Annotated in this window: 63 protein-coding genes, 2 tRNA genes and 2 pseudogenes (2 of these 67 running past the window's edge); 38 read left to right on the top strand and 29 right to left on the bottom strand. The window is 62.7% G+C overall.

The features are described from left to right. Both RBH26_RS01145 and RBH26_RS01140 read left to right on the top strand, forming a co-directional pair. A protein-coding gene (locus tag RBH26_RS01145; RefSeq protein WP_306756001.1) for an aldo/keto reductase crosses the window boundary here: on the top strand, window positions 1-573 show its 3' portion. 402 nt of this gene lie to the left of the window's left edge; the window shows 573 of its 975 coding nt (coding positions 403-975); its start codon lies off the left edge, out of view; its stop codon occupies window positions 571-573. A 234-nt stretch (window positions 574-807) separates the two neighbouring features. Then, window positions 808-1818, top strand: a complete 1011-nt coding sequence (locus tag RBH26_RS01140) for a TFIIB-type zinc ribbon-containing protein (RefSeq protein ID WP_306756000.1) — start codon at window positions 808-810, stop codon at window positions 1816-1818. A gap of 125 nt (window positions 1819-1943) precedes the next feature. Here RBH26_RS01140 and RBH26_RS01135 read toward each other — a convergent pair whose 3' ends face one another. Both RBH26_RS01135 and RBH26_RS01130 read right to left on the bottom strand, forming a co-directional pair. Continuing rightward, on the bottom strand, window positions 1944-2696 hold the full coding sequence (locus RBH26_RS01135; RefSeq protein WP_306755999.1) for an urease accessory UreF family protein: 753 nt from the start codon (window positions 2694-2696) through the stop codon (window positions 1944-1946). Continuing rightward, a pseudogene (locus RBH26_RS01130) lies at window positions 2686-3123 on the bottom strand (urease accessory protein UreE); the annotation flags it as partial. The pseudogene RBH26_RS01130 and the gene RBH26_RS01135, both read right to left, overlap by 11 nt. 116 nt (window positions 3124-3239) lie before the next feature. Between RBH26_RS01130 and RBH26_RS01125 the strand changes: the two are divergent. The 5 genes from RBH26_RS01125 to RBH26_RS01105 are packed head-to-tail and all read left to right on the top strand — an operon-like array spanning window position 3240 to window position 7977. Continuing rightward, complete coding sequence (locus RBH26_RS01125; RefSeq protein WP_306755998.1) at window positions 3240-4508, top strand: urea ABC transporter substrate-binding protein; 1269 nt, start codon at window positions 3240-3242, stop codon at window positions 4506-4508. Between the two features lies 1 nt (window position 4509). Beyond that, complete coding sequence (gene urtB / locus RBH26_RS01120) at window positions 4510-5391, top strand: urea ABC transporter, permease protein UrtB (RefSeq protein WP_306755997.1); 882 nt, start codon at window positions 4510-4512, stop codon at window positions 5389-5391. Beyond that, window positions 5388-6503, top strand: coding sequence for an urea ABC transporter permease (locus RBH26_RS01115; protein WP_306755995.1), 1116 nt, complete (start codon window positions 5388-5390; stop codon window positions 6501-6503). The genes urtB and RBH26_RS01115 overlap by 4 nt, the downstream gene beginning before the upstream one ends. Continuing rightward, the gene (locus tag RBH26_RS01110; protein ID WP_306755994.1) at window positions 6503-7279 is read left to right on the top strand and encodes an ABC transporter ATP-binding protein; all 777 of its coding nucleotides are present in this window, start codon (window positions 6503-6505) and stop codon (window positions 7277-7279) included. The genes RBH26_RS01115 and RBH26_RS01110 overlap by 1 nt, the downstream gene beginning before the upstream one ends. After that, window positions 7279-7977 carry an ABC transporter ATP-binding protein gene (locus tag RBH26_RS01105; protein WP_306755992.1) on the top strand — a complete coding sequence of 233 codons (699 nt, stop codon included), beginning with the start codon at window positions 7279-7281 and terminating at the stop codon, window positions 7975-7977. The genes RBH26_RS01110 and RBH26_RS01105 overlap by 1 nt, the downstream gene beginning before the upstream one ends. Before the next feature lie 18 nt (window positions 7978-7995). Here RBH26_RS01105 and RBH26_RS01100 read toward each other — a convergent pair whose 3' ends face one another. Together RBH26_RS01100 and RBH26_RS01095 are read right to left on the bottom strand one after the other, a co-directional pair. After that, a complete protein-coding gene (locus RBH26_RS01100) occupies window positions 7996-8535 on the bottom strand; it encodes a CBS domain-containing protein (protein WP_306755990.1) in 540 nt (179 codons plus the stop codon). 95 nt (window positions 8536-8630) lie between these two features. Further along, window positions 8631-8984 (bottom strand): DUF555 domain-containing protein, encoded by a 354-nt coding sequence (locus tag RBH26_RS01095; protein ID WP_306755989.1) that lies wholly within the window; start codon window positions 8982-8984, stop codon window positions 8631-8633. Window positions 8985-9291: 307 nt separating this feature from the next. Here RBH26_RS01095 and RBH26_RS01090 point away from each other — a divergent pair, with 307 nt between their 5' ends. From RBH26_RS01090 to RBH26_RS01080, 3 genes are all read left to right on the top strand, one after another. Then, window positions 9292-9471, top strand: a complete 180-nt coding sequence (locus tag RBH26_RS01090; protein WP_306755988.1) for a hypothetical protein — start codon at window positions 9292-9294, stop codon at window positions 9469-9471. A 129-nt stretch (window positions 9472-9600) separates the two neighbouring features. Then, the gene (psmB, locus tag RBH26_RS01085; protein WP_306755987.1) at window positions 9601-10332 is read left to right on the top strand and encodes an archaeal proteasome endopeptidase complex subunit beta; all 732 of its coding nucleotides are present in this window, start codon (window positions 9601-9603) and stop codon (window positions 10330-10332) included. Window positions 10333-10884: 552 nt separating this feature from the next. Further along, window positions 10885-11055, top strand: a complete 171-nt coding sequence (locus RBH26_RS01080; RefSeq protein WP_306755986.1) for a hypothetical protein — start codon at window positions 10885-10887, stop codon at window positions 11053-11055. A gap of 153 nt (window positions 11056-11208) precedes the next feature. Here the strand turns inward: RBH26_RS01080 and RBH26_RS01075 are convergent, their stop codons facing one another. The 3 genes from RBH26_RS01075 to mct form a co-directional block, all read right to left on the bottom strand. Next, window positions 11209-11532 (bottom strand): HalOD1 output domain-containing protein, encoded by a 324-nt coding sequence (locus RBH26_RS01075; RefSeq protein WP_306755984.1) that lies wholly within the window; start codon window positions 11530-11532, stop codon window positions 11209-11211. A 59-nt stretch (window positions 11533-11591) separates the two neighbouring features. Beyond that, the gene (locus RBH26_RS01070) at window positions 11592-12251 is read right to left on the bottom strand and encodes a helix-turn-helix domain-containing protein (RefSeq protein WP_306755983.1); all 660 of its coding nucleotides are present in this window, start codon (window positions 12249-12251) and stop codon (window positions 11592-11594) included. Window positions 12252-12719: 468 nt separating this feature from the next. Further along, window positions 12720-13892, bottom strand: coding sequence for a succinyl-CoA:mesaconate CoA-transferase (gene mct, locus RBH26_RS01065; protein ID WP_306755982.1), 1173 nt, complete (start codon window positions 13890-13892; stop codon window positions 12720-12722). A 138-nt stretch (window positions 13893-14030) separates the two neighbouring features. Here mct and glmS point away from each other — a divergent pair, with 138 nt between their 5' ends. From glmS to citE, 5 genes are read left to right on the top strand one after another with little or no spacing between them, the layout of a single operon-like run. Next, on the top strand, window positions 14031-14486 hold the full coding sequence (gene glmS / locus RBH26_RS01060) for a methylaspartate mutase subunit S (protein WP_306755980.1): 456 nt from the start codon (window positions 14031-14033) through the stop codon (window positions 14484-14486). Beyond that, window positions 14487-15926, top strand: coding sequence for a methylaspartate mutase subunit E (locus tag RBH26_RS01055; protein WP_306755978.1), 1440 nt, complete (start codon window positions 14487-14489; stop codon window positions 15924-15926). Further along, window positions 15923-17200 carry a methylaspartate ammonia-lyase gene (locus tag RBH26_RS01050; protein WP_306755977.1) on the top strand — a complete coding sequence of 426 codons (1278 nt, stop codon included), beginning with the start codon at window positions 15923-15925 and terminating at the stop codon, window positions 17198-17200. Before RBH26_RS01055 ends, RBH26_RS01050 begins: the two co-directional genes overlap by 4 nt. Beyond that, the gene (mch, locus tag RBH26_RS01045) at window positions 17193-18251 is read left to right on the top strand and encodes a 2-methylfumaryl-CoA hydratase (protein WP_306755975.1); all 1059 of its coding nucleotides are present in this window, start codon (window positions 17193-17195) and stop codon (window positions 18249-18251) included. The genes RBH26_RS01050 and mch overlap by 8 nt, the downstream gene beginning before the upstream one ends. Window positions 18252-18305: 54 nt before the next feature. Further along, window positions 18306-19349 (top strand): L-malyl-CoA/beta-methylmalyl-CoA lyase, encoded by a 1044-nt coding sequence (citE, locus tag RBH26_RS01040; RefSeq protein WP_306756311.1) that lies wholly within the window; start codon window positions 18306-18308, stop codon window positions 19347-19349. 192 nt (window positions 19350-19541) lie between these two features. Here citE and RBH26_RS01035 read toward each other — a convergent pair. Together RBH26_RS01035 and RBH26_RS01030 are read right to left on the bottom strand one after the other, a co-directional pair. After that, window positions 19542-19625 (bottom strand) — tRNA-Ser (locus RBH26_RS01035). Between the two features lie 51 nt (window positions 19626-19676). After that, window positions 19677-20447: a hypothetical protein gene (locus RBH26_RS01030; RefSeq protein WP_306755974.1), complete on the bottom strand. Its 771-nt coding sequence runs from the start codon at window positions 20445-20447 to the stop codon at window positions 19677-19679. Window positions 20448-20579: 132 nt separating this feature from the next. On the opposite strand from RBH26_RS01030, the gene RBH26_RS01025 reads away from it, so the two are divergent. After that, window positions 20580-20816, top strand: a complete 237-nt coding sequence (locus tag RBH26_RS01025; RefSeq protein WP_306755972.1) for a hypothetical protein — start codon at window positions 20580-20582, stop codon at window positions 20814-20816. Window positions 20817-20842: 26 nt separating this feature from the next. On the opposite strand, the gene RBH26_RS01020 is transcribed toward RBH26_RS01025, so the two are convergent. The 3 genes from RBH26_RS01020 to RBH26_RS01010 all read right to left on the bottom strand — a co-directional run bounded on the left by RBH26_RS01020 (window position 20843) and on the right by RBH26_RS01010 (window position 23055). Beyond that, window positions 20843-21523: a uracil-DNA glycosylase gene (locus RBH26_RS01020; RefSeq protein WP_306755970.1), complete on the bottom strand. Its 681-nt coding sequence runs from the start codon at window positions 21521-21523 to the stop codon at window positions 20843-20845. Between the two features lie 71 nt (window positions 21524-21594). Then, window positions 21595-22671, bottom strand: a complete 1077-nt coding sequence (locus tag RBH26_RS01015; protein WP_306755969.1) for an Mrp/NBP35 family ATP-binding protein — start codon at window positions 22669-22671, stop codon at window positions 21595-21597. Between the two features lie 60 nt (window positions 22672-22731). Continuing rightward, window positions 22732-23055, bottom strand: coding sequence for a hypothetical protein (locus RBH26_RS01010; RefSeq protein ID WP_306756310.1), 324 nt, complete (start codon window positions 23053-23055; stop codon window positions 22732-22734). A gap of 225 nt (window positions 23056-23280) precedes the next feature. Here RBH26_RS01010 and RBH26_RS01005 point away from each other — a divergent pair, with 225 nt between their 5' ends. After that, a complete protein-coding gene (locus RBH26_RS01005) occupies window positions 23281-23604 on the top strand; it encodes a DUF5783 family protein (protein WP_306755968.1) in 324 nt (107 codons plus the stop codon). A gap of 15 nt (window positions 23605-23619) precedes the next feature. Here RBH26_RS01005 and RBH26_RS01000 read toward each other — a convergent pair whose 3' ends face one another. Together RBH26_RS01000 and RBH26_RS00995 are read right to left on the bottom strand one after the other, a co-directional pair. After that, window positions 23620-24900 carry a polysaccharide deacetylase family protein gene (locus tag RBH26_RS01000; RefSeq protein ID WP_306755966.1) on the bottom strand — a complete coding sequence of 427 codons (1281 nt, stop codon included), beginning with the start codon at window positions 24898-24900 and terminating at the stop codon, window positions 23620-23622. A gap of 132 nt (window positions 24901-25032) precedes the next feature. Beyond that, the gene (locus RBH26_RS00995; RefSeq protein ID WP_306755964.1) at window positions 25033-25155 is read right to left on the bottom strand and encodes a hypothetical protein; all 123 of its coding nucleotides are present in this window, start codon (window positions 25153-25155) and stop codon (window positions 25033-25035) included. Window positions 25156-25374: 219 nt separating this feature from the next. Between RBH26_RS00995 and RBH26_RS00990 the strand changes: the two genes are divergently transcribed. Continuing rightward, entirely contained in the window at window positions 25375-26226 is an 852-nt protein-coding gene (locus tag RBH26_RS00990; RefSeq protein ID WP_306755962.1) for a translation initiation factor eIF-2B, read from the top strand. A gap of 9 nt (window positions 26227-26235) precedes the next feature. Here RBH26_RS00990 and RBH26_RS00985 read toward each other — a convergent pair whose 3' ends face one another. Then, window positions 26236-26952 (bottom strand): ThuA domain-containing protein, encoded by a 717-nt coding sequence (locus RBH26_RS00985; protein ID WP_306755960.1) that lies wholly within the window; start codon window positions 26950-26952, stop codon window positions 26236-26238. Between the two features lie 276 nt (window positions 26953-27228). Here RBH26_RS00985 and RBH26_RS00980 point away from each other — a divergent pair, with 276 nt between their 5' ends. The 7 genes from RBH26_RS00980 to RBH26_RS00950 all read left to right on the top strand — a co-directional run bounded on the left by RBH26_RS00980 (window position 27229) and on the right by RBH26_RS00950 (window position 32422). Then, window positions 27229-28344 carry a Gfo/Idh/MocA family oxidoreductase gene (locus RBH26_RS00980; RefSeq protein WP_306755958.1) on the top strand — a complete coding sequence of 372 codons (1116 nt, stop codon included), beginning with the start codon at window positions 27229-27231 and terminating at the stop codon, window positions 28342-28344. Between the two features lie 127 nt (window positions 28345-28471). Beyond that, complete coding sequence (locus RBH26_RS00975) at window positions 28472-28792, top strand: DUF5785 family protein (RefSeq protein ID WP_306755956.1); 321 nt, start codon at window positions 28472-28474, stop codon at window positions 28790-28792. 98 nt (window positions 28793-28890) lie between these two features. Continuing rightward, window positions 28891-29652: a GTP cyclohydrolase III gene (locus tag RBH26_RS00970; RefSeq protein WP_306755955.1), complete on the top strand. Its 762-nt coding sequence runs from the start codon at window positions 28891-28893 to the stop codon at window positions 29650-29652. Window positions 29653-29871: 219 nt separating this feature from the next. Further along, window positions 29872-30486: a CBS domain-containing protein gene (locus tag RBH26_RS00965; RefSeq protein WP_306755953.1), complete on the top strand. Its 615-nt coding sequence runs from the start codon at window positions 29872-29874 to the stop codon at window positions 30484-30486. Window positions 30487-30617: 131 nt separating this feature from the next. Further along, window positions 30618-31844, top strand: coding sequence for a phosphoglycerate kinase (locus RBH26_RS00960; protein ID WP_306755951.1), 1227 nt, complete (start codon window positions 30618-30620; stop codon window positions 31842-31844). Then, window positions 31810-32337: a GNAT family N-acetyltransferase gene (locus RBH26_RS00955; protein WP_306755950.1), complete on the top strand. Its 528-nt coding sequence runs from the start codon at window positions 31810-31812 to the stop codon at window positions 32335-32337. Before RBH26_RS00960 ends, RBH26_RS00955 begins: the two co-directional genes overlap by 35 nt. 11 nt (window positions 32338-32348) lie before the next feature. After that, window positions 32349-32422: transfer RNA gene (locus tag RBH26_RS00950), tRNA-Thr, on the top strand. A gap of 679 nt (window positions 32423-33101) precedes the next feature. On the opposite strand, the gene RBH26_RS00945 is transcribed toward RBH26_RS00950, so the two are convergent. After that, window positions 33102-33278 (bottom strand): hypothetical protein, encoded by a 177-nt coding sequence (locus tag RBH26_RS00945; RefSeq protein ID WP_306755949.1) that lies wholly within the window; start codon window positions 33276-33278, stop codon window positions 33102-33104. A 126-nt stretch (window positions 33279-33404) separates the two neighbouring features. After that, the gene (locus tag RBH26_RS00940; RefSeq protein ID WP_306755948.1) at window positions 33405-34331 is read right to left on the bottom strand and encodes a hypothetical protein; all 927 of its coding nucleotides are present in this window, start codon (window positions 34329-34331) and stop codon (window positions 33405-33407) included. A 428-nt stretch (window positions 34332-34759) separates the two neighbouring features. On the opposite strand from RBH26_RS00940, the gene RBH26_RS00935 reads away from it, so the two are divergent. Further along, a complete protein-coding gene (locus RBH26_RS00935; RefSeq protein ID WP_306756309.1) occupies window positions 34760-35044 on the top strand; it encodes an AAA family ATPase in 285 nt (94 codons plus the stop codon). A gap of 19 nt (window positions 35045-35063) precedes the next feature. After that, entirely contained in the window at window positions 35064-35429 is a 366-nt protein-coding gene (locus RBH26_RS00930) for a potassium channel family protein (protein WP_306755947.1), read from the top strand. A 592-nt stretch (window positions 35430-36021) separates the two neighbouring features. On the opposite strand, the gene RBH26_RS00925 is transcribed toward RBH26_RS00930, so the two are convergent. Beyond that, on the bottom strand, window positions 36022-37158 hold the full coding sequence (locus tag RBH26_RS00925; protein ID WP_306755946.1) for a hypothetical protein: 1137 nt from the start codon (window positions 37156-37158) through the stop codon (window positions 36022-36024). Between the two features lie 204 nt (window positions 37159-37362). Further along, window positions 37363-37989, bottom strand: a complete 627-nt coding sequence (locus RBH26_RS00920; RefSeq protein WP_306755944.1) for a universal stress protein — start codon at window positions 37987-37989, stop codon at window positions 37363-37365. Window positions 37990-38217: 228 nt separating this feature from the next. Here RBH26_RS00920 and RBH26_RS00915 point away from each other — a divergent pair, with 228 nt between their 5' ends. The 4 genes from RBH26_RS00915 (at window position 38218) to RBH26_RS00900 (ending at window position 42420) form a co-directional block, all read left to right on the top strand. Next, window positions 38218-39231: a thiamine pyrophosphate-dependent dehydrogenase E1 component subunit alpha gene (locus RBH26_RS00915; RefSeq protein ID WP_306756307.1), complete on the top strand. Its 1014-nt coding sequence runs from the start codon at window positions 38218-38220 to the stop codon at window positions 39229-39231. Then, window positions 39231-40256: an alpha-ketoacid dehydrogenase subunit beta gene (locus RBH26_RS00910; RefSeq protein WP_306755943.1), complete on the top strand. Its 1026-nt coding sequence runs from the start codon at window positions 39231-39233 to the stop codon at window positions 40254-40256. Before RBH26_RS00915 ends, RBH26_RS00910 begins: the two co-directional genes overlap by 1 nt. Continuing rightward, window positions 40253-40516: a lipoyl domain-containing protein gene (locus RBH26_RS00905; protein WP_306755942.1), complete on the top strand. Its 264-nt coding sequence runs from the start codon at window positions 40253-40255 to the stop codon at window positions 40514-40516. The genes RBH26_RS00910 and RBH26_RS00905 overlap by 4 nt, the downstream gene beginning before the upstream one ends. Before the next feature lie 320 nt (window positions 40517-40836). After that, window positions 40837-42420 carry a long-chain fatty acid--CoA ligase gene (locus RBH26_RS00900; RefSeq protein WP_306755940.1) on the top strand — a complete coding sequence of 528 codons (1584 nt, stop codon included), beginning with the start codon at window positions 40837-40839 and terminating at the stop codon, window positions 42418-42420. A 26-nt stretch (window positions 42421-42446) separates the two neighbouring features. Here RBH26_RS00900 and RBH26_RS00895 read toward each other — a convergent pair whose 3' ends face one another. The 4 genes from RBH26_RS00895 to RBH26_RS00880 all read right to left on the bottom strand — a co-directional run bounded on the left by RBH26_RS00895 (window position 42447) and on the right by RBH26_RS00880 (window position 44954). Then, window positions 42447-42902 carry a dCTP deaminase gene (locus RBH26_RS00895; RefSeq protein ID WP_306755939.1) on the bottom strand — a complete coding sequence of 152 codons (456 nt, stop codon included), beginning with the start codon at window positions 42900-42902 and terminating at the stop codon, window positions 42447-42449. Between the two features lie 158 nt (window positions 42903-43060). Next, window positions 43061-43435, bottom strand: a complete 375-nt coding sequence (locus RBH26_RS00890) for a cupin domain-containing protein (protein ID WP_306755938.1) — start codon at window positions 43433-43435, stop codon at window positions 43061-43063. A gap of 84 nt (window positions 43436-43519) precedes the next feature. Next, complete coding sequence (locus RBH26_RS00885) at window positions 43520-43651, bottom strand: rubrerythrin-like domain-containing protein (protein WP_306755937.1); 132 nt, start codon at window positions 43649-43651, stop codon at window positions 43520-43522. 82 nt (window positions 43652-43733) lie between these two features. After that, a complete protein-coding gene (locus RBH26_RS00880) occupies window positions 43734-44954 on the bottom strand; it encodes an MFS transporter (protein ID WP_306755936.1) in 1221 nt (406 codons plus the stop codon). A 220-nt stretch (window positions 44955-45174) separates the two neighbouring features. On the opposite strand from RBH26_RS00880, the gene RBH26_RS00875 reads away from it, so the two are divergent. Next, complete coding sequence (locus RBH26_RS00875; protein WP_306755935.1) at window positions 45175-45357, top strand: hypothetical protein; 183 nt, start codon at window positions 45175-45177, stop codon at window positions 45355-45357. A 113-nt stretch (window positions 45358-45470) separates the two neighbouring features. Here the strand turns inward: RBH26_RS00875 and RBH26_RS00870 are convergent. The 3 genes and pseudogenes from RBH26_RS00870 to RBH26_RS00860 form a co-directional block, all read right to left on the bottom strand. Next, window positions 45471-46815, bottom strand: a pseudogene (locus RBH26_RS00870) (transposase). Window positions 46816-46926: 111 nt separating this feature from the next. Next, on the bottom strand, window positions 46927-47064 hold the full coding sequence (locus RBH26_RS00865) for a hypothetical protein (protein WP_306755932.1): 138 nt from the start codon (window positions 47062-47064) through the stop codon (window positions 46927-46929). Window positions 47065-47172: 108 nt separating this feature from the next. Continuing rightward, on the bottom strand, window positions 47173-47637 hold the full coding sequence (locus RBH26_RS00860) for a hypothetical protein (protein ID WP_306755930.1): 465 nt from the start codon (window positions 47635-47637) through the stop codon (window positions 47173-47175). Between the two features lie 143 nt (window positions 47638-47780). Between RBH26_RS00860 and RBH26_RS00855 the strand changes: the two genes are divergently transcribed. The 3 genes from RBH26_RS00855 (at window position 47781) to RBH26_RS00845 (ending at window position 49329) form a co-directional block, all read left to right on the top strand. After that, window positions 47781-48170 carry an SHOCT domain-containing protein gene (locus RBH26_RS00855; protein ID WP_306755929.1) on the top strand — a complete coding sequence of 130 codons (390 nt, stop codon included), beginning with the start codon at window positions 47781-47783 and terminating at the stop codon, window positions 48168-48170. Window positions 48171-48239: 69 nt separating this feature from the next. Next, window positions 48240-49019 (top strand): HAD-IIA family hydrolase, encoded by a 780-nt coding sequence (locus tag RBH26_RS00850; protein WP_306755928.1) that lies wholly within the window; start codon window positions 48240-48242, stop codon window positions 49017-49019. 73 nt (window positions 49020-49092) lie between these two features. Continuing rightward, window positions 49093-49329, top strand: a complete 237-nt coding sequence (locus RBH26_RS00845) for a glycine zipper 2TM domain-containing protein (RefSeq protein ID WP_306755927.1) — start codon at window positions 49093-49095, stop codon at window positions 49327-49329. A gap of 14 nt (window positions 49330-49343) precedes the next feature. Here RBH26_RS00845 and RBH26_RS00840 read toward each other — a convergent pair whose 3' ends face one another. After that, complete coding sequence (locus tag RBH26_RS00840) at window positions 49344-49787, bottom strand: acyl-CoA thioesterase (protein WP_306755926.1); 444 nt, start codon at window positions 49785-49787, stop codon at window positions 49344-49346. Window positions 49788-49937: 150 nt separating this feature from the next. On the opposite strand from RBH26_RS00840, the gene RBH26_RS00835 reads away from it, so the two are divergent. The 3 genes from RBH26_RS00835 to purM all read left to right on the top strand — a co-directional run bounded on the left by RBH26_RS00835 (window position 49938) and on the right by purM (window position 53551). Beyond that, entirely contained in the window at window positions 49938-51704 is a 1767-nt protein-coding gene (locus RBH26_RS00835) for a TraB/GumN family protein (RefSeq protein ID WP_306755925.1), read from the top strand. Next, complete coding sequence (locus RBH26_RS00830) at window positions 51701-52357, top strand: metalloprotease (protein WP_306755924.1); 657 nt, start codon at window positions 51701-51703, stop codon at window positions 52355-52357. The genes RBH26_RS00835 and RBH26_RS00830 overlap by 4 nt, the downstream gene beginning before the upstream one ends. Before the next feature lie 201 nt (window positions 52358-52558). Next, window positions 52559-53551 carry a phosphoribosylformylglycinamidine cyclo-ligase gene (gene purM, locus RBH26_RS00825; RefSeq protein WP_306755923.1) on the top strand — a complete coding sequence of 331 codons (993 nt, stop codon included), beginning with the start codon at window positions 52559-52561 and terminating at the stop codon, window positions 53549-53551. A 136-nt stretch (window positions 53552-53687) separates the two neighbouring features. Here purM and RBH26_RS00820 read toward each other — a convergent pair whose 3' ends face one another. Both RBH26_RS00820 and RBH26_RS00815 read right to left on the bottom strand, forming a co-directional pair. Beyond that, window positions 53688-54110 carry a universal stress protein gene (locus RBH26_RS00820; protein ID WP_306755921.1) on the bottom strand — a complete coding sequence of 141 codons (423 nt, stop codon included), beginning with the start codon at window positions 54108-54110 and terminating at the stop codon, window positions 53688-53690. 130 nt (window positions 54111-54240) lie between these two features. Continuing rightward, window positions 54241-54447, bottom strand: partial view of a macro domain-containing protein gene (locus RBH26_RS00815; protein WP_306755920.1) — the end only. Its footprint extends 333 nt past the window's final position; the window shows 207 of its 540 coding nt (coding positions 334-540); the start codon falls outside the window, past its right edge; the stop codon is at window positions 54241-54243.

Here is a 54447-nt window from a genome sequence, read left to right as displayed (position 1 = left end):
GAGACGACGCTGCGAGCGCTCGACGACGCGGTTCGGCGCGGCGAGGTCCGCCATATCGGCGCCTCCTCGATGTGGGCCCACCAGTTTGCCGAATCGCTCTATACGAGCGATGCGTCGGGTCTCGAGCGATTCCAGACGATGCAGAACCACTACAATCTCGTCTACCGCGAGGAGGAACGCGAGATGTTACCCCTCTGTGAAAAGGAGGAGATCGGCGTGTTGCCGTGGTCGCCACTGGCCCGCGGCTATCTCACGCGCCCACACGAGGAGATCGATGCGACGGCCCGCGGGGAGGCCGAAGAACACATGTACGAACATCCGTACCGCGAGGGAGGTGGCCGAGAGATCAACGAACGCGTCGCCGAGATCGCTGCCGACAAGGGCGTGACGATGGCACAGATCGCCCTCGCCTGGTTGCTCCACAAGGAGTGGGTCGACGCGCCGATCATCGGGACGACCAGCGTCGAACACCTGGAACAGGCCGTCGAAGCCCTCGACATCTCACTGTCGGCCTCGGAGCTGGCGTATCTCGAGGAGCCCTACGAGCCGGTACCGGTGTCGGGACACGAGTAGCGACAGACGTCTGTTCTGACCGATCGGACCGACGGGAAGCGATCGGTGGCGCTCGAGCATGGGAGCCGTTTCGATCGACCGATACAATATTTGCCGTTAGTAAACCAAATATGGTTTCTGTATAACCTAATATGGGGCAAGAGTAATTAGAGTTCGTTTACGACGTCTGAGCACTGACTGCCGAAGCCGCCGTTCGATCGCGACACCGGCGTTTCGGCGACCGAACTCAGGATAATGCCACACACGAGATTCGATTCGTCATCGACGACCCCGGAGCGTACGCGCGAACAGCCCTCGTCCGAACGGGCAGCAGACCAGTCGACGACCGATTCCACTGCGTCTACGACCTGTCCCGAGTGTGATGGCCGATTGCTCGCTCGCGACGACCAGACACACTGTGCGGACTGTGGCCTCGTCGTCGACGAGGACCGTATCGACCGCGGCCCCGAATGGCGTGCGTTCGACGCCGCCGAGAACGACGAGAAGTCCCGCGTCGGCTCCCCGACCACGAACATGCTGCACGATCGGGGGCTGTCGACGACGATCGACTGGCGGGACAAAGACGGGTACGGTGCCACCCTCTCGGCCCGAAAGCGCCGGCAGATGCAGCGCCTTCGAACCTGGGACGAACGCTTCCGGACGCGCGATGCAAGCGATCGGAACCTCAAACACGCCCTCGGCGAGATCGACCGCATGGCGAGCGCACTCGGCATCCCCGACGCCGCCTGTGAGACGGCGAGTGTCATCTATCGACGGGCACTCGAGGAGGAGCTGTTGCCCGGTCGATCGATCGAGGGGATGGCGACGGCCGCGTTACACGCCGCGGTCCGGCAGGCGGGCATCCCGAGGTCGATCGACGAACTCGCGACCGTTAGCCGGATCGACTACCTCGAGACGGCTCGATCGTACCGGTATCTCGTTCGGGAACTCGAACTTCCGATGGCGCCGCCGGACCCGCTCGAGTACCTGCCACGGTATGCCTCGACGCTCGGGGTCTCCTCGGAGACGGAACGGCGTGCCCACGAACTACTCGAGGGCGCGATCGAGTCGGGAATCCACAGCGGCAAACATCCGGTCGGTCTCGCTGCGGCGGCGATCTACGCGGCCGACCGGCTGACGGACGACGAACTCACACAGGACGCCGTCTCGGACGCCACCGACGTCAGTACGGTGACGATCCGCAACCGGTATCAGGAACTGCTCGAGCACGAACTCGGGTCTCCCGAGTCGACGACCGCTGAGTGAGACGGTCTCCTGTCGTCACTGCCCGCCGGTCCCCGACCCCGTGTCGATCGGCGGGACAGCAGTCCGTATGAGCACCGCAACACCGCTCGCGTCGCCGCGTCTCGACCGGCGACGTCGATCGCGAGCTAGCTCATGAACAGCCGTCTGCCGGCTCGTTCGTGGCGCATCCCCATGATCTCCGCCAGCGGTGCGAAGGAGGCCATCGCCGTCGCATCGTCGTCGACGTGCCGTTTACAGACGTCGGCTACGACGGCCTCTAGCTTCGAGAGCACCGACTGGATCTCCGTGTGGCCGAACCGCCCGAGCCGCTGGGCTGCACCCAAAAGCCCCGTAACGAAAGAGTAGGCGTGTGCCAGGCAGGCCTCGAGTCGCGACAGCCCTCGCGTCTCGGCGACGACGCCGAAGGCGACCGAATAGTGACCAGGTGTTTCGTCGGCCGCGACGGCGTCGGCAAAGTCGGCCTCGAGGCCGCTTGGCACATCGTCGTCGGCAGCCGTCTCGGCGAACAGTTCACAGAGCTTTGCCCCCGCTTTCGTCGAACTCTCACGGAACTCGCGGGGCATCGTCACCGCGTGGAGGCGCTCGTCGACCGCGAGTAGGGCCTCGAGATCGCCCGCCGCGCTCGCGGCGTGGGCGTTGGCCAGCGCGACGGTCTCGCAGGGACCGACTACCCGCCGGAGGTAGGCCGCGATCAGCGCCCGGAGGTCGTCGCCATCTTCGATCCGATCCTCGTTGATGTACTGCTCGAGGCCGTAGGAGGCTGTGTAGCCACCGACGGGGAGAAACGAGTCCGAGAGCCGGAGTGCGGTCAGGAACACACCCTCACTCGAGTCCGAGTCCGCGCCGATGTCCGGTTCCACACTCGAATCAATAGTCATGGTGGTCGTGTTCGTGGTCAGTCTGGTCGTGCTCGTGGCCGCCGGCGTGGTCGTGACTGTGGTCAGCGTGACCATGGTCGTGGTGGTCGATAGCACGAGCGTGTCCGTGTTCGGAATCGCCGCCGTGGCCGTGAGCGTCGGCGTCGACATCGGTCACGAACAGATCCGCTTTGACGGTCGTCTCCCGGAGTTCCGAGCCTGGAACGACGTCGGCGACGACACGCTCAACGATGTGGCGGTCGGCCTCGAGGGGGACGTAGACGACGCCGTCTTCGACCGCCAGGTCCCAGTGTTGGTTGCCGATCCGGTGACCGAGTTCGACCGCTGCCTCGAGACGGTCGTCGGTCGCCGCGGGGAGGGCGATCGCGAGCGCATCGCGGGGCTCGAACGCGACGACGATCATTCGATCGTCCTCGCACAACAGGACGGATACGTGGTTTCGGTGTTCGAATGGAGAAGTAAATGTCGTGGTCGGTTGCGGGAGGGTCGCGCTATGAGACTGCGTTCGGTTCACGTGGGAGTATCCGTCGCCGGTGATCTCGCGTGACGGGTCGCGGCGTCGCTCGCCGTGACGTTCTCGCCGGCAGTGTGGCCACCGCACTCACCGGACTCGCCGGCTGCGTCGCGGAAGGCGGTATGGTCGGCTTCGAGTCCGGCTCCGACGGTCCCACTCTCGCCGTCCTCGAGGACCGTTCGCGGGACTTCGCACTGACGGGGACACCGAAGTACCGAACGACGATGCTGGCGATCGAGGAGATCAACCGCGACGGCGGGATCTTGGGCGAGGAGATCGACGTCTTCGCGCCCGACCCGCAGTCGGACAACATGCGCTACCAGGATCTCACCCGGCACGCGATCTACCGAGAGGACGTCGACGCCATGTGGGCTGGCTACTCGAGTGCGACGCGAGAGGCGATTCGTCCGATCGTCAACGATCACGAGCAGCTGTACTTCTATACGACCCAGTACGAGGGCGGCGTCTGCGATAAGACGGTGTTCCCGCTGGGTGCGACTGCCCGCCAGCAACTCGGGGCAGTCGTTCCCTACATGATCGACGAGTACGGCGACGAGATCTACACGATCGCCGCCGACTACAACTTCGGGCAGCTGTCGGGCGACTGGGTGCGGATCATCGCCGAGGAACACGGCGCGGAGGTCGTCGGCGAGGAGTACATTCCACTAGACGAATCACAGTTTGGCTCGACGATCAACAACATCCAGTCGGCCGATCCCGACTTCGTGATGTCGATGCTCGTCGGGCAGGATCACTCCTCGTTCTACGAGCAGCGACTGGCCAGCGGACTCACCGACGTGCCGATCGGGACGTCGACGAACATGGCACAGGAGTACGAACACCTCCGGATCGATCCGCCCGCACTCCAGGACGTCTACGCCGGCGTCAACTACATGGAGGAGCTCCCGACCGACCGCAACGAGGCCTTCGTCGAGCGCTACGACGAGCGCTGGGACGACGCCGAGTACATCAACCAGGAGGCACAGAACAACTACTTCTCGGTCTACCTCTACAAGGAAGCGGTCGAGCGCGCGGGCACGTTCGAGACCGACGCCGTACTCGAACAACTCGAGTCCGGACTCGAAGTCGAGGCGCCGGAAGGCGACATCGCCCTCGATCCGGCGACCCACCACATGGAACACAACATGCGCGTCGCACACGCAGACGAGAACCACGAGATCACGTTCACGGAATCGGAGACGATCGGGCCGGCCTTCTTAGAGGAGGTCGGCTGCGATCTGACGAGCGAGGCCGAACAGACCCAGTACGAACCGGATGCGTTCTACGAGGTGGCCTGAGATGGCGGGACTCGGACTGCTCGACTTCGGCTTCGAGTTCGTCGAGATCTTTGCCTTCGTCGTGTTGGCGACGGTCGGCCTCGCGGTGATCTTCGGCATGATGGGAATCATCAACCTCGCCCACGGCGAGTTCATCCTCGTCGGGGCCTACGCGACGACGTTTAGCTTCGCCGCGGGTCTGCCCTTGCCCCTCGCGATGCTTGCAGGCGTCGTGATCACGGCCGTCTTCGGCGTCGTTCTCGAGCGACTGATCATCCGCCACCTCTACGGCCGACTGCTCGACTCGATGGTCGTCACCTGGGGGATCAGCCTCGTGATGATCCAGCTCGTCCGGATCGTCTTCGGTAACTCCGCGCCCGGGATCGGGATTCCGTTTGGACAGCTGCCGATCGTCGACGGTCCCGTCTACTACCTCGTCCTCGCGGTGATCGCCGTCGGACTGCTCGGCGGCCTCTACGCGCTGTTCATGTGGACGGACTTCGGCGTCCGCGCCCGTGCGACGATGCAAGACGAGGAGACGGCTCGCAGCATGGGAATCGACACCGATCGGATGTACGCCTCGACGTTCGCCATCGGCTCGGCGCTTGCGGGACTGACCGGCGCGCTGTACGCGCCCGTGATGCCGATCACTCCCGAGTACGGGACGGGCTTTCTCGTCGAGGCCTTCGTCGCCGTCGTCGTCGGTGGTGCCTCGGTCATCGTCGGCACCGTCCTCGCCAGTGGCTTCCTCGGGACCGTCAACGCAGCAGTCACGAACGTTGCCGGGACGTTCATGGGCCAGGTCGCGATGTTGATCGCCGCGATCGTCGCCATCCGACTGCTACCCGAGGGGATCACCGGCCTGCTCGCGGACCTCCGCGAGAAACGGGGTGAGAGCGAATGAGCGTCGACTCGAGCGACGGACATCTCGCCCAGCTCCGTCGACCCTTCGAGGGACCGAACACGCTCGGTAACTCGTCGGCGTTCTGGGCCGGCCTGGCCGTCGCTGTGGCGCTTCTCGCGGCGATGCCCGTCGTCTTCGGCTACTACGCCGCGGAGGTCGGGGCCGTGTTCCTCGCGTACGCGTTGCTCGGGATGAGCCTCGCGTTCATCTGGGGCTACTGTGGCATCCTGAGTTTCGGCCAGGTCGCCTTCTTCGGCGTCGCCGGCTACGCCTTCGGGATCGTCGCGATCAACGTCTCGACGCTGACCGGAGCGACGCTCGGTCTGCTCGCAGCGGTCGCCGTCTCGACGGCCTTCGCCGCAGTGCTCGGCTACTTCATGTTCTACGGCGGCGTCCGGGACGTCTACGTGACGATCCTCACGCTCGTCGTGGCGCTCGTGTTGTTTACGTTCATGGGGCAGACCGCCGGCGGCGAGTGGGCGATCGGCGACGCTCGCCTCGGCGGGTTCAACGGCATGAGCGGCGTCCCGGATCTCGGGATCGGTGTCGGCTCCGTCGGTCTCGAGGTCGGACTCGTCGGTCACTACTACGTGACGCTCGGTACGGTCGTGGCGACGTATCTTGGCCTGCGCGCGCTGGTCAACAGCCAGTTTGGCTACGCGATGGTCGCAACCCGTGAGGACGAGACCCGGACCGAGATGTTCGGCTACGACACGACGTTTATCAAGTTCGCCGTGTTCACGATCGGCGGCGCTATCGCCGGCCTCGGCGGCGTCCTGTTTACGACCCAGAACAACTACATCGATCCGAGCGTCTTCGGGATCACTGCAGCCGCGCTGCCGGTCGTCTGGGCCAGCGTCGGCGGCCGGACGTCCCTGCTTGGCACCGTCGGCGCCGCGCTCGCGATCCAGTTCGTCGACTACCAGCTCGCGATCTCGGGCAGCGAGTGGGCGCTGGTCTTTATCGGATCGTTGCTCGTGTTCGTCGTCCTGGTGATGCCGGAAGGGGTCGCGCCGCGGTTACACGACCACGTGGCCGAGTACCGCGAGCCGAACGATCCGGAGCCGGCAGAGACGCCCGCAGCGACCGATTACCCCGGAGGTGACGATTGATGGCAGTAAGCGATCCGACAATCAAGACGAAACCGGCAGTCGACGAGACCGGCAGGAAATCGTCCCGGGTCCTGCAGACGCGGGATCTTCGAAAGGAGTTCGGCGGCCTCACGGCGACCGACGACGTCGACTTCGCCCTCGAGGAGGGCGAACTGCGCTGTCTCATCGGGCCCAACGGCGCCGGCAAGAGCACGTTCCTCAACCTGCTTACGGGCCAGCTCGAGCCGACGGCCGGTTCGATCTACTACGACGGTCACGACATTACGGCGATGCCGTCACACGAACGCGTCGAACGCGGGATCAGCATGAAGTTCCAGGTCCCCAGCATCTACGAGGGGTTGACCGTCGCCCAGAACCTGCGGGTCCCGCTGCAGCAGGTCGTCGACGACGACTTCGCTGTGCGCACACGCGAGATCCTCGAACGGTTCGATCTGCTCGCCGAACGCGAGACGACCGCCTCGGACCTCTCACACGGCCAGCAACAACGTCTGGAGATCGGGATGGCAATGGCCCTGGAGCCGAAGCTCCTGTTGCTCGACGAGCCAGTCGCTGGCCTCTCGGTCGAGGAGACCGCCGAAATCGCCGACCTCTTGTGTGAGATCGCAGCCGACGACGGCGTCGCCCTGATCGTCATCGAACACGATATCGACTTCGTCGAATCGATCGCGGACCGTGTCACTGTCCTCGACCAGGGGACGATCTTCCGCGAAGGCTCCATCGAGGAAATCAAAGCGGATCCCGAAGTCAAGCGGATTTACCTGGGGGAAGATCACTGATGCTCGAAATCACGAACGTACACGCGTCGTACAGCAAGACACCGATTCTCCGCGGCATCGACGTCAGCGTCGAGACCGGAGAGATCGTCGGTATCATGGGGAAAAACGGCGTCGGTAAGACGACACTCGTCAAGACCGTCATGGGGCTGCTCGAGGCCGACGAGGGCCGGATCGTCTTCGACGGCGAGGACGTTACCGACGAGCCGGCAGACGTTCGGGCACGCCACGGGATGGGATACATTCCGCAGGGCCGGGACGTCTTCCCGGAGTTGACCGTCGAGGAGAACCTGCGAATGGGTGAGACGATCAACGACGGCACCGACGACCTGCAGTACGATGCCGTCTACGACTACTTCCCCATCCTCGAGGAGCGCCGCGACCAAGAGGCGGGGACGATGAGCGGCGGCCAACAACAGCTGCTCGCGATCGGCCGCGCGTTGATCGGCAACCCGGAGCTGTTGGTACTCGACGAGCCATCCGAGGGCGTCCAGCCGTCGATCGTCCAGGATATCACGCGTGACCTGCGGCGGGTCAACGAGGAACTGGGAACGACGATCCTGTTCGTCGAGCAGAACCTCCACGTCGTCCAACGGCTCGGCGAGCGCTGTTATGCCATCGACAAGGGCGCTATCGTCGACGAACTCGGCCCGGAGCGCCTCGAGTCACGCGACGCGGTGACGGAGTATCTCGCGGTCTGAGACGGACCGTGGTCGCGATCAGGAGAACCGCGACGCGATGTCGGCTTCGGTGATGATCCCGACCGTCTCACCGGCCTCGGTGATCATCACGGCCTTGTAGTGCTCGAGTAGGTTGCTGATCTCGTCCAGCGTCGCGTCTTTCGAGACCGTCGGGAAGCTCTCGCTCATGTGCTCCTCGACGGATTCGTCTCGAGCCTCGGAATCGAGGTGGACGAGGTCGCTCTGGCTGATCGAGCCGACCGGAATTCCGTCCTGGATAACCGCAAGCTGGGAGTAGGCCTCCTCTTCCATCTTGCGGGCGGCCTCCGTGACGGCGTCGTCCGGTGAGACGCTGACGACCGCCTCGTTCATCAGGTCCTCGGCGCGGACGACGTCGCTTTCGGCCTTCTCTAGGGCGTTGACGATCCGCCGGAGCGTCGAGAGGCGCGGATCGACGTCTCCGCCCTCGATCCGGGCGATCAACGGCTGGGAGACGTCGGCCTTCTCCGCGAGTTCGCTCTGGGTCAGCCCGAGATCGGTACGGCGCTGGCGCAGGTCCGCGGGCGTCGGGAGTTCCATACGGACCAATAACTGCGGGTTATCAAAAATACTTTGGGTCAGTACTGATTTCGCCAGCCGTCGGTCGACGGTTCGGCCGACCGATGACGACAGTATTAGTCTTCGTCGGGCGCTTCGATCACTTCGACGACCGACAGCGGGACGTCACGCAGCGCGCCGCCGACCTCGCTTTTGGCGATTCGAGAGGCGTGTTCCTCGCCGTCGGCGTTGAACACTTCCATCTCGAGTGCGAGCCCGACGAGGGCGGTATCGGCCGCGATGAAGGCGGAGTCGAACGGTTCGCCACACGCGGGACAACCCGTCGCGCCGACTTCGACCTCGACGTAGTCCATGTCTTCGTTGTTGAGTCGCTTCCCGGCTTCGCTGACGGCGACGCCGATCGCGTCGTCGATCTCCTCGACGTCGCGAACTAGCCACGCCGCTTCCATCGCGACGAGATAATTGCTCATATGCAGTAGTCGTTCCGGGGGGTTTCTTGTCTTGCGGTTCGTCGCCGACCGTTCGTGACACACTCACGCCGGCGCGTCGACGGTGCGCACGTGAGCCGAATGATTCGCATAAGTTACGAAGATGAGGCGGATCGATTCCCGCCTGCATAGCCGTACATCGTCTCGAGTACACCTTGAGTTGTCTATACTGAACCTTGATTTGAATCGCATGACTGCGTCGACCCGTTCTACAATTATCGATCGTTATCGATCTCGCGTTTCAAGAAAGTTTATATATCACCTCCGTCTGAGCCACGGCTGAACGCTGATGATATCCCGCGTGTACCGCGCGACCCTGTTCGCACTGTACCAACTGTGCATCGTGATCGGGATCGTCGCGATGCCTCTCGCAATCGCCGCCCGTCAGGCCGGAATCACTCTCCCGATCCACCGGCTCCTCGCCAACGTCGAGGACGCCTACGAGGCCAGCCAGTCTGGGGACGCCTGATCGGTTCACACTGTATCGTGCTGATTTCTGATGACTCGAGTCGAGAATCGAGAGTCGTCGGCTCGAGAAGCGGAAACCACGGCGGTGACCGCCGGTGTTTTATATCGTGCCGGTCGTAACGTTCGGTCAATGCGAGCACCCCAACATAATTCGGACTTCTCCCGGACGGTCGACCAGTTGACCGACGAGCCCAACCCCTACGGGCCGGAGATCGGGTCGATGCCCGAAAACGACCTCTCGCGGGCCGACCTCGACAACGTCAACAAGACCGGGACGACGACGATCGGTATCTCGACGGCCGACGGCGTCGTCATCGCGACGGACATGCGCGCCAGCCTCGGCGGCCGCTTCGTCTCGAACAAGAACGTCCAGAAGGTCGAACAGATCCACCCCACCGGCGCGCTTACGCTGGTCGGGAGCGTTGGCGGCGCCCAGTCGTTCATCTCGAGTCTCCGCGCGGAGGTCAACCTCTATGAGGCTCGACGCGGTGAGGACATGAGCATCGACGCGCTGGCGACGCTGGCAGGGAACTTCGCCCGCGGCGGCCCGTTCTTCGCGATCCACCCGATCCTGGGCGGCGTCGACGAGGAAGGAAGTCACGTCTACAGCATCGACCCCGCCGGCGGCGTCATGGAAGACGACTACACCGTCACCGGCTCCGGGATGCAACTCGCCTACGGTCACTTAGAGCAGGCGTACGAAGAGGACATGTCCAACGAGGAGGCCAAGACGGTCGCCACCCGCGGTATCAAATCCGCCGTCGAACGTGACACCGGCTCCGGTAACGGTGTGTTCCTCTGTGAGATCACCGACGAGGGCGTCGACATCCACGGCCACCACGACTTCGACGAGGTCCTGTAAGGCCGCCCACCGACCGCGTTTTTCTCGACCGTCTCTCCCCCAGCGATAGCTCCGTTTCCGACGGCCTGCAGTCGTCGCACTGATCGTGAGCGTGTCACTCGAGATCTCACGGGAGCGTTCCTGCCACGGTCGTCGGGCAGCGCTTCCTGCTACGGACTGCTGTCCCGATCTCCCGCCGATCGCCGGCACGAGGTCGGCGATCGACGAGACGTGACGACAGGAGACCGTCTGAATTGACCGTAATAGCTATTGGTTGGGGGATCGAAATCGATTATAGCGATCGGTAGTTACTGGGTTCCGATCACCGATTTTCGACACCATCTACCTTTCATTTTTGTTCAACAGATATAAGTTAATGTAGGCAGAATTTAATAATAGCACTCGCACGATTCTCGAGAAGGACCCGTGTCGAATACACGGTGTTCGCCTCGCGCGAGTCGAAGCTATGAGTGTACGTACCCCTCCGGGACTCGACCGTCCCGCACGGCCGTCGAACCACCCACGACGTCGAGTGACGCCGTTTCGAATCACGACTAGCGGTGGGTGGTGCCAGTGGAGGTAAACGAGACCCTCGCGGCCGACGACTCGCCATCGATGTCGTCGGTTCCCGACTGTCCATCCTGTGGCTCGTCGGTCGCCTCGATGACTGTTCTCGGCCCGACTGACGGCGTCGTGGCTCCCTGTGGCTGTCGGATCGCTCCCGACGCACTCGAGTCCGAGTAGCGTCCGAGTCCGACGTCCATCGAGACGGCTACCGAACCAGCTGTTCGAATAGAACGTCGGGCCGTCGATCACGAACGAGGTGCGCTCGCTCAGGCGTCGCTCGACGGAGTCGCTCGTCGAAGAAGGAGTACTCGAGACCGGATACTGTATTCCCTATTCGCTCGAGACGACGACCTCGCCCGCGGCCGTCGCAGTTACCTCGTACCCGTCGTGCGTAAAGGAGACGGAGCCGGATCTCGTCGCACCGCTGCCTGTGGAACTGAAGAGTCGGTCGAGTGCGTCGGGATCGATCGATTCGAAGAGCGGAGAGAGCCCACCGACCGACGGCGTCTCGACGTCGTCACTCGATGGCGTCTCGGCTGCAGCCTTCTGTAACGCCGTGATGACGGCGTCGAAGAGACTCTCATCGTCCGATGCAGTGTACGTGATACACTCCTGGCAAGGTTCCCCTCGTGGCTGATCGCGGCTCGTGGACATCGCTACGAGTAGGTGAGGTGGTATCGAGGGGAGTTTTTCCGGGTTGATCGACCAACGCTTTATATACTATCCCCGTCATCGAGCGTGCTCTGGAGGATCGCCTTTTGGCCGCGTCGAAGGAGGGCGGATATCGCTTGACTCGAGATATCGAACTCCTCGGCCAGTTCTGCCGTCGATATCTCGCGTGGGACTTCGAAGTATCCTTCCGCTAGCGCACGGCGTAACACGTCCCGTTGGCGGGGAGTCAGATCGTATTTTTCCGTCGTCGCTGCCTCGCTCCGGTAGAGTCGCCGAAGCTCGAACGAGAGATCGCGCTCTTCACACCGCTTGCGGTATTCGAACAGTACGTCACGGTTTGGAACCTGAGCGCGGTACTGCATTCCGATCCCCCTCGCTTCGATATCGAGAAACGTGATATCGAGCGCTATCGCGTCCGTATACGTCAGGCCTCGTTCACCCGAATCGGTCAGCGTGACTCGGAAGAGACGTCGTTCGTCGAGGATCGAGAGCAGTTCGAACGACGTAATCGACGGATCGTTCGGGAGTTCCCGAAAGAACCGTTCGAGGGCGTCTTCCTCTCCACTCGCCCAGAAGATCAGTTGTGACTGCTCGCCCTGTGCCGGCTGTTCGTCTTCGACTTCGACCGTGACCGTAGGCACTGCCCGTCGAGTCTCCTCGAGGATCGGGTTCGACAACGTATACTCCGCGATGAAACTCATCGCTTACTCCCTCGTGTGGTGATCGGTGGACGGTCGTCGACCGATTCCAGACATAGTTACTGACTCACTGTCGTCGCCCGGACCGCGGTGGATCGATAGATGAGCTGTCGGTGTGGCTGTCCGTCTCGGAGATCCATATGCCCGTTTTCTTCCCGGCACATGTTATGCGTTATCATCTATGGGCCCAGCACAGACGGACGACGATAGCGACGATCGAAACGTCCCGAACTGCCGTTGGAAAACGGAACGACGAGTCGGTTGTATGGGCGACGTCGCAGTGCCAGCCGAACTACGATTTGCCCAAGAAAGTGGCTCCCCATACGGTCTGCTATCCATCAGTTCCAGTACACCCGCGATCCGTCTGCGGGGCGCCGAGATACCGGTACGGGGCTCCTCACACTACCGGACAAAAGTCAGTACAGATTTTGACCCCCGTTCAGTCGAAAACCCCTGACTCGTTTTGTAGTATCAGTCGTTGGCCGTCGTCTCGGGTTTCTCGCCCAAGATCTCCTCGCGGTGTTCGTCCAGCAGGGGTGCACGGCCACGGGGCTGGGGTGTCGTCTCGCTCATCTTGATCGGATTGCCGGCGATCTCGACCTCGGTGTCGGCGCCGGGCTGTTCGACCGGCACGAGCATGTCGCGCGTGTGCACGTGCTCGTCCTCGAAGATTTCCTCAGTGGTCTGGACCTTGGCTGCTGGGACCCGCCCCTCGAGTTTCTCGACGAGTTCTTCGTTGGTCTGCTCGACGGTCCAGTCGGCGATCTCCTCACGAAGCAGATCGCGGTTCTCGAGTCGCTGTGCGGTGGTCGGATACTCCTCGGCTAGGTCCTCGCGGTCCATCACGTCACACAGTTCCGCCCAGTGGTTGTTGTTGAACGCGGCGATGACGGCGTAGCCGTCGCCGGTCTCGAACGCGTTGTAGGGGAACAGCGTGGGGTGGGAGTTGCCCCGGCGGGTGGGGGCCTCGCCCGTGTACGACTGCTGGTAGATGGCACGCTCGGTGAAGCTGATCATCGAATCGTACATGGCGGTGTCGACGTACTGACCCTCACCGGTCTGTTCGCGGTGGTTGACTGCGGCGAGGATCCCGATACAGTTCAGCGTCGCCGTAAAGAGGTCGCCGACGCCGGGGCCGGTCTTCGTCGGTGGCCCGTCGGGTTGGCCGGTCGTCTCCATGACGCCGCCAAGCGCCTGTGCGATGAGATCGAAGGAGGGCTGTCCCTGACGGTACGTTTCGCCCGTCCGTGGGTCACCGAAGCCCCGAATCGAGGAGTAGATGAGCTGTGGGTTGTGCTCTTTGAGCGTCTCGTAGCCGAGGTCGTACTTCTCCATCGTCCCCGAGCGGTAGTTCTCGACGACGATGTCGGCTTCTTCGACCAGCGAGAGGAGATCCGCTCGGTCGTCTTCGTCACCCAGGTTCAGCTCGATGCTCTTTTTCCCGCGGTTGACACTCTGGAAGTAGCCGCCGTAGGCTTCCTCCTCGGGATCGTCGACGAACGGCGGGTTCGATCGGATCATATCACCACCCGGGCGCTCGATTTTGACGACGTCCGCGCCCATGTCCGCGAGCAACATCGTACAGTACGGCCCAGCCAGCACCTGGGTCAAGTCGAGCACACGCAGGTTCGAAAGCGCTCCCATGTGTCACATAGTTCAGAGACCACTGCCAAAACCTTTACTATCGATCATGTAGTTTGTGTAATAGTGACACAGTAATAGTATAATTTTCATTAAGGCATATTATCATGGAAGATCATTAGGTTTATAGGGTGGTTCCTCATGGTTCTGCATACGATGTCCCAAACGGTCGTCCTCGGCGTGATCGGCTCGGATGCCCACGTCGTTGGAATCACAATCCTAGAGCAGGCCTTCAGCGCAGCAGGCTTCGACGTCATCAACCTCGGTGTCCAGACCTCCCAAGAGGAGTTCGCCGAGGCAGCGGTAGCCCACGACGCCGAGGCCGTACTGGTCTCCTCGCTCTACGGCCACGCCGAGCAGGACTGTCAGGGATTCCACGAGGTCCTCGAGGAGGCGGAGGTCGACGCCGTCACCTACATCGGTGGCAACCTCGCCGTCGGACAGGACGACTTCGAGCGGACCCGACGGACGTTCCGCGAGCTCGGCTTCGACCGCGTCTTCGACTCCGAGACCGACCCCGAAGACGCGATCGAAGCGCTACGAGAGGACCTCCAGATCAGACCGACCGAGTCGGAACGTGCTACTATCAGTTCCTAGATGATACGAGACGAACGTATTCCCTCCGACGAGCTACGGCGTATCGACGAGGAGATTCGATCCAACTGGCCGACGGGAGCGGACGTCGACTTCGAGGACGCTATCGCTTACCACGAATCGCTACCCGACCACAAGCGATTCGCGGACGTCCTCGAGTCGGCCGACAAGCCGCTCCTCCAACCCCGAGCCGGCGTCCCCCGGCTCGACGACCAGGTCGAGCTCCTCGAGTACCTCCACAGTGAGGGGCAGGCCGACCTCCTGCCGACCACCATCGACTCCTACACTCGTGACAACGAGTACGAGAAAGCCCAGCAGGGCTTAGAGAAGGCCCGCGAGACGGGCGACGACACGCTGAACGGTTTCCCGGCCGTCAACCACGGTGTCGACGGCTGCCGGGAGCTGATCGACTCGATCGACGCCCCTATCGAGGTCCGTCACGGGACGCCCGACGCCCGGCTGTTGGCGGCGATCACCTTCGCCGGCGGCTTCCAGAGCTTCGAGGGCGGTCCGATCTCCTACAACATCCCCTACACGAAACGCCACGGCCTCGAGGAAACCATCGAGAAGTGGCAGTTCGTCGATCGACTGGCCGGCGCCTACACCGAACGCGGCGTGCGGATCAACCGCGAGCCCTTCGGTCCGCTGACGGGGACACTCGTCCCGCCGTCGATCGCGATCGCGATCATGATCGTCGAAGGCCAACTCGCCGCGACTCAAGGCGTGCGCTCGATCACGCTCGGCTACGGGCAGGTCGGCAACGTCGTCCAGGACGTCGCCGCCCTGAACGCCCTCAAGAAGTTGGGCAACGAGTACCTCCCCGACGAGGTCGTCGTCACCACCGTCTTCCACGAGTGGATGGGTGGCTTCCCGCCGGACGAGGCCCGCGCTAACGGCGTGATCAGCCTTGGCGGCATGACCGCCGCCATCGCCCAGCCCGACAAGGTCATCACCAAGTCCCCACAGGAGTTCCAGGGCGTGCCGACCAAGGAGGCAAACGCCTCCGGCCTGCGCACGACACGGCAGGTCATCGACATGGCGATCGAGCAGAAGATCGACATCGACGGCATCGAGGAAGAACAGGAACTCATCGAGCGCGAGACCCGGTGTCTGATGGACACCATCTTCGAACACGGTGACGGCGACGTCGTTCAGGGGACGATCAAGGCTTTCGATTCGGGCGCGCTCGACGTGCCCTTCGCCCCCAGCGACAGCGCGAGGGGGGCCGTCCTCCCGGCACGGGACGACGACGGTCGAGTCCGCATCTTCGAGTGGGCCGACCTCGCGATGGACGACGACATCAAGGAGATCCACAAGGCACGGCTCTCGCGACGCGCCGACACCGAAGGCCGCGACCAATCGTTCCGGATGGTCGCGGACGACGTCGACGCGATTAGCGACGGAAAGCTCATCGGCCGACCACAGGGGAACGTCAAACCATGAAGATCACAGGAGTGTACGCAACGCCCGGGTTCTCCGGGTTCTTCTTCGACGACCAGCGCGCGATCAAGCAGGGAGCACAGCAGGACGGATTCACCTACGACGGCGAGCCCGTCACCGACGGTTTCGACGAGATCCGCCAGGCCGGCGAGACGCTCATCGTCGACGTCGAACTCGAGGACGGCACCGTCGCCCGCGGCGACTGCGCCGCAGTGCAGTACTCCGGTGCCGGTGGGCGCGACCCGCTGTTCAAAGCCGAGGAGTACGCCCCCGTCGTCGAGGGCCCTGTCGCGGAGGAACTCGTCGGTCGCGACGCGACCGCCTTCCTCGACAACGCCGAGACTCTAGAGGAAATGCAGGTCGACGGCGATCGCCTCCACACCGCGATCCGTTACGGCGTCTCCCAGGCGCTGCTGGCCGCCGCGGCCCGAGCGCAACACACCACGCGCACGGACGTCATGGCCGACGCCTTGGGCACCGAGCCGGCGACCGAGCCCGTGCCCGTCTTCGGGCAGTCCGGCGACGACCGCTATATCAATACCGAGAAGATGTTCGTCAAGGGCGTGCCCGTGCTCCCGCACGCGCTGATAAACAGCGTCGAGAAGATCGGTGAAAACGGCGAGACCCTACTCGAGTACGTCGAGTGGCTCGTCGAGCGGTCACAGGAACTCGGGCCCGACGACTACGAGCCACGGTTCCACATCGACGTCTACGGGATGATCGGTGAGATCTTCGGCGCGCCCTACGACCGCGAGGAGGTCGTCGACTACTTCGCCGACCTCGAGGAAGCGGCCGCCCCGTACCCGATCCAGATCGAGGGACCGATGGACGTCGGCAACCGTGCCGACCAGATCGAGGCGATGGTCGAACTCCGCGAGGGACTGGCCGACGCAGGCGTCGACGTCGACATCGTCGCCGACGAATGGTGTAACACTTTCGAGGACGTCCAAGCCTTCGTCGACGCCGAGGCGGCCGATCTCGTGCAGGTCAAGACGCCCGATCTGGGTGGCATTCACCGCAGCGGACAGGCGGTCCGTTACTGTGAGGGGACCGAGACCCGCGCCTATCTCGGCGGCACCTGCAACGAAACGGAAACCTCCGCGCGTGCCTGTGCACACGTCGCGCTCGCGACGAACGCGGCACAGGTACTCGCAAAGCCCGGGATGGGCTTCGACGAGGGCTATATGATCGTCGAAAACGAGATGCGACGAACGATCGCACGACGAGCACGACGACAACAGCAAGCGACAACTGACGAGGTGACTGCAGATGACTGACTGGACCGATCCCGATACGTTCGCACAGGCACTCGAACAGGTCGATACGAAGGAGAAAGGCAACTGCTTCGAGGACTTCGAGGAGGGGGACGTTATCGAACACGACCCCGGGCTCACGCTCACGCAGTTCGGCAACGAACAGTGGATGAGCCAGACCTTGAACCACGACCCCGCCTACTGGCGGTCCGACGCGGCCGCGGATCGCGGTTTCGAGGAGCCACCGGTCCATCCGGACTACCTCACTGCCGCGACGCTCGGCATCACCGTCGAGGATCTCAGTGAGAAGGGAGGTTACTTCCTCGGCAGAACTGACGTGCGGTTCCCCGGGACGCCCGTTTATACGGGAACTGAACTCCACGTCGAGAGCGAAGTCGTTAACACGGCGACCTCGAGCTCCCGGCCTGAGTACGGCATCGTCTCCTGGCGAACCCGCGGCAAGGACGCAGAGACGGGCGAAGTGCTCTGTTCCTACGAGCGCACGAACATGATCCCGCGCAGAGAGCCCGTCGCCACCGACGGTGGTGCCGCGGCCGCCGAGGAGGACGACACCCCTGACCTCCCCGAGGAGTTCGTCACGCCCGAGGGCGGCTACTTCGAGGACTTCGTCGAGGCCCTCGAGAAGGCCGACGAACGAAACGGCGCCGTTGCCTACCGCCACGAGCGCGGTCGCACGCAGGACGACGTCACCGTCGCCTCCCTGCCGCTGTCGACGCTGAACACGGCCAAACAGCACCACAACGTCGACGTCATGAGCGACTCGCCGTCGGGCGACATCGTCACCTACGGCGACGTCACCCGTTCGACCGCGCTCGGTCACGCCCGCTCGGACGAACAGACCTGGCGCGAGGTCGGCTTCGACGACGAGTCCTTCCATACCTTCGTCGCCGTCGGCGACACCGTCTACGCCTTCACGCGCGTTCTCGAGGCAGAAGACGACGCCTCGAGCGACGAGGCGGGGACCGTCCGGTTCCAGCATATCGCGTTCAATCAGGACGACGAACCCGTCTACTCGGGGACCCGAACGGCCGAAATTCGGAAACGGTCGAACTAGTATTATCGAATATTATAAATAGTGGCGGACAAATACGAACGCAAACACGAACACATGACCGACGATATCCGACTCTGTCGAACCTTCCAGACTGCACCGGCAGCCGTTCCGAAAGACGACTCGGCGAAGTACCTGCGCTCGGGCCTCGAGGCCGAGGGGTTCCAGGCCCCCGACTGGCTCGTCCCCGACATGGAAGACGGCACCGCGCCGAACATGAAAGACGAGGGTCTCGAGAACACGATCGAACTCATCCCCGACTACGAGTTCCCGGGGGAGATCTGGCCCCGCGTCGAGTGGAGCTACGAGGACGCATCCTTCCGCGATCGCGGTCGCGAACAGATCGACCAGCTCGTCGCCGAGATCGGCGACGAGATCGAAGGTGTCGTCGTCCCCAAGGTCGGCCGCGTCGAGGACGTGAAACGAGCCGCCGAGGTCGTCGCCGAGGCCGAGGCCGAACACGGCTACGACGAGGGCTCGATCAAGCTCTCGATCATCGTCGAGACCGGTCGCGCCCGCTCGGATCTACGCGAGATCTCGAAGTTCGGCGAGGACTCCCGGCTCACCGCCCTGGTCTTCGGTCCGGTCGACTACGCCGCCGAACTGGGCGCCCGCGACCTCGGTGACGGCCGTCCGCGCTGGGACGCCCTCTTAGAGGAGCTCTCGAACGAGGCAAGCGCCGGCGGTCTGCTCTCGATCGGTGGACCGTTCGACGACCTGTTCAAAGAACGTGCTGGCCTGACCTACTACAACGCCGACGCCTACGCCGACCAGGTCGAACACGAAGCCCACCTCGGTCTCGACGGCTCCTGGTCGCTGTACCCGAAACAGACGATCCAGGCGAACACGATCCACATGCCAAGCGAGGAGGAACTCGAGCGCGACGTGAGCAAGATCGAACGGTTCAACGAGGCCAAACGCGAGGGGACCGGCGCAGTTACGCTCGACGGCCAGATGGTCGACGAGGCGACGTTCAAGGTCTTCCGGAACACGGTCCAGCAGGTCCGTGCGATCGACGAGACCCGCCCCGAACAGACCGAAGAGTACTACGACGAGGAGCTGCTCGAGCGCGCTCGCGACCTCGAACTCTCCTACCAGTAGCCGGCCGCGGCCACCGGTCCCGGCGTTTCTGTTCCTGCTGTCTCGTCGGCGCTACGGCCAGCCGGCGCCGTTGTCGATGGCGCCCCCACGGACGCGGACAGTATTTGCGGGAGCTGAGCGGTATCAGACAGTCGAATCTCGTTCAAATCCCATCGACGCTGCTGTCGCTCATGGATTTGTTCGCGACAGCAACGGTGGGGATGGGATTTGAACCCATGAGGCTTGACAGCCACCTGCTCTCAAGGCAGGCGCGTTGGGCCGCTTCGCTACCCCACCTCACTACCCCCTATCCGATCCGTCTAAAAAGGGTTATCGGTCTCTCTCGAGTTACGGCGACTCAAGCCCCCCGTCGTCCCCGACGGAAAGTCCCAGTTCGTCTACGACGGCCGCCGTTACCGCACCGCCTGGTGTCTCGGCGGCGGTTCGAGCCTCGAGAGTCGCGATCGTCGTCCGGAGCCCGGCCGGCGTCGCCACGGTCGGGAGCATCGATGCGAACCCGACGTCGAGTCCCGCTTCGACCGCGCGGTCGGCCACGGTGGCCACTTCGGGCATCGTGTACGCATCGGTGAAATCGATCGGCTCCGCAAAGCCGGTGATGTACGTCCGGCCGTCCTGTGACGGTCCTATCACGACGTCGTGTTGCCGGATCGACATCGCGACGCTGTCGATTTCAGTCCGCCGAATCAGTGGCACCGTCGGCTCGAGGACGCCGACGCCGGTGGCTCCCTCGCGCTCGAGAAGGTGGGCAACGGTGTTGCCGATCCTGGCGCTGCGACTCGAGCCGACCTGGCGTTCGAACCGGACGGCCCCACCGCCGTCGCTGTCGTCGCTCGCGTTTACGGCATCACCGAGGACGTCTTCGGCTACCGCGTACACCTCGGCCTCGGGATCGCCGTCGGCGTACGCGTCCGGGAGCGTCTCCGCGTCGCGGTAGTTGACCAGCAGGTCACCGCCGCTCCGTGTGACGGCGTGGAGGACGTCGGCGACGGCGGCCTCGTAGAGTTCGACGGCGTCGGCGGCCGACAGCGGTGTTTCCTCGACGAGCGACGACAGAACGAGCCCCTCCCGGGGTGGATCGACCGGAACGACGACGATCATACTCGAAGTTCTGCCGGCCCGACCCTTGAACGCGGCGCTTCCGGCACTCGTCGCTGGGCTGTCAGTCGCGGGAGAGTCAACTATCGTATGGGTCCCGTGTGAATTATTGTGTCTGGACTCGAGTACCCCGGTATGGACGACCAAACGGTAACGCGATCGATACCCGGTTCGGTTGGACTGTTCGGGACGCTAGTGATCGTCGCGCTTGCAGTGCTCGGCGTGTGGGGATTCGTCGACGGCCAGTTCCTCGAGGCCGGTACCTACCTCGCGCCGACGCTTGGCGCCCTCGCCGTGACAGTGTTCGTCGTCGCCGTTCTGGCCGCTCTCGGTGCTCGATCGGGACGGTGGCTCGAGGGGCCGTACTGGTAACGCCGTCGCGACTCGAAACGTTGCGATTATCGATCCCGCTGTCCTTTCGTCTGCCGATAGTCCGACGACATCAGTTCGACAAAGGCCTCGAGCCACGCCTGGGTCTGGGCGTCGGATTGGTCCCACGGATCGATCATCGGGACGAGTTCGAACCCTCGACCCCGGATCCGAGAGCCGTGGTCGGCCGGCAACGAGAGATTCTCGGCCGGCGTCGTCGTGTACTCGACGCCGAGTTCTCGCAGCGCTCGTTTGCCGACCGGAACCAGAATCTCGGGGTTGATCATCCGGATCTCGGCGGTAAGATAGGGATCGCAGTTTGCGATTTCCTCGTCGGTCGGCCGCCGGTCGGGATCACGACACCGCGTGAGACTCGTCAGGTAGACGTTCTCGAGGCCGGGAGCGTCGGCCGGCGACGTCGCGTCACAGAGGCCAAGGCGCTCGAGCATTCGCCGAAGCGTCGTTCCCGACGCTGCGTCTTCTGGCTCGTCACTCGACGGTACATCGTCGGTCGATCCGCCGGGTGGCGCAAACGGCACGCCCAGTTCGTCGGCGCTCGCGGTCGGACGCTCGCCGACGAACAAAAAGTCTGCGGCGACGTCGCCGTACCCGTGTACGACCTGTGTGCGCGTCTCACAGAGCGCCGGGCAATTTTCACAGTCCTCGTCCATCCCGTAGGGGTTCGCTCGAGATCGCTGATTCGCGTCCACACTCGACCCTTGGGGTAGACACGCAAAAACGACGCGGCTGGTCGGTTGGCCCGTTCCGTGGTCGTCGACGGTTACCGATCGGGCGAAACCGCACCGCTTTGGCGTGATTGAGAGACGTCGCGTCGGTGAACGATCCCCGTGTTGTTCGCGACGTTTTCGGTGATCGTCCGGAAGGCGTCTGCGGTCTCGCTGTCGTCCTCGAGGACGATCGGCTTCCCGGTGTCACCGCCTTCACGGACGGAGGGATCGAGGGGGATCGATCCCAAAAACGGCATCTCGTGTTCGTCGGCGAACTCCCGGCCGCCGCCGGAGCCGAAGATGTCGTGTTCGCTGCCACAGTCCGGACAGGCAAACGTCGACATGTTCTCGGCGATCCCGAGCACGACGGTGTCGTGTTTGCCGAACATCTCGAGGCCTTTGCGGGCGTCGTCTAAGGCGACGTCCTGTGGAGTCGTAACGATCACCGCACCCGTGACGGGCATCGTCTGGAGCATCGTCAACTGGGTGTCGCCGGTCCCCGGTGGGAGGTCGACGACGAGGTAATCGAGGTGGCCCCACTCGACGTCCTCGGTCAGCTGCGTGATGACCTTGTGGACCATCGGACCGCGCCAGATGACGGGGTCGTCCTCGCCGGTGAGAAAGGCCATACTCATCAGTTTCACGCCGTGTTTCTCCGGCGGGACGAGCGTCTCGTCTTCGGTCGTCGTCGGCGGCTCGTCGGCCTCGAACATCCGCGGGACGTTCGGGCCGTAGACGTCGGCGTCGAACAGGCCGACGTTTGCGCCCAGCCTGGAGAGACCGGCCGCGAGGTTGACCGAGACCGTCGACTTGCCGACGCCGCCCTTGCCGGAGGCGACGGCGATGACGTTCTTGACGTTCGGTAACACCTGGTCCTCGCTGGCGAGATCGTCTCGGTCGGGGACACTCGCCGAGAGGCCGGGCTCGAGTCCCTCTTCGACGAGCAGTTCGCGGACCTCGCCGGCGATGTCGGTCTCAGTCGGCGAGTACGGTGCCCCGAGCGCGAGATCGATATCGACCTGCTCGCCGTCGACGGTGATGTCGTTGACGAGTCCCAGCGAGACGATATCGTCGCCCAGTTCCGGATCCTCGACCGTTCGGAGGCGGTCGCGAACGGCGGCTTCGTCCATGCCCGAAGGTAGGGTCGGCGGTCGAAAAGCGTTGTGTTCGTCGGATGTCGGTCGGAACCGCTACGCGTCGAAATCGAAGCGCGGTCCGCCGTAGGTCGGCGGCTCCGGCTCGAGTTCGACTCCGCGTTCGTACCGGACGAAGTTCAGGTAGAACGGGCGGCCACAGCCCTCGACGGGCTCGCCCTCGAAGTCGGTGACGGGGTCGTCCTCGCCACAGACGAACTCGATCCCGTCGGCCGATTCGCGGTCCGGATCGTCCGGTTGCGCGTACTCCCAGCCCGGCTGACGGAGTTTCGTAACCGACCGATCTGCCAGGTCCGGGGGACGCTCGAGGCTCACGACGGCGTTACAGTGGGGACAGGTGTATCGGACGGTGACGCTCATCGACGACGCTAGGTGTGTCGCGTACGTCATACTGTCGGACAGCAGTCAGTGAACCGTCGGTCGCGAACTCGCGGCCGTCACCGTCGGCAACGGCCGCAGTCGTGCGACCGACCGGTGAATCGTGCTGTCCGACAGTATAAGGCTGCGGGCGCGCGAAACCGGGCGCGAGGCGATAGCGTCGCATCGGACCGAACCGTTTACTCGCTGGCCTACGCAGTGCCTGCTATGACCGACTTCGACCCCGAGAAGTTCGACGAGAAGTACGTCCACTACTTCGAGGAACTCGAAGAGGCCTACTCGAACGCCTACAACCAGCTACACGGACGATACGACTCGGAGGTGCTCCGAGCGATCGATCGGCAGGTGCTAAGCGAGAGCGAGCCGTTCTACGAGGGAGACGGAGCGTTCCGCGTCGAACTCCCCGACGACGTCCGAGACCGCGTCGGTGCAGTCGCTGACCACGAGCAGTTCGAACCGGTCCTCGAGGAACTCGTCGATCGAATCGAGCGCGAGTTACGGCAAATCTTCGAGTTCGACGCCGACGAGTGATCGAAACGCCCCGGTCTAGAAGACGTACTGATCCGCCATCTCCGCGGGTGTGATCACTTCGAGTTCACCCTCGTCGACGAGTTCCTCGAGCCGAGCGGCCGTCTCCTGGAACGCGGTGATCGTATCCGACTCCTCGAGCCGGTAGAACGGGATCGTCGTGATACCGCCGTGTTCGGCCGTCCACTCCAGCAGTTCGGGTCCTTCGCCGGGCTCCGGCGAATCGGTCACCGAGCAGAGGTGTGGGTTGCCGGCGTACCCCTGAGCTGGGGCCCGCCCTGCGAACGCGAGGTCGTAGTGTTCCTGGACGAGATCGTACGACGCCTGGGTGTACTCCGAACCCGGGAAGGCGAAAAAGCGTGCGCCCTCCTCGTACCCCTCTTCCTCGAGCCACTCGATCGGGTCGGTGATGTTCGTCTCCAGGTCGTCGTCGCCGGCCGAGTCGACGTCGCTGAGCTGGGTTCCCTGTGCCGAGAAACTGCCGATCGTCCAGCCGGCGCTGGAGAGTTCCTCGATCTGGTCGTAGGTGAGACGGTCGCCCGCAGCCGCAGCGTCGGGGCCGATCCGGTTGGTCGGGACGAACGCGGACGCCGTGAGCCCGTGTTCCTGGAGGACCGGAAGCGCTTCCGTGTAGTGGGTCTCGTACCCGCCGTTGAACTGGAGCATGACCTTGCCCGGTTGGTCGGCAGCCGGAACGAAGTGGAAGTCGTCGACCCACAGCCGCGCGTCCTCGGACCAGTGGATGACCTGCAAGACGATGATCTCGCTTAGATCCGGATCGCCGCGGATCCGAGTGAGACCGAAGTTGTGTCGCTCGAGGTCCATGTCGTCGGTCACCCGCTGGCTGTACTCGACGTAGTCCCCGTCCTCGTCCTGGAGCTGAATCCGGACGATGCTGTCGGTCTCGGCGGTCATCGCGATTCCGGGGACGACGTCTCGAATGTCGATCGGTTCGTCCAGGCTGCGGCGAATGCGTGCCTGGCCGTCGTCTTCGGGGTCGAACACCGCCGATTGAGATCCTTCGTAGTAGCGTTCGGTATCCGCTTCGACCGAACCCAGGTCCTCGTGGGCGAACCACAGATCGAGATCCTCGAAGTCGTCGAAGGTCCCGGTCAGTCCGGATGGCTCCGGCTCCGAATCGTCGGATTCGGTGTCGTCAGGTTGGTCGTTGTCGTCGTCGGTCTGGTCGTCGGACGGCTCGTCCGTCTCCGTATCCTCGGAGCTTCCGAGATCTGCACAGCCGGCAAACGCCGCCGCGCCTGCTGTGAGACCCGTCGCGAGATATGTTCGTCGATCCATCGGTGCGTCCCGATTCGATGCCGAGAGACTGAATTGTTATAGGGGGTATAGGTTGGGAGAGACGATTATCACTCTCGTTGGAGTCTCGGGTAAGCGGACCGAACGCGAGTCCCATCGCTGGATTGGTGACTCCTACGGTCGTGGTGTCGCTTGTCTCCTATCGACGTCGTGAACGAGTCCACCGAGAACGCTGCCGTCGGGTTCGTATCGACGGAGATGCGTGTTGGGGAGCCCCCATCGATCGTCGTTGTCCATCGAGCAACGATATCCATCGCCCGCGGATTTCGTTCCCTAACGTAGTATCTGAAGCCTTTGACCGCCACCGATCACTGACCGTCAGTCTCCCTGTCTCATTATCCGTAGACTATTGTCCCATTCTGACGGTCGTCGAATGCTATCACTGGCCACGGTATTACGGTCTCATCACCGAACCCGACCCGAACACCTTTGCCGCTGACGGGAATCTGTCCGTGTATGATCGACGAGACGGTCGAGGAGATCCAGGAGATGCAGACTCACAGCTCCTCGGTAGTGGCAGTAAACGCGACGCAAGCGCTCGAGGAACTCGTCGAGCGGGAGTTTGCCACCGTCGAGGAGTATACACGCGCGTTAGAACGTAATGGAACGGTGCTTCGGCGGGCGAACTCCTCACACGCCTCCCTGCAGAACGCGGTTCGTGAAGTCGTCGCCGACGTCACCGACGCCGAACCCGACAGCGTCGAGGACGCAAAGCGGCTCACCGAAGAGAAGATCGACGCCGTCGTCTCCCGTGTCGAGTCTGGAAAGCGACTGGCAGCCGAAAACGCCGCCTCTCACCTCGAGGACGGCGCGACGCTGCTGACCCACGATTACTCGTCGACGGTGATCGAAGCCCTCGAGCAGGCAGTCGACGACAGCAAGACGTTCGAGGTGTACGTCACAGAAGCGCGACCCCGCTACATTGGCCGCAAGACGGCACGTGCACTCGCCGACCTCGAGGGCGTCGAGACGACCCTGATCACCGACAGTGCACACGGCATCTACTTGGAGGAGTGTGACCGCGTCGTCGTCGGCATGGACTGTATCGTCGACGACACGCTGTACAACCGAGTGGGCACGTTCCCGATCGCCTCGACGGCCGCACGACTGGACGTCCCGGTGACCGTCCTCGGCTCGGCCTCGAAGCTCGTCAGCGAGGGGTTCGTCTTCGAAAACGAGTTCCGGTCCGGCAGCGAGGTCATGTTAGAGCCCGCCGAGGGCTTCGACATCGAGAACCCCAACTACGACGCGACGCCGATCGAGTTACTCGAGAGCGTCATTACCGACGAAGGTCGACAGGAGCTGTAGTCTTTGGTATCAGTCCCGTTCGCCGAACGTCCGCGGTGATCCGTCAGTCGGAGTAGCCCACTCGACGGCGTTGCGGAGCACACGCCGGACGGCGTCGTGTTCGTAGATCGGGTACGTCTCGTGGCCCGGCCGAAAGTAGAAGATTCGACCGCTGCCACGACGGTAACAACAGCCACTGCGAAACACCTCGCCACCCTCGAACCAGCTGACGAACACCAGCCGGTCGGGCTCGGGGACGTCGAACGGTTCGCCGTACATCTCCGTCTGCGGGAGTTCGATCGATTCCTCGAGGCCGTCGGCGATCGGGTGACCCGGATCGACGACCCAGAGCCGTTCGGTCCCACCGTCCTCGCGATACTGGAGACTACAGGAGGTACCGAGGAGCCGTTTGAACGGTTTCGAGTAGTGTCCGGAGTGGAGGACGATCAGTCCCATCCCCTCGAGAACGCGTTGCTGGACGCGATCGACGATCCCGTCGTCGACCTCGTCGTGAGCTTCGTGACCCCACCACAACAGGACGTCCGTCCGCTCGAGGACATCCGTGGTGAGTCCGTGCTCGGGCTCGTCTAGGGTGGCGGTGTGGATCTCGTGGTCGGTCGCGCTCCCGTCTGTGTGTTCGGCGAGGCCCGCAGCGATCGTCTCGTGCATGCCATCGGGATAGACGGCAGCGACGTCCTCGTCCTCGCGTTCGTGGCGGAACTCGTTCCAGATCGTGACCGTAGCCATCGCTCTGTCATCGGCGCTACCGCCTCTTCAGTTGGTTGATAACTATACCTAACATTCGTCGAAAAATATGAAATTTATCGAGACAATAGTATCGTACTTTGGCGTAATATACTAGTGAGTTCTGAAAGAACGACGGCCGTACAGATTAATCGGTCATAACCCTTATTTCGATCGCCCACTGTCTCTCTCTATGGATCGGGATCGCACGCAAACGACGTATGGGCTCGTTTCTTACAGGATTTCTGGCTCGATCGAACGACAGGCGGGGTGTACACGATGATCGGCGACGGGATCGGTGTCGGCATCGTCGGACTCGGAGGGATGGGGACCCTCCATGCGCGATCAGTGACGGAACTCGGCGCCGAGGTCGTCGCCGGGGCCGACCTCGTCGAGGCACAGCGCCAGCGCTTTGCCGACGAGTTCGACGCACGGACCTACGAGACCCACGAAGGGCTCGTCGCGGACGACGCCGTCGACGCCGTTATCGTCACGACGCCGAACCGATTCCACGAGCCGATCACGGTCGACGCACTCGAGGGCGGCCGACACGTGCTCGTCGAGAAGCCCCTCGCACACAACCTAGAGAGTGCAGAACGGATCGCGGCGGCAGCGGCGAGAAGCGACGCCGTCTGTATGGTCGGCTTTCACAACCGCCACGCCGCGTCGATGGCCATGTTCGACGAACAACACGCGCGGGGCCGGTTTGGCAAACTTACCCACATCGAAGCCAACTACGTGCGGCGACGCGGCGTGCCCGGTCCCGGCTCGTGGTTTACCGATCCTGAACTCGCCGGTGGCGGCGCCCTACTCGACATCGGCGTCCACGCGCTCGATCTCGCCCTCTATGCCATGGGCTTCCCAGAGATCGCCGAGGTCTCCGGCGTCACCCGGACGACGTTCGGTGACGACGAGGAGTACGCCGATCCCGACGGATTCGGCGACAACTGGGACGCCGAAAGCGAAGCCTACGACGTCGACGACTCCGTCAGCGCCTTCATCCGGACGACCGACGGACGGACGATCTCGCTCGAGGCCGCCTGGGCGACCAATCGCGAGGAGAGCATGGACTTTCGCATCCGCGGAACCGACGGCGGTGCCCAGTTCGACATCGGCGATACGAGCCTCGAGATCCTCGAGACCGGCACCGCCGGCGGCGATCACTACGCGGACGTCTACCTGGATGGCGACGAGTCACTGACCGGATACACGGCCCAGGACGAGCAGTTCCTTCGTGCCGTCGCGTCGGGGACGGCTCCCGGGACGAACACCATCGAGGAGGCACTGACCGTCCAGCGCGTCATCGACGCCATCTACCGCTCGAGCGAGCTCGGACGAGCGACGCAGCCGGCCGAACCCGAACTCGAGGCCGAGCAACGCGCACGAATCGACTAAGACGCCGCGGTCCGCCGGCCCCGACACGACTGCGACCAATCCATGGGTGTGCCAGGACAGGGCCGTCCGACGTCACGCCCGGCGGCGGAGAGTAACCCTTTTGCGGGACCCCTACACACGTTCCCGTATGGACTGGCCACACGATCCCGACGGCGAGCAAGGGAGCGAAGGAATGCGCAAGTTCGACATGCGAATCATCGCCGACAAGGTCGACGAACAAGAGGACTTCCCGCTGGACCGCGACGAGTTCGTCGAAGAACACGGCGACGACCCGATCCGGATCAACCACCAGAAAGTCGTCGCGATGCGCGACATCTTCGAGTACATCGACGAGGAGGAGTTCGAGACGATCCTCGACATGCACAAGGCAGTCGGGAAAGCGATGCGCGCCGGTGACTTCTGGGACTACCATCCGAAAGGCGCCAACCCCGAGAAGAAACACGCCTGAGTTCTGTCATACCGCGCTCGAGTGTCGGTGCTCGAGCCCTCATCACGAATCTGGATTGCGTATCACTTATATGATGGCGTTCGAAAGAATCGGGCACCGTGACTAATACGCAGGTTACGCTCGTTCAGATCGACAACTACGGGCCCTGGACCGTGACGCCGGAGCCGCGTCGGGAGGCCGACCTCCAGACGATGCAGTCCCGGCTCTACGCCGACATCTCCCAGTTCGTCGGCAACCGCGGCGGCTACACCTTCTTCACTCGCTTCGACAACATGATCGCCGTCACGAACGGGCTCGATCGCGACGATCACGCGCTTTTGCAGGAGTCAGTCGGCAACCGCTACCCAGTGACGCTCAGTCTGGGCGTCGCGACCGGTACCGACCCAGTGCAGGCACTCGCCGACGCGACCGAGCGCATCCAGGAGGCCGGCAGTGCCCAGGACGAAGATCGACGCGAGTGTCTCGAGGGACGGGTCATCGAGGACGTCCACCGGACCGACGACGACGTCCAGATCGCCCACTTCGACGTGATCAACGCAACCGGCAACTACACCGACGAGCTCAACGCCTTCGATACCTTCATCGAGATCGAGCAGGGGTACGCCGAACTGATGCGTCACATGCGGTACGCCCACGACAGCCTCTCGTTTTTCGTCGGCGGAGACAACATCATCGTCGTCTGTCCGGACCTCGAGGCCGCCGACTACGAGGAAGCCATCCAGCACGTCTCGGAGGCCGTCGACGTCGACCTCCAGGTCGGTGTCGGCCGTGGCGAGAACGCTCACGACGCCGGCTTCGCCGCGAAACATGCCCTCGAGACCTGTCGAGCCGACGGAACCAGAGTCGAACTCGAGTGGTAGCAAGAGACAGCTGATACCGAATACTGTACCGATCGTCCGGCGTAGCTGTCGGACGAATGGATATCCACTGATTCGTTACAGTAGTCCGTACCGTCGGCGGGTTCGGTCCCATAGAACATCCGCAGTTGGGACTCGAGTCTCCGAATTTCGACCTTCGTCTCGAATTCGCTTAAGCGTGGCGGGGGTAGCTTTTAGCCTGTTAGGGAGTAACATCCCTACATGGAATCAGAACTGTCGGTCAGGGACGTCCTGACGAACGAATACGTCGGCGTCAGCGAGTCAGACACCGTTCGCGGTGCAGTGGAACTGATGCGTGAGGAACGGGCGAGTTGTGTCCTCGTCGTGCGGGGTTCGGAGCCGGTCGGCATCATGACCGAGTGGGACGTACTCGGCGTCGTCAGCGACGACCGCGACCCCGCCGAGACGACCGTCGGTGACGTGATGACCGCACCAGTCATCTCTTTCGGGCCGGACCGCTCGCTCACCGACGCCGCCAACGCGATGACCCGCGAGAACATTCGCAACGTCGTGGTCGAGGACGACGACGGCGTGTTGGGGCTCGTGACCCAACGGGACGTCATCGCCGCCGCGGGATCCTTCCAGGCGACGATGACTCCGACGCGCTCGAGCGAACCCCCTCTCGAGGGGAACCCGGCCGACGAGCCGATCACACAGTCGACCACCACGTCCGGCGACGAACTCGAGTCGCGGGCGGTCACCAACGGCGGCGACGAGTACTCGACGCAGGGGGTCTGTGAGGCCTGTGGCTCGCTGGCCGACTCGCTGTGGGACGCCAACGGCCAGCTCGTCTGTACGGACTGTCGGACAGTCTGATGGGACTCAAGCGCCGCGGCCTTCTCGTCCGTCATCAGTGATGCACGACCGTAATGTGCCGTGTCAACAGCCACCGACAGTGATGTCTCCGATAGAAAGACCTTTCGGGGGCCACGATGCACCTGTGGATAATGACCGATACCCTCGACGACCTCGACGTCGAAGGGACCACCGTCGGCGTCCGAATCGATATCAACAGTCCGATCGGCGACGACGGTGCTCTCGCCGACGACGCCCGACTGCGTGCCCACGTCGATACTCTCTCGGAACTGCTCGAGCGCGGCGGTCGAGTCGCCGTCCTCGCACACCAGGGTCGACCTGGCGGTGACGATTTCGTCTCTCTGAAACCCCACGCCGAACGGCTCTCGGAACTGCTCGACCGACCGGTCGACTACGTGGATGCGACGTTCAGCGACGCCGCCTGTGAGGCCGTCGGCGCCCTCGAAAACGGCGACTGCGTCGTCCTCGAGAACACTCGCTTCTACAGCGAGGAGTACATGGAGTTCGAACCCGAACGTGCCGCGTGCACCCACCTCGTCGAGGGGCTGGCACCGGCACTCGACGTCTACGTCAACGACGCCTTCGCTGCGGCTCACCGTTCACAGCCCTCGCTGGTCGGCTTTCCGACCGTCCTACCGGGCTATGCGGGCCGGGTGATGGAGTCGGAACTGGACGTCCTCGGATCGATCGAGGAGACCCCCGAGCCCCGGATCTACGTCCTGGGCGGCGCGAAGGTACCCGACTCGATCGACGTCGCCTGGTCGGTTCTAGAGAAGGGGCTGGCCGATCACGTCCTCACCGCCGGCGTCGTCGGCAACGTCTTCCTCGTCGCTGACGGCGTCGACCTCGGCGACGACAGTACCGACTTCATCTACGATCAGGGCTACTGGGACGAGATCGACCGGGCCCGCGATCTCCTCGATGCCTACGGCGACAGTATCGCGCTCCCGCGTGACGTCGCAGTCGAACGCGACGGAGAGCGCTACGAGATCGGCGTCAACGCCTTGCCGCCGGAAGACGGGGAGGCCGCCATGGACATCGGCGACTCGACGCTTACCTACTACCAGCGCCTCCTCGAGGACGCGGGAACGGTCATCCTGAACGGTCCCGCCGGCGTCTTCGAGGACGAGGCCTTCGAGAAAGGCACTCGACAGCTCTACGGCGCCGCGACCGACGTCGATACCAGCATCGTCGGCGGCGGCGACACCGCTTCCGCGTTGCGGCGACTCGGCGTCGAGGGCTTTTCCCACGTCAGTACCGGCGGCGGTGCCGCCTTGCGGATGCTCACCGCGGAACCGCTGCCCGCCGTGACCGCACTCGAGGATGGACCCAAACAGCAACAGCCGGCCGACGATTGAACTCGCGAGACCGAGCGATCTCGAGGCGGTTACGGAGCTGTGGGTCCGCCTCGCCCGCGACCAGCGGAGCCACGACTCGGTGATCCGCGCCGATGCCAACCGCGAGACGATGCGGGAGACGCTCGCGGCCCACCAGGTCAACGACGGGCTGCTCGTCGCCCGCGACGCCGGCCGGATCGTCGGCTTCGCGTCGTTTTCCCTCGAGCGCGGCTCGCTCGAGCTCGATACGACCCGCGGACTGCTCTCGAACATCTACGTCGAAGCCGCCTACCGTGATCAGGGGCTGGGTGCGGCGTTGCTCGAGGCCGCCGAGGCCGAACTCGCCGATCAGGGCGCTGACGCCGTCGTTCTCGAGGTGATGGCCGAAAACGAGGCCGCACGCCGCTTCTACGAGCATCGGGGGTACGAGACGTATCGCGTCGCGATGACGCGGGACATAACGGCCGAGGGCGGCCGATCCGAAAACGATACACACTCAAAGGAGGACGAATAAGGACGAACTGCGCCAGGGGAGCATGGGCGGTTCATGCACTCGACTTGTAATCGAGACTTCGTGGGTTCAAATCCCACCCCTGGCTTGAATTCTCTACCTGCTGGCATCCCGACTTTTGGGAGATACACTGCTCCAGTAAGCCGAACCAACAGTTCAACGGATGGCACGAACCCACCGCTTGGGGAACCGATGCCCCTGTGGCGGTGGAACGTATTGTGCTGAGTCAGGCGAAGGGGATGTGGCAATCCCCGGTCGCGGTGGCGAGGTGGTGTGTCAACTGTGGGGTGGCTGGAGACAACGACAATCTGTCTCCCCGCCCCGCCGTTTGACGGTTGTTACTGCCCAAGAATAAGGATAGTGGCGCATTTCTCGAAGACCACGCTGAGTTGGAGAGCGCTTGCCGCTCTCGACGGTGGGCTTCGAGCAATGGATTGCGGGAGACCGTATCACACGACGTGTTGCGGTACCGAGTCCGATGACAGACGACAGTGTCCGTAGACATCGGACGGTGTCACAACCATCGAAACGTCCGCCGAAAACGGCCGACGTTGGAACGACGAGGGTTGCTGTCTCAGAGCCGGAACCCCCTCTGGCAACGACTGGTGTTCCACCCTCGTCGTTCGAATGAACATCGTTACTACTGATATGTTTATCGCCCAATCATGGTGGTGGAGTGCGACTGATACGGACTGCTGTAGCTATTTACCGGCAATCGAACGGTTGTACCGGCGCTATCGGCGCCACGATCGGTACGTTCTCGTCTTTCATGACCGCACCACCTCAGCAACCGTCAGTGCAGTCCCGCCGACGATACATGCGACTCCGAAAAGGAACAGGTTAAAAAAAGCATCTTCAAGTGCAACGATTTGTAAAAATGCCAATCCTACTATTGTTATCTGAATACCAAAAAGCATTCCAGTTTGATTATTTTCGAATACCATACAATATCATATATAGTCTAATATAATAAATTCTCCTATATATCATAATATTCTATACTAGTGGTGGTCAAAGTCTGAACTGCAGGGTGAAATCGCTTGCGTCTGATTTCACCCATCAGTTGACGGTTAGAACGATATTAGCTCTGATTGGTAGACTTCAAGATCATCACCATCTGGATCCGTAGCAATCCTATCATAATCAGTACGATATTCTGGAGTAACTTCGATTCCTGGACCTGATGAAGTAAAGCTCAACGACGTTGCAACATCGACTGTTGCATGAGCGTGCGTATACGAGGCACGTACAACACGTTCGTCAGGATCATGGTCTCCATAAGTAGTGAGATAAACGCCACACGTTCCACCAGGATAAGGTCCAACTACTTTCTCTCCAGCATTAAGTAATCCACAGTCAGTATTATCTACATTGTCTGACACCCAGTCAGAGTAGCTATCGCTATCGTTGAATCTAAATACAGTTCTCCCAACTACTGGCTCGTGCATATCCTCGTACCAAGATACATTACTGCCAATTGCTTCCATCGCACTTTCCCCACCATCATCGGCTAGTCTGAAGTATTCATTTTGTCGAGAGTTCCATGCGATACCGAGTGCATCCTTTGGATCCTCTCCGGAACTATCACCAATGAACTCCTGACCAGCACACGTTGCTGAGAACTTGTAGTCAACAGACACCCAAGCAAATAGGTCTGCTGACTCTGGAGGATCTCTACCTTCAGTGGCACCGATTGTTACTCGTATTCCACCATCCTTCGGATCGTTGATAGCCTCTGTGGACACCTCATCCTCAGTTTGACTGTCATCAGATCCGAGTGAAATCGATTTCTCAATAGTCTTTGAAGTGTATGAATACCCATTCTCTTCAAAGAACTTTTCTCTGGCTTCCTTACCCCTTGAATGCCCAATCTTTAGGGCATGACGCATATCCTGCTTGAAATCGTCACCGTCGGAATCTTTCGCTGAGGCAGTTCCGATACTCGCGGACAGTGCACTGGATACGCCAATCGCTTGGAGGATTTTTCTTCTCTCCATACATTTTGGTTCTAAATACATTCATATATATATATATATATATATATATATCTATTATAATGAGTAATCAAAATAATTTGTTCAAGGTACTAAGATATGCAAGCGAACACTGTAAATCAGAATTGGCGATGATATCCACTCAATGAGGTCGCATATTCAGGATTTCGGTGAAGAGATCAACGACTGGGATGACTCACCGCCAACGCTAGTTTTGAGGCCAATCTGCTTGATCTGGCATCTTGAGTTCGTATTTGATGAATTCCCAGCAGCGATAACACACTAAGAGTGTGAAAATCGCGAGGAGTGCAGAATCTGCATAGAGAGCAGCCTCATAGAAGACTCTTGTCGACTGACTGGTGTACGCTTCGACAACTGTTTCGAAACGATGCCCGCCACCCATATTATGACAGTAACCAAAACAGTCGTCTATAAGTAAGAATCGGTGGATCTTCGACGACGAGTACGAAGCCGACATCCTCCATCGGCACGACGAACTCCAGTCGCTCTCGAGGCTCCTCGCCCCGACAGAGCACGGCCAGCGCGCCGAGGACATCCTCATCTACGGCCCCAGCGGCGTCGGGAAGACAGCCTCAGCGCGATACATCCTTCGCTATCTCCGCCAACGCTTCGGACTCGAGTGGTCGCTACTCGAGTGCTCCGGGAAGACCCGCAACGTATTCGACGTCGCTTACAATCTTCGTTCGCGTCCTTGACTGGAAAAAGCGTGATCTGATGGTCGTGACAGTCGTCAACAGTGTACTGCTCGTCACTACGTTTAGTCTCGTCTACCTCGTCGAACACCAGGCCCAGCTGGAAACGTTCACATCCATCCCGCAGACGCTCTGGTGGGGCATCATCACCCTCACGACTGTCGGATACGGTGATATATACCCTGTGACCGCGGTCGGACAGCTATTCGGCGGCCTAACAGCCATCCTCGGAATCGGGATGTTTGCGCTCCCCGCCTCGATTCTTGCGTCCGGGTTCATCGACGAAGCCCGGTCAGGGAAGCCCTGTCCTCATTGCGGTCGTCACCCTGACGCCGACAGTGCAACCAATCGCACCTCTCATGTCCAATTCGATGAACACGACGACTGAAATGAAGGCTCAGTCGATCACATCGACTGACACTAGTGGTGGCGGTAACTGACTACAGGAGACCGTATCACACGACGTGTTTCGATCCCGAGTCCGATGAACACAACAGTGTCCGTGAACAGCGGACGGTGTCACAAGTATCGAACGGTCAGCCGAAACCGGCCGACGTTGGAACGACGAGGTTGCTGTCTCAGAGCCGGAACCCCCTCTGGCAACGACTGGTGTTCCACCCTCGTCGTTCGAACGAACGTCGTTAGTCCAGATATGTTTGTTGGCCAATCATGTTGGCAGAGAGTAACTCCCTCTCGAGTGGCGGTCGACTACAGTAATACTGTCGGACAGCAGTCAATGACCCGTCGGTCGCGGATTCATGGCCGTCCTCGTCGGAGACGGCCGCAGTCGTGCAACCGACGGTGAATCGTGCTGTCCAACAGTATAACAACTGGAACGATTGACACACCGATCGCACGACGACTACGTGACGGGTATGCAGTGACGTTCAGTGACTCCTATAGCGAACACCGATACGTTCACGAGTGCGAGGGGGGGCAACGTCGGCAGAGACCAGACGACCGTCGACCGCGACTGCGACCTACCGTCCGAAGCCGTGCTCGTCTCCGAGACCGATGTCGTCACCGAGTTCGGGCGACTCGAGACCGGGGTGGTCGACGACCCACACCGGCGCGTCGGTGAACGTGCCGTCGCCCGTGATCACCCAGGGGATGATCGCACAGGTGTGACAGAGCCCACCGTCGACCGATAGCGTGGCCGTATCCCACTCGCCGGAAACCTCGCTCACCCCGAGGATCGTATCGGCCTGCGTGAGCCACCAGACGACCCGGTCGAGGTTCCCGTCCGGATCAGCGACGTCGATCTCGAGGTCGACCGCTTCGTCAGGGCCGACCTCGAGGACGCCCGGCGCCGGGCGTCCGGCCTCGATGACGGGATCGGCGAGCCCCTCTGGTCGCGTCTCGGCGACCTCGACGGTCCAACTCGCCCGGTACCGTTCGTCGTCGACAGCGACGGAAGCGGCGACCTCGTAGGTCCCCGGCTCGTCGAACGTCTCCTGCCAGTAGTGGGCGCCCTGATCGGCGAAGTACGTCGCCTGCCACGCCCCGAGCGAGTCGCCGACGTTCTCGCTGTCGACCCACCAACTCGTCGTCTGCGGTGTCTCGGGGTCGACGGCGCCGACCTCGAAGTGAACCGTGGTTCCGGGCCGGACTCGAAGCTCTCGATCGGGAAACAGCAGATCGGGAGCCAACTCGTCGACGCCAAGCAGCGTGACCGTCGCCGTGTCGACGTCGGTCTCGGTCTCGACGTGGATCTCGAGCGGACGGTCCTCGGCGACGGGTTCAGTCGGGACGCTTACCGGGAACGGCCGCTCCGTCTCGCCGGGATCGACGGTCAGCGTGACGCTTCCGGCCGACTCGCCGTCGACGGCGTACTCGAGAGTCGGGCGGACTGGCTGATCGGTCGGGTTCGTGACTTCGACGCTCCACTCGAGGAACGCGCCGCCGGGGATCGCGTCGGGAACGTCGACGATCCGGATCGATACCGCCGTTTTGTCTTCGTCGGCGTCCGTTTCCTCGGCGTCGGGTTTCGCGGACGTCGTCCGTTCGGTGGTCGCTTCGGCGGCGGTCTCCTCGCTCCCGAACCGCCTTGTACCGACGTACGTCGCCGGGACGATACCTCCAACAGCAGCCCCTTTCAGAATCGATCGTCTGTTCACGCGTCTGGCCTCCTCCTGGTTTCGACCCGAACTCACAGCAAAAAGTTACCCTACCGTTGCTCGACCAAATTTGATATTGAAACTATTCGTTTGCTGATGCAGATCGGATGGGTGTCGTTACGGATCGAACGGACACGATACACGACCGGTAGGCTACGGATACGAGCCGTCACGCGGCCGCTTGCCGGCGTTATGACGTCAGAGCTACTCGTTCCGTCTCGCGATCCGTGCCTCGCCGGAGAGCGCATCGACGTGGACGTGGACGGATCCCGACTCGGTCTCGAGGGGAACGATCCAGGACGCGCTGGTCCGATGTGGGGCCTCGAGGACGGTGGGCTCGTCCGCCGTAATCGACTTCTCCTCGGCGGCGACTGCCTCGCGAGCGATCCGTTCGGCCTCGTCGGCGTCCCCGATCCGAACGTCCTCGGTCAGTCGAACGGTCACGACCGGCGTGTCGGCCATGCGGACGACGCGTTCGGTGACGCTGCCGACCAGCACGCGGTCGAGGCCGGTCCGGCCCTGTGTCCCCATGACGATCATATCGACGTCGTGGTCGTCGGCGTACGCGAGGATCTCCTCGTGGGGGATGCCCTGTTCGATCGCCGTTTCGGAGTCGACGCCGTTCTGCGCGGCTTCGGTTTCGATTCGCTCGACTGCACGGTGGGCGGCGTCGATCGCCGCGTCGCTTTGAAGCGTTCCGAGTGGGCCTTCCGGGACGACCGACAGCGCGTGGATCGTCGCATCGAACTGCTCGGCGATCGCCAGCCCGTGACTGATCGATCGTCGCGTCCCGTCGCTCCCGTCCGTCGGAACGAGCACGTCCAGATACATTCTATCGAACGTTAGGAGCACGAACGTATATAGCCTCGAGGCCTACTATCGTGGCTTCATTCGGGCTGCTGTCCGTCGGTTCTGATGCGAGTCGGACGGGTCGCGTTCGCGTCGGGGCATCGCTACAGTAGCCCGTCTCAGCTCTACTGCCATGGGGCGTAGCTATTTTGCCGTTCGTCGCATCAGCCTTACAGGCATAGTATGGTATCTGGTAACGAGTTACAGGAAATGTACGAGACGATGGTGACGGCCCGTCACTACGAAGAGCGACTGCAAGAGGAGTATCTGGTCGGGAAACAGCCCGCCTTCGATATCTCCGCTGGCCCGATTCCGGGCGAGTTACACCTCGCAGCGGGCCACGAGGCCTCCGGCGCGGGCGTCTGTCAACACCTGCGCGATGACGATACGGTGACGGCGCCACACCGACCCCACCACATCGCCATCGCGAAAGGCGTCGACCTGAAGCGGATGACCGCCGAGATCTTCGGCCGTGAGAGCGGACCCAGCAAGGGGAAAGGCGGCCACATGCACCTCTTCGATCCCGACGTCAACTTCGCGTGTAGCGGGATCATCGCCGAGGGCTGTCCGCCCGCAGTCGGTGCCGGACTGGCCGCGAAAAAACAAAACACCGACAGCGTCGCAGTGGCGTTCCTCGGAGAGGGCGCGATCGACCAGGGCGCGTTCCTCGAGTCGCTGAACCTGGCGGCCGTCCAGAACCTGCCCGTCGTCTTCGTCGTCGAGGACAACGACTGGGCGATCAGCATGCCCAAAGACCGTATCACGGACGTCGAGAACGGTGCACGGCGTGCCGACGGGTTCGACATGCCGGGAACGCGCGTCGACGCCGACGACGCCGTCGCCGTCTACGAGGCCGCAAGAGAGGCCATCGGTCGTGCTCGAGACAGGAACGGCCCCTCGCTGCTCGAGGTACAGGTCCACCGGCGAATGGGCCATTTCATGGGCGACCCCGAGGCGTACCGTCCGGCGGAAGATCAGGAAGCGGCCGAACAACGGGATTCGATCGAACGCCTCGAGTCGGAGCTGCGTGCCCACGGCGTCGACGACGAGACGATCGAGGAGCTGCGCGACCGGGCCCGCGAGCGCGTCGAGGAGGCGATCGAGTGGGCCACAGAACAGCCCGAGCCGGAGCCGGACGACGCCTACGAGGACGTGTTCGTGAATCCCCCGTCGGGCGTGACCGACAGCGAACCGTCTCTCGCTGAGACCGGCGGTGACGACTGATGGCCCAACAGGAACCACAGCAGACGGAGCGATCGCTGACGATGAGCCGGGCGATGGTCGAGGCGATCGCTCACGAGATGCGCGAGGACGACGACGTCTTCTATATGGGCGAGGACGTCGCCGACTACGGCGGCATCTTCGACAGCACCGAGGGGCTGCTCGAGGAGTTCGGCTACGATCGGATCATGGACGTCCCCATCAGCGAGACGGCCTATCTCGGCGCAGCCGTCGGCGCGGCCCAGGCCGGAATGCGTCCGATTGCGGAGCTCATGTTCGTCGATTTCTTCGGCGTCGCTATGGACCAGATCTACAACCAGATGGCCAAGAATACCTACATGAGCGGCGCCAGCGTGAGCGTTCCGATGGTACTGACGACGGCGGTCGGTGGGACCTACAACGACGCCGCCCAACACTCCCAGACGCTTTACGGAACGTTTGCACACCTGCCGGGGATGAAAGTCGTCGTGCCGTCGACCGCCTACGACGCGAAGGGGCTGATGCACAACGCCATCCGCGACGACGATCCGGTCGTCTACATGTTCCACAAACGGCTGATGGGAATCGGCTGGATGCCCGCACCCGAGGGGCCAAAGACCGGCGTTCCCGAAGACGAGTACACGATCCCCTTCGGCAGCGCCGACGTCAAACGCGAGGGATCGGACGTGACTGTCGTCACGCTCGGCCTCCACGTCCACCGGGCGCTCGAGGCTGCCGAGTCACTCACAGCGGACGGGATCGACGCCGAAGTCATCGACCTGCGGACACTCGTGCCACTCGACACCGAGACCGTCCGAGAGTCCGTCTCGAAGACAGGACGGCTAGTCGTCGTCGACGAGGACTACCAGTCATACGGCGTCACCGGAGAGATCGTTGCGAGCGTGGCCGAAGACGGCCTGGGTGATCTCGAGGCCGTCGAACGGGTCGCCCTTCCGGACGTTCCGATCCCGTATGCACGACCGATGGAGGACGAGGTCATTCCGGGCGTCGAGGACATCGAAACCGCCGTTCGAAACGCAAACGAATGACTGCAACCGACGACCGCGTCGCCGTCGAGACCGGTGACGTCTGGCCGGCGGACACGGACGAGGACGAGGGTGTCGTCGTCAACTGGTTTCTGAGCGAAGGGAGCCGCGTCGAGGCGGGCGACGATCTCTGTGAGTTCCAGGTCGAGAAGGTAAGCGTCGACGTTCCGGCACCCGAAAGCGGGACGCTCGACGAGATCGCCCTCGAGGAAGACGACGAGTTCGAGCGAGGCGACGTCCTCGCCTGGATCGATCCGTCGTGATCGCGTTCGACGAACACACCCACACCACTGCCACCGACCGAAACGAGGAACCGACTGATACTGCCGGACAGCAGTCAGTAACACGTCGGTCGCGAACTCGCGGCCGTCACCCGCGGGACGGCCGCAGTCGCGCGACCGATCGGTGAATCGTGCTGTCCGGCAGTATGAGGATACGGACAGCCTCGGGCGTACCGTCCGCGAGGAGCGGTTGCTCTCTCGTATGCACCAGACCATCGCGAACTGACCCAAGGGGCTGCGGAACCGCCGACCCGCCTCTTGCCAATCTTTTTGAAAAGGTGTGTGAATATACTACATAGATCATGGCGAACATTGTCACCAGCCTCGAGGCTGCAGTCGAAGACCACGGCGAGAACACCGCGATCGAGTTTCAAGGGGCCCAGACGAGCTACGAGGAGTTTTGGGGGCAGACCGGCGCGTTCGCCGCCGCCCTCGAGGAGCGGGGGCTGGGGGTCGACGATCGAGTCGCGCTCTATCTGCCGAACGTCCCGCCGTTTCTGATCGGGTTCCACGGAACGCTGCGTGCAGGCGGGGTCGTCGTCCCAATGAATCCCCAGTACAAAGCCCGCGAGATCGGCCACCTGCTCGCCGACAGCGAGGCCAAGGTGGTCGTGACGCTGGCCGATCTGGTCCCGTTCGTCCAGGAGGTACGCGACGAAACGGCCGTCGAGCACGTCGTCAGCGTCGGTGGCGAGGCCGACGGCGCCACCGAGTTCGAGGCGTTTCTCGAGCCAGGAGATCCCGAAATCGCCGATCGTGGCGACGACGACGTCGCGGTCCAACCCTACACGTCCGGTACGACCGGCCAGCCGAAAGGCGTCCAGCTCACTCACCGAAACCTCGTCTCGAACGCCGGCGCCGCAGCACAGCTGGCTCCCGACGGGATCGGACCGGACGATCGGTCTCTCGGCGTGTTGCCGCTGTTTCACATCTACGGGATGACCGTCGTGATGAACGCGACGCTGTTCAACGGCGGGGCGTTCTATCCGATGCCGAAGTGGGACGCCCAGGACGCCCTCTCGCTCATCGAGGACGAGGACCTGACCATCATGCACGGCGTTCCCGCGATGTACAACGACATCATCAACCAACCCAACGCCGAGGAGTTCGATCTTTCCTCACTGCGTCTCTGTGGCGTCGGCGGATCGGGCATCCCCGTCGAGGTACTCAGAACGTTCGAAGAGCTCTACGACGCGACGATCTACGAAGGGTACGGGCTGACCGAAACGAGCCCGATCACTCACTTCAACAGCCCGGACGAAGGCCGTCGCGTCGGGAGCATCGGCACGACCCTCCCAGGAATCGACGCGAAGGTCGTCGACGAGTCCTTCGAGGCCGTCGACCCGATCGAAGAGGGGCCGGTCGACGAAGACGAGGCGGACCTCCACGAGATCACCGGCGAGATCGTCGTCTCCGGGCCGAACGTGATGAAAGGGTACTACGAGCTGCCCGGGGCCAACGAGGAGGCGTTCACCGAGGAAGGGGACACACGCTGGTTCCACACCGGCGACATCGGGTATCACGACGAAGACGGCTTCTTCTACGTCGTCGATCGCGAGAAACATATGATCGTCACGGGCGGCTACAACGTCTACCCGCGCGAAGTCGAGGAGTTGCTCTTCGAACACGAGGCCGTCGCCGACGCCGCCGTTGCAGGTATTCCCGACGAACGGCGTGGCGAGACGATAAAGGCCTTTATCGTTCCCACTTCCGACGCCGACGTTACGGAAGACGAGATCAAAGAGTACTGTCTGACCAATCTCGCGGAGTACAAACACCCCCGTGAGGTCGAGTTCGTCGAGGAACTCCCTCGAACGACGACGGGGAAGGTCCAGAAGTTCAAACTCCGCGAAGAAGACGACGAGACGGCAGAAGAAGCCGATTGACGTCGATGACCGCCGTCTCCGACGGCTCACTCGGAGCGTGTCGGTGACGAACCGAGCGGAATCAGCGTCGATACCCGCGCGTTCTCCTTGATCTGTAGGCCACCGTCGGCGACGGTCAACGGAATCAGCGGCAAGTGTGAGGCGACCAGCATCGAGGGGTGGGAGCCGCCCCGAGCCAGCAACTCGTTTCGCGGCTGGAGCTGTACTGGCTCCTCGAGGTCGGTCAGGAACTCGTTGTGCTGGAGGACGTACTGGCCGCCCTCGAGGTCCCACCAGCCGTAGTCGTCGTCCGGATTCCGGAGCTCGGTAGCCACCGGTTCGAGGTCGGCGTCCTCGAGTTCGTCGCCACCGAAGTCGAGTCGGCCGGGGGCGGCGACCTCGTAGATCGCGCTGACGGTGAGATCGATCCCGTGCTCGTGGACCTGTACCGGTTCGTACACGAGGTTGTCGACGACCTCGGCGATCGGATTCTCGGCGGACATTTCGGTTGAACTGATGATTTCGAGGTGCAAAAAACGTGCCCTCGAGGGTACAGCAGTCCGTATGAACTGTCGGTCGCGACGTCGTGGCTCTCATCCGCGGGGACGGCCGCAGTCGAGCGCTCGATCTCCAATCGTGCTGACAGTATATCCGCGCGGGCCTACTCGGCCTCGTCCTCGAGGATACCGTCGTCGTCGACGTTAGGGGCACCGATCGCCAGTATGCGGCTCTCCTCGACGGCCCGGAGCTGGCGCCACGACTCCGGCGGGACGACCAGAAAGTCGTGTTTCGTCAGTTCGACGACGTCGCGGTCGTCGCCGCGCTCGATGGTGACGTCGACGGTCCCCTCGAGGACGACGTACAGCTCCTCCTGTTGCTCCTGGCGGTGGTAGGCGTTTTCCTCGCCTTTCTCGTAGTGCCAGACGCTTGGACGCAACTGCTCGGGCTGGAGCTCGAGTCCGACCGGGAGCAACGTCGGTGCTTCCCCCTCGAGGTCTCGGGGCTCGACGGCGTCGAGATCGGTCTGTGAATACATACGGCGGGCTACCACGAACGGGCGCAAAAAAACCGATGTCGTCGTTTGCAGCCGACCGGCCGTCGGTTGTGTCGTTCGACGGGATCACTCGCTAATCAGTTCGACGTTTCGCATCTCGCCCCCGCATCGTCGGCAGGTGCTGACGAGCGCGTCCGCGACCGTCTCACGGCGGCCACAGGCGACACACTCGTACTCGAGTGGCTCGGCGAATGCCATGTGTTAACGCATTCTTCCTGGCGTGTTAACTCTTTCCACGGTAAATCGATGTGCTCGTGGCTACGTTAGCGTGAAAATCACCTCACTCGAGAGTCCAGAGCAACGCGCCGAGGACCGTCGCGGCAGTGATCGACGCCGCGAGGAGGCCGAACGCAGGCTGGAAGCCGGCGACGTCGGAGACCACGCCGACGATGGCCGGCGCGACCGCACCGGCGCCCATCAGCAGCGTCCGGACGACGCCAAGGCCGCCGCCGGCGACCTCGTCGGGGATCGCCGACATGAGATACGCACCCCTTACCGGTCGGAAGCCGTGGGAACCGATCCCGACGGCGATCAATGCGGCGCCGAGGACGACCGGACCGACGACACCAGTTAGTACGATAAAGACGATCAACGCGACCGAGGCCAGACCGAGCGTGCCGACGATAAGCGGGAGTCGACCCACTCGATCGCTGAGATCGCCGGTCGCGAGTTGCACTAAGCTCGCGAGAAACAGCGCGCTGTAGAGCAGTCCGGCGGCCGCGTCGGTCAGACCCGCTTCCTGTGTGAGATACAGCGGCGCGAACGCGACGAACCCATTGTAGGTGAACGAGAACAGCACCGTCAGGAGCGCGAAGACCGAGAACCGCCAGTCACGGAACAGGGTCGTGTACTGCCCGAGATCGATCGCAGAGGCGGCGCTGGTGGCGGCGTCGCCCTCCGTTGCGCTCGGAACGCGTTTCGGGACACGCAGCCGGAAGGCGACGGCAAGCGAGAGACCGACGAGACCGGCGACGAGGAAGATTACCCGCCAGCTCGCACCCAGCGCGTAGGAGACGCCCGTGACGGCGACGATTGCCGCCGGCGCAACCACGCCGCCGAAGGTACCGAACGTATCGAAAACACCCAGCGCTCGGCCCGTCCGCGAGGGGTAGGCGTGGGATAAGAGCCGAACGGCGACGGTCTTGTGGGCGCCGGTGCCGGCACCTATGACGAGCATCGCGACGACGAGGACGAAAAACGGCGACTCGACGAGCAACGCGAGTGCGGCGACCCCGGCGACGACTGCGCCCGCAGTGATGACGCCGACCGACCCGAACCGATCCGCGAGCACGCCCGAAGGAAACTGCATGAGCGCGTAGACGAGCATAAAGCCAGTGTAGGCGGTGCCGAGCACGGCGTTCGAAACGCCGTAACTCATCTGAAACGAGTCGAAAAGCGGCGGGAACGCGTACCGGAGGAATTTTGCGAGAAACCAGATCGCAGCCGTCACTACGAGCACGTCGTAGTGGGTGAGCCGCTTGGCCGACTCTCGAAGCGACATCCGGGTCCATCGAGGCGGTCAGGCACCAACCGACGAATACCCTCCGGTTCGATAGCGGTCGACTCGAGACGGTCCCGCTCGAGTGGATTCGTGGTTGCCCGAGCGGTGTTCCTCGATGGACAGGGTCGCCAAAGAATATAAGGGTGATTATACCACATATGATTGTAATATATCCTAGCCGACTACGTTTATCTGGGAGGTTCCAGTAGAGTAGGGTACAATGGCAGTCAACACGACGACGAACTGGTCCGACCCGATCGCCTGTCCGTTCTGTGGCGACGAGTTGGCGTCCCCCGGCGCGGGGTTCGTCGATCACATCGACGAGAACGCCGACTGTGCGGCCGAGTTCGACCACTGGCGGAACAACATCGCTGGTGATATCTCCGGGGAGTGGTCGGGGTAGGCAACTCGTCCTCGAGAACTGAATCGCCATCTCGCCGCGGACTGGAGTCGCGGCTGTCGGTCGCTCCAGTGTGCGGTATCGAACGCAGGAAAGTGGGGTCGAACGGTGTGTCGTCAGCTACCAACGGCTGAAGCCGTTGGCTTGTCGGTGGACTCCTGTTCTGCCGACACGTAGGCGTCGGACGCCACGTCAGTAGCGTTCACGATCATTGTCCCCGACTTCAGGGCGTACTGACAGAACGCCCCTCCAACAGGGGACTTCTGCCCTTGCTGGAGTTTGAGTGCGAGTTTCCGGGCAACGTTTTTCGCCGTCGCAAAGTCGCTACGCGACTTTGCTGCCCGTCGGATGTAATCCGACGACTGCGTTGTAGTCGGCGTTTGCCGAGTACGAACAGTCGAGACACGTGAAGTGCTGGCCGTCACGATTCTCTTCGAGCGTACAGCCACACTTCGAGCATTGCTGACTGGTATAGGACGGTTCGACTGTTTCGACCACGATACCAGCCAGTTCCGCCTTGTGTTCGGTCTGTTCTTGCAGTTCGCGGAACGCCCACTGCTGGAACTTCTTGTCGTCGCTGATACGCTCTCGGATCTGCTCCAAGTCCTCGAAGGCGATGTGCGTACAGCCGTGGCGCTTGGCTTCCGCGACGATCTCTTTGGAACACCGATGAAGGTAGTCTTCGCTCCAGCGACCGAACCTGTCGCCAATGCGCTGGAACGTCAGATGGGCGTTCCGTGTTCCAGTCTGTTGGAGGCTGGCCCGTCGTTTTTCGAATTCGCGGCGTTGATGGTTGAGATAGTCAGCGTTGCCGACGAACCTGCCCGTAGAGGTCACTGCAATGTGGTCATCAACGTTGCAGTCCACGCCAAGCACGTTCGAATGCTCGGCTTTCTCAGGACGTTCAACGTCGAGTTCTCGTTCCATTGCAGCGTGCAGGTAGAACTCGTCGGCTTCGCTGTCGTAATGGACGGTGCTGGTCGAAAATGAGTAGTCGTCGTTCAGCAGATACTCACCGTGTGGTGTATCGTCCGGGTCGTCGGGTAGGTCGTAGTCGCATTCGACTCTGCCGTTGACGGTGGCGAGACTGACTTTGTCTCGGTAGTAGGTCGCTGCCCGCTTGTCGTAGACGATGCTGAACGTGTCGTACTCTGGCTTACTGGTGTTCTCACCGTCAGCAAGCCGGTCAACGCAGTTGTCGATGTCGTCGGTGGCGCGTTTGATCGCCTTCTGGACGGGGTTCGCGTGCAGGTAGTCTGTTTCTTCACGAAGGTCGTCGTAGATGGCGTCTTCGGCTTCGTTCTTGCTGGTTACGCAGTCCTCGTCGGGGTAGCGCCACGCCCAGTCTGCGGTGCGGTTCGCGCAGTACTGGAATTTGTCGTTGGTGGCGTGGAGGTCACTCTTGCGGTCGTCGGGCACGTCGAGACGGACGCGAACCGTTCGAGTCACCTCCCACGCCATGTATATCACAGTAATGGTTACTTTTTATTAATATTTTGTATAGCGTTGGGGGAGTCGGCAATGCTGTGGTCGGTGGATTGCTTCGCGGAGCGTATGCGCTTCCTCCCACCGCTAAAGCCGGTGGGCTTCCGCGCTGTTACCGCTGTGACTGCGATGAGGACGGCCTGGCCGTAGGCCGGACTCGGTCTCGTCCTGGTAGACGAACGCGAGGTTCTCGGCCTCGTACTGAATCGATTCGGACTCGCTCATAGTCGACCCCGTCCGGAGATACATCGAACTACGAGAAACTACGTTATCCCTGCGTTTGCCGGGTCGGGTATCGCTACGGTTTCGTCGGGAGACGACACGCTCGGGGTATCAGTCGAAATCCGGCAGATCCTCTGGGGGCTCGTACTCGGCCTCCCAATCGATGTACTCCTCTTTGAGGACGACTGAGACGATCTGACCGAACTCGGTCAACTCGGCGTTGATCGAGGAGACGGTTCCCCACGTGTCGAGTTCCGGATGGTACTCCCGGGCCTGCCAGTCCTCGGGGATTCCGGGCGCGTGGTAGCCGACTCTGTCGGCGAAGTCGTCCCAGAAGAAATCGAACCCCGCGAAGAGATCGAGATCGCGGGCGATCTCGTACTCGCGTTCCTCGAGATCGGTGTCGTCACGCCACTCTTCGAAGGCCTCCTCCCAGGCACCGTTCTCGAGGAACGCCTGGAGCTCTTCGCGGCGGTAGTCGACGTCACCCTCGGCGCTGATCGTCGCGTCGTCGTACTCGTTGGGATCGACGAAGTCCAGTTCCGGCGGCTCGGGGGGTTCGACCTCGAGTGTCATGACCGTACGTAGGGAGGGTTCGCGGATAAGAATTCCCACCGCCGTCTTCTCTTGCTCACTCACGCCGAGATCGATACCGACGAGCACGACCGTGTGGATGTCTCGATCCCTACAGTTATTCTTCCGGAGTCCGAACGTCGACTATGGGCAGTGAGAGCGAGGGACGGGCCTACAGCCTTACGGAGATCTTCGCCGTCAAGTTCGTCCTGGCCGACGTCCTGATCATCGCGGCCTTGTTGCTCGCCGGGCCGCTGTACGCGCTCGCGATCACTGCGCTGTTCGTCGTCAGCACCTTTCTGGTCTGGTCGCTGATGAAACGCTCGGAGGGTGGCGGGGACGAATCGGCGACCACCGCAAGCGAGGGGACGAACGCCGAACGCGATCCCGTCACCCAACTGCAGGAGCGATACGCTGCGGGCGAACTCTCCGATGCCGAGTTCGAGGCGAAACTCGAGCGACTCATCGAGTCCAACGAGCGGGCCGATGCCGCGGGGATCGACACGGAGGAGTTAGAACTCGAGCGTTCGAGGTGAGTCGGACGACAGTCTGGCCGACGCGATCGATCCCAACACTGAATCGCCGGCCCGCCCTAGAGCGCCACGATGACCGACTACGAGGCGGCGATCCTCGACGTCGACGGGACGATCGTCCGCGGTGAGGAACTCCTAGCGAACGTGGCCGACGGCCTTCACGCCCTCGACGACGCCGGTATCGACCGACTGCTCTTCTCGAACAATCCGACACGTGGCAGCGACTACTACGGGGCGAAACTCGAGCCACACGGGATCGACGTCGATCCGCAGTCAGTCCTCACTTCGGCGACGGTATCGGCTGCGTATCTCGCGCGGACTCATCCGAACGAGCGGGTGTATCTGATCGGCAACGAACGACTCGAAGCGATCCTCGAGGAAGCAGCCGTCGAGCTGACCGCCGATCCGACGACCGCGGACGTCGTCCTCGGCTCGTTCGATAGGGGCTTTTCCTACGGGACGCTCCAGGAGTCTCTACAGGCCCTCGAGAACGGGATCCCGTTCTACGGAACCGACCCAGACGTGACGATTCCAGTCGACGGCGGCCAGATCCCCGGAACGGGTGCGATCCTCGCTGCGATGGAAGCCGCCGCCGGTCGCGAACCCGACGCGATCCTCGGGAAACCGTCCTCGATCGCCGCGACGGCGGCGCTGGATCGCCTCGAAGCCGATCCCGAGCGGACGCTGGTCGTCGGCGACCGACTCGACACCGACATCGCCCTCGGCGAGCGGGCCGGGATGACGACCGCGCTCGTGTTGACCGGCGTCACGGATCGGACCGATATCGAAGCGGGCTCCGTCCAGCCCGATTACGTCCTCGAGTCGCTGGCCGACGTCGAGACACTCCTGTAGTAACACAGACCGGATCGCCGTAACGGACGTGTCGACAGACATATTTATCAATGACAGTCACGAACGTCGACGTATGAAAGAACGTCTCAAACACGTCCTGCGTCGAGCCCGGTACGCTGCGATCGGTGCGGCGATCGGGGCCGCGATCGGCTCGGTCTTCAGTCGAAACGCCGCGAGCACCGGCGGCGCGATCGGTGCGATGATCGGTGCCGTCGTCGCCGACACTCGCGACACCGCAACGGCCGCCCTCGAAGAGGCCAGAGAGAAGGAGTACGTGCCACTCTCGGGCGACGACTCGAGCGAGAACTGACCGAACGGTCCGTATCAGTCGCCGTTTTCTCCCTCGAGAGCGTCTTGCCGAAGCGCTTCGCCCGTCTCGCTGTTGACCGTTAGCTCCGGGACCGACGTCGGCGTGTTGTCGTCGTCGATCGCGACGTAGACGAAGTACGACTCGGTCGTCTGCTCTCGTTTGCGCGTCCGTAGATCTTCGCGCTCGACGATCAGTCGAACCTTCACGCTCGAGGCGCCGGCGTCGTAGACGTAGGCCGTGATGTAAGCCGTGTCGCCGACGTGAATCGGCTGTTCGAAGTTCATTCGGTTGACGCGGGCGGTGACACAGGTCTCGCCGGAGAACAACATCGCGGACATCGCTCCGACCTCGTCCATCCACTTCATTACGTTTCCGCCGTGGGCAACCTCGAGCATGTTCGCGTGGTTCGGTTGGACCATCTCGCGGTTTTCGACCAGCGTCTCCATCAGATCCGTCATCGACCGATCTTATCGAACGAGAGCAATCACTCTGTCGTCAACTGGACGACCATCGTGTTCTGATTGTCGATATATTCAATCGTAAACAGGACGGATTTATTATTTCTACAGTCCGATACTGGTAAAAGTCGTCGCCGAGTTGACCCGCTAATGAGCGATGCAGGCGACGCCGACGTGCCGGAGCCCCCAGAACCCCCCGGTGATGACCAGGGCTCCGTACACGTTCTCGGGACAGCACACGTCTCGCAGGCGAGCGTCGACGACGTCCACGAAACGATCGACCGCGAGGACCCCGACGTCGTCGCCGTCGAACTCGATGAGAGTCGGTACCGACAGATGCAGGGTGGTACGCCCGATGACATCGAGGCCAAAGACCTCCTCTCGGGCAACACCGTCTTCCAGTTTCTGGCCTACTGGATGCTTTCCTACGTCCAGTCGCGTCTCGGCGAGCGGTTCGACATCGAACCCGGTGCCGACATGCGCGCCGCCATCGAGGCCGCCGAACGCAACGGCAGCGGCGTCGCGCTCGTCGACCGCGACATCCAGGTGACGATCCAGCGATTCTGGAGTCGGCTCTCGGTTACCGAGAAGTTGAAGATGGTCGGCGGGCTCGCACTCGGGGCTACCGATCCGCGGACGATCGGCCTCACGCTCGGCGCCGTCACGGGAATCGTCCTCGGGTTCGTCTTCGCTGCCTTCCTCGCCCCACTGTTGGGGCTCGGTGAGCTCCTGTTGCTCGGGGTTACCGGTTCGACGACCCTACAGTACACCGGTGCTGTCGTCAGTGGCGCCATCGCCGGCGCCTTCGTCGGCGCACTCTTTCTCCCCTCGCTCGAGTCGATCGGCGGCTCGAGCGGGCCCGTCAGTGGCTTCTCGTTGCGGATCCTCGCCGGCGTCGGGCTCGGGATCGCCGGCTGTCTGGCGCTGCTGACGACGGGAACGTTCGTCGGACCGTTCTCGGCAGGAGCCTTCGAATCGGCCGGCACGTACGCGATCCGTGGGACGGTCGGTATCGTCGCCGGGCTCGGGGTCGGCGTCGCCGCCGGTGCGATCCTCGGACTGGTCCTCGGCAACGCCGGCAGCGATGTCGAGGAGATCGACGAGGTCGATATCGAGGAGATGACCGACGGTGACGTCGTCGCAGCGATGATGGAGGAGTTCCGCCAGTTCAGTCCGCGTGGGGCAAACGCCTTAATCGACGAACGCGACGCCTATATCGCGAACCACCTCCACCAGCTCCGCCAGCAGGGGTACGACGTCGTCGCCGTCGTCGGTGCCGGACACAAGGCTGGAATCGAACGTCACCTGCAAAACCCTGCCGAGATTCCGAGCCTCGAGTCGATCTCCGGGACGGCCTCGAGCCGTCGGTTCTCGCCGCTGAAGATCGTCGGCTATCTCGTCATGATCGCCTTCATCGGCTTTTTCTTCCTGTTGATCATGGCCGGCGTTCAAGACACCTTCCTGCTTCAGCTGTTCGGCGCGTGGTTCCTGTTCAACGGCCTCTTTGCGTTCACGCTGGCACGGCTGGCCGGCGCCCACTGGACGAGCGCAAGCGTCGGCGGCTCCGTCGCGTGGCTGACCAGCATCAATCCGCTGTTGGCTCCGGGCTGGTTCGCCGGGTACGTCGAGCTCAAACACCGACCGGTCAACGTCCGCGACATCCAGACGCTAAACGAGATCATCGGAGATACCGACCGACCGGTCGACGAGGCCTTCTCGGAGATGTTCGACGTGCCGCTGTTCCGGCTGATCATGATCGTCGCCCTGACTAACATCGGCAGCATGATCGCGACGTTCCTGTTTTTCATCGTCGTGATTCCGTGGCTGGCGCCGGAGATCGGCGGCGTCGACGCGCTGTTTACCGAGCTGTGGCGTGGCGCCGAGAACACGCTTGAACTACTCCGGGGGCTGGCATGAGCACGCGAACCCGTCGGCGGTCGGAGCCGGAGCTCTCTTTCAGCGACAAGGAGCTGTTCGACCTCGCGTTAGCGTGGATCACGCTTTCGGTCGCGTTCGCACTCCTGTTGGCGCCGATCCACCGCGGACTGGCGACGCCGCTCGATTTCGGGCTGATGGTGGCACTGAGCTTCGTCACTGTCGGCGTCGCGTTCCTGTTGCACGAACTCGCACACAAGGTCGTCGCGATCGAGTACGGCCAGATCGCCGAGTTCCGTGCCGACTATCAGATGCTGTTTCTGGCGATCATGAGCGCGCTGATTGGCTTCCTCTTTGCCGCACCTGGCGCCGTCTATCACCAGGGTCGGATCACGAAACGGGAGAACGGCCACATTGCGCTTGCCGGGCCGGTGACGAACCACCTGCTCGCGCTCCTGTTTCTCCCGCTGTTGCTGTTCAGCGGCCAGCCCGGGCTCGCCGGCTTCCTCGGCGCGATCGGGCATATGGGCGTGCTCATCAACCTCTTCCTCGCTGCGTTCAACATGATCCCGTTTGGCCCTCTCGACGGGAAATCGGTGCTCGAGTGGAGCAAGCCGGTCTTCGGGGCCGTCTTCGGCGTGAGCCTGGTCCTGCTGGCAGGGTTCATCTGGGTCTTCGGCATCTGGCCGTGGTGACCCTGTCGGACAGCAGTCAGTGACCCGTCGGTCGCGGACTCGCGGCCGTCACCGCCGGCAACGGCCGCAGTCGGGCGACCGACCGGTGAATCGTGCTGTCCGACAGTATGAGCCATGCCGGCTCACGTCGCCGCGTTCGTCTCCGTGCCGTGGGACCGGCGGACCGGTGACCTTTTGCTCGCCCCGGGAGGTCGTTCAGACATGACCGACCGATCGGACGACTCCGAAGCGGAACGGCTCACCTACGCCGACACCGGCGTCGACATCGAAGCCAGCGAAGATGCGACCGCAGCGCTGCTCGAGGCCTTCGGCAGCGATCTGATGACCGAGTACGCAGGGCTGATGGACATCGGCGACCGATACCTGGCGCTTGCCACCGACGGCGTCGGGACCAAACTGCTCGTCGCGGAGGCCATCGAGGACTTCTCGACGATCGGCATCGACTGCATCGCGATGAACGTCAACGACCTCGTCGCCGCGGGCGTCGAACCCGTCGGCTTCGTCGACTATCTCGCGATCGACGAACCGGACGAGGGACAGACCAACGAGATCGGCGAAGGGCTCGCCGTCGGCCTCGAGGAAGCCGATCTAACGATGCTCGGCGGCGAGACGGCTGTCATGCCCGAGGTCGTCAAGGGGTTCGACCTCGCAGGCACCTGCGTCGGGCTGGCCGAGAAAGACGCGGTCTTCGAGGGCGAAGCCGAGGTCGGTGACGTCCTCGTTGGCTTTGCCTCGAACGGCATCCACTCGAACGGGCTGACGCTGGCCCGCGAGGCCGCCACCCGGAATCACGATTACACCGACCCGTTCCCGGGCGACGAGGACCGCACGATCGGCGAGGAACTGCTCCGACCGACCCGGATCTACACGGACCTGCTCGAGCCGATGCGAGCCCACGGCGTCCGCGCGGCGGCCCACATTACGGGCGGTGGCTGGACCAACTTACTACGGATGGGCGACCACGAGTACGTCATCGAGGACCCGTTCCCGGCCCAGCCGATCTTCGAGTTCGTCCAGGAGGAGGGCAACGTGACCGACGAGGAGATGCACCGGACGTTCAACATGGGAACCGGCTTCGTCGTCGCCGTCCCCGAAGATCGTGCGGACGACCTCGTCGCTGCTACCGACGGACGGATCATCGGCCACGTCGAGACAGGAGACACAGTCGAGATCCGCGGGCTCTCACTGTCCTGATACGGACTGCTGTAACTATGTCCCGCCGATCGCCAGGACGGGGTCAGCGATCGGCGGTCAGTGACGACAGGAGACCGTATGAACGTATCGACGCTCGAGAAGTCCTTCGGCCCGACCGCGAGACGGTCGGTCCCGTTCAGACCGCCTGCACCGGAATCTCGGCCTGACGGATAACCCGCTCGGCGACACTACCCAGTGGCGTCCGTCGGTCGTCTGTCGCACCCCGGCGGCCCATCACGATCAAGTCGGCGTCTTCCCGGTCTGCGTGGGCGATGATCTCCTCCCACGGGAGGCCGCGACAACACTCACACGCTACCTCGAGGTCGCGCTCGCGGGCTCGGTCGGCGATCCCCTCGAGCATGTCGAGGGCGTCGTCTTCGACTTTCTCGTGTTCGGCCTCGACGCTGCCAAGCGCCGGCGGTCGTCCGTGGCGTCGTTCGTCGACGACGTAGAGACAGACCACCGACGCATCGTGTTGTGCTGCGAGGTTCAACCCGTGTTCGACGCCGCGGGCCGCCTGTTCGCTTCCGTCCGTCGGAACGAGGATCGTATCGTACATCTCTTTTCACTCGAGTGATGCTCCCACGGCCCACGAAGTAAAACTAGGACTGGTTCTCAGCGAGGGGGAACTCCCCCGAGACGGCATACGACGGATCGTCGCCATCGCGTCGAGGACTCGTCGCGGTCGGTTAACGGTCGGCCTCGCTCTCTTCAGCCATCCCCGAGCGTTCGGCCGTGTCGGTGGCTGCGCGGAGCGTGTCGTACTCCTCGTCGCTGTAGGCGATAACCCGGACGTCCTCGAGGGTGTCGGGGTCGTACTCGCGGATCTCGCCGGCGATGATCTCGGCGCCATCGGCGAGGTCGAAGCCGGCGACGCCACAGCCCAGTGCTGGGAT

Source organism: Natronolimnohabitans sp. A-GB9, from assembly GCF_030848565.1.
Taxonomy (GTDB): Archaea; Halobacteriota; Halobacteria; order Halobacteriales; family Natrialbaceae; genus Natronolimnohabitans.
The sequence above is the reverse complement of the archived record's forward strand: the minus strand, read 5'-3'. Positions and strand labels throughout refer to the sequence as shown.

Bases quoted from the DNA above. Each gene is read 5' to 3' on its own strand.
- RBH26_RS00980 (WP_306755958.1), top strand. From the start codon at position 27,229: ATGATCGGCGACGGGATCGGTGTCGGCATCGTCGGACTCGGAGGGATG.
- psmB (WP_306755987.1), top strand. From the start codon at position 9,601: ATGCGAGCACCCCAACATAATTCGGACTTCTCCCGGACGGTCGACCAG.
- RBH26_RS00900 (WP_306755940.1), top strand. From the start codon at position 40,837: ATGGCGAACATTGTCACCAGCCTCGAGGCTGCAGTCGAAGACCACGGC.
- RBH26_RS01095 (WP_306755989.1), bottom strand. From the start codon at position 8,984: ATGAGCAATTATCTCGTCGCGATGGAAGCGGCGTGGCTAGTTCGCGAC.
- RBH26_RS00945 (WP_306755949.1), bottom strand. From the start codon at position 33,278: ATGGTATTCGAAAATAATCAAACTGGAATGCTTTTTGGTATTCAGATA.
- RBH26_RS01010 (WP_306756310.1), bottom strand. From the start codon at position 23,055: ATGAGCGTCACCGTCCGATACACCTGTCCCCACTGTAACGCCGTCGTG.
- RBH26_RS00890 (WP_306755938.1), bottom strand. From the start codon at position 43,435: ATGTATTCACAGACCGATCTCGACGCCGTCGAGCCCCGAGACCTCGAG.
- RBH26_RS01075 (WP_306755984.1), bottom strand. From the start codon at position 11,532: ATGTCCACGAGCCGCGATCAGCCACGAGGGGAACCTTGCCAGGAGTGT.
- RBH26_RS00915 (WP_306756307.1), top strand. From the start codon at position 38,218: ATGTACGAGACGATGGTGACGGCCCGTCACTACGAAGAGCGACTGCAA.
- RBH26_RS00895 (WP_306755939.1), bottom strand. From the start codon at position 42,902: ATGTCCGCCGAGAATCCGATCGCCGAGGTCGTCGACAACCTCGTGTAC.
- RBH26_RS01105 (WP_306755992.1), top strand. From the start codon at position 7,279: ATGCTCGAAATCACGAACGTACACGCGTCGTACAGCAAGACACCGATT.
- urtB (WP_306755997.1), top strand. From the start codon at position 4,510: ATGGCGGGACTCGGACTGCTCGACTTCGGCTTCGAGTTCGTCGAGATC.
- RBH26_RS01050 (WP_306755977.1), top strand. From the start codon at position 15,923: ATGAAGATCACAGGAGTGTACGCAACGCCCGGGTTCTCCGGGTTCTTC.
- RBH26_RS00840 (WP_306755926.1), bottom strand. From the start codon at position 49,787: ATGACGGATCTGATGGAGACGCTGGTCGAAAACCGCGAGATGGTCCAA.
- RBH26_RS00865 (WP_306755932.1), bottom strand. From the start codon at position 47,064: ATGAGCGAGTCCGAATCGATTCAGTACGAGGCCGAGAACCTCGCGTTC.
- RBH26_RS00930 (WP_306755947.1), top strand. From the start codon at position 35,064: ATGGTCGTGACAGTCGTCAACAGTGTACTGCTCGTCACTACGTTTAGT.
- RBH26_RS00860 (WP_306755930.1), bottom strand. From the start codon at position 47,637: ATGACACTCGAGGTCGAACCCCCCGAGCCGCCGGAACTGGACTTCGTC.
- RBH26_RS01015 (WP_306755969.1), bottom strand. From the start codon at position 22,671: ATGGACGAAGCCGCCGTTCGCGACCGCCTCCGAACGGTCGAGGATCCG.
- RBH26_RS00875 (WP_306755935.1), top strand. From the start codon at position 45,175: ATGGCAGTCAACACGACGACGAACTGGTCCGACCCGATCGCCTGTCCG.
- RBH26_RS00845 (WP_306755927.1), top strand. From the start codon at position 49,093: ATGAAAGAACGTCTCAAACACGTCCTGCGTCGAGCCCGGTACGCTGCG.
- RBH26_RS01140 (WP_306756000.1), top strand. From the start codon at position 808: ATGCCACACACGAGATTCGATTCGTCATCGACGACCCCGGAGCGTACG.
- RBH26_RS01030 (WP_306755974.1), bottom strand. From the start codon at position 20,447: ATGATCGTCGTCGTTCCGGTCGATCCACCCCGGGAGGGGCTCGTTCTG.
- mct (WP_306755982.1), bottom strand. From the start codon at position 13,892: ATGGGAGCGCTTTCGAACCTGCGTGTGCTCGACTTGACCCAGGTGCTG.
- purM (WP_306755923.1), top strand. From the start codon at position 52,559: ATGACCGACCGATCGGACGACTCCGAAGCGGAACGGCTCACCTACGCC.
- RBH26_RS01070 (WP_306755983.1), bottom strand. From the start codon at position 12,251: ATGAGTTTCATCGCGGAGTATACGTTGTCGAACCCGATCCTCGAGGAG.
- RBH26_RS01005 (WP_306755968.1), top strand. From the start codon at position 23,281: ATGACCGACTTCGACCCCGAGAAGTTCGACGAGAAGTACGTCCACTAC.
- RBH26_RS00965 (WP_306755953.1), top strand. From the start codon at position 29,872: ATGGAATCAGAACTGTCGGTCAGGGACGTCCTGACGAACGAATACGTC.
- RBH26_RS00820 (WP_306755921.1), bottom strand. From the start codon at position 54,110: ATGTACGATACGATCCTCGTTCCGACGGACGGAAGCGAACAGGCGGCC.
- RBH26_RS00855 (WP_306755929.1), top strand. From the start codon at position 47,781: ATGGGCAGTGAGAGCGAGGGACGGGCCTACAGCCTTACGGAGATCTTC.
- citE (WP_306756311.1), top strand. From the start codon at position 18,306: ATGACCGACGATATCCGACTCTGTCGAACCTTCCAGACTGCACCGGCA.
- glmS (WP_306755980.1), top strand. From the start codon at position 14,031: ATGGTTCTGCATACGATGTCCCAAACGGTCGTCCTCGGCGTGATCGGC.
- RBH26_RS00850 (WP_306755928.1), top strand. From the start codon at position 48,240: ATGACCGACTACGAGGCGGCGATCCTCGACGTCGACGGGACGATCGTC.
- RBH26_RS00985 (WP_306755960.1), bottom strand. From the start codon at position 26,952: ATGGCTACGGTCACGATCTGGAACGAGTTCCGCCACGAACGCGAGGAC.
- RBH26_RS01110 (WP_306755994.1), top strand. From the start codon at position 6,503: ATGGCAGTAAGCGATCCGACAATCAAGACGAAACCGGCAGTCGACGAG.
- RBH26_RS00975 (WP_306755956.1), top strand. From the start codon at position 28,472: ATGGACTGGCCACACGATCCCGACGGCGAGCAAGGGAGCGAAGGAATG.
- RBH26_RS00940 (WP_306755948.1), bottom strand. From the start codon at position 34,331: ATGGAGAGAAGAAAAATCCTCCAAGCGATTGGCGTATCCAGTGCACTG.
- RBH26_RS01100 (WP_306755990.1), bottom strand. From the start codon at position 8,535: ATGGAACTCCCGACGCCCGCGGACCTGCGCCAGCGCCGTACCGATCTC.
- RBH26_RS01115 (WP_306755995.1), top strand. From the start codon at position 5,388: ATGAGCGTCGACTCGAGCGACGGACATCTCGCCCAGCTCCGTCGACCC.
- RBH26_RS00990 (WP_306755962.1), top strand. From the start codon at position 25,375: ATGATCGACGAGACGGTCGAGGAGATCCAGGAGATGCAGACTCACAGC.
- mch (WP_306755975.1), top strand. From the start codon at position 17,193: ATGACTGACTGGACCGATCCCGATACGTTCGCACAGGCACTCGAACAG.
- RBH26_RS01090 (WP_306755988.1), top strand. From the start codon at position 9,292: ATGATATCCCGCGTGTACCGCGCGACCCTGTTCGCACTGTACCAACTG.
- RBH26_RS00910 (WP_306755943.1), top strand. From the start codon at position 39,231: ATGGCCCAACAGGAACCACAGCAGACGGAGCGATCGCTGACGATGAGC.
- RBH26_RS00835 (WP_306755925.1), top strand. From the start codon at position 49,938: ATGAGCGATGCAGGCGACGCCGACGTGCCGGAGCCCCCAGAACCCCCC.
- RBH26_RS01025 (WP_306755972.1), top strand. From the start codon at position 20,580: ATGGACGACCAAACGGTAACGCGATCGATACCCGGTTCGGTTGGACTG.
- RBH26_RS00960 (WP_306755951.1), top strand. From the start codon at position 30,618: ATGACCGATACCCTCGACGACCTCGACGTCGAAGGGACCACCGTCGGC.
- RBH26_RS01055 (WP_306755978.1), top strand. From the start codon at position 14,487: ATGATACGAGACGAACGTATTCCCTCCGACGAGCTACGGCGTATCGAC.
- RBH26_RS00885 (WP_306755937.1), bottom strand. From the start codon at position 43,651: ATGGCATTCGCCGAGCCACTCGAGTACGAGTGTGTCGCCTGTGGCCGC.
- RBH26_RS00920 (WP_306755944.1), bottom strand. From the start codon at position 37,989: ATGTATCTGGACGTGCTCGTTCCGACGGACGGGAGCGACGGGACGCGA.
- RBH26_RS00995 (WP_306755964.1), bottom strand. From the start codon at position 25,155: ATGGACAACGACGATCGATGGGGGCTCCCCAACACGCATCTCCGTCGA.
- RBH26_RS00830 (WP_306755924.1), top strand. From the start codon at position 51,701: ATGAGCACGCGAACCCGTCGGCGGTCGGAGCCGGAGCTCTCTTTCAGC.
- RBH26_RS00880 (WP_306755936.1), bottom strand. From the start codon at position 44,954: ATGTCGCTTCGAGAGTCGGCCAAGCGGCTCACCCACTACGACGTGCTC.
- RBH26_RS00955 (WP_306755950.1), top strand. From the start codon at position 31,810: ATGGACCCAAACAGCAACAGCCGGCCGACGATTGAACTCGCGAGACCG.
- RBH26_RS01000 (WP_306755966.1), bottom strand. From the start codon at position 24,900: ATGGATCGACGAACATATCTCGCGACGGGTCTCACAGCAGGCGCGGCG.
- RBH26_RS00905 (WP_306755942.1), top strand. From the start codon at position 40,253: ATGACTGCAACCGACGACCGCGTCGCCGTCGAGACCGGTGACGTCTGG.
- RBH26_RS01135 (WP_306755999.1), bottom strand. From the start codon at position 2,696: ATGACTATTGATTCGAGTGTGGAACCGGACATCGGCGCGGACTCGGAC.